This is a genomic window from Glycomyces dulcitolivorans (assembly GCF_003265355.1).
Classification (GTDB): domain Bacteria; phylum Actinomycetota; class Actinomycetes; order Mycobacteriales; family Micromonosporaceae; genus Glycomyces; species Glycomyces dulcitolivorans.
In genome coordinates, this window is record NZ_QFRW01000035.1 from 1 (window position 1) to 46,308 (window position 46,308).

Genomic DNA, 46,308 nt, shown 5'->3' on the forward strand with positions numbered 1-46,308 from the left:
GTGCTCGCCGGCTGGCCCGCGAGCACCGCGACGCCCATGACGGCGGCGAGCCACCCGGAGCCGCGGCGCGGCAGGTTCGGGTCGGCCCGGCCGGCCGCGGCCATGAGGGGGCTGCCGCCGGAGACGTAGTCGTTGTGCCGGTGCGTCTCCGGGACGGAGCGAGCGGGCCGCGCTCGCGGCTCCAGTTCATGCCCCCGGGGGTGTCCCGTCGCCCGCTCCGGGAGACCCTGCGGGCCGCCGGACGCGGAGGCGGCCGGGCGCCCTCAGGCGCGGACCACCACGACCGGGCACCGGGCGTGCGTCACGCAGTGGAGGCCGACCGAGCCGAGCAGGGTCCCCGCCAGCGCGCCCCGGCCGCGGCTGCCGACCACCAGCAGATCCGCCGTCTCGGAGCGTTCGACCAGGATCTTGGGCGCGTACCCCTGGCGGGTCGCCGGCTCGACCGGCGCGTCTGTCCGGCCGCCGAGGACTTCGCCGATCGACCCGTGCAGCGCCCGTTTGGCGGTGGCCTCGAAGGACTCGCCGGGCAGGTCCTCGACCGGGGAGCCGTACAGGTTCGGAATCTGCCAGACGTGCAGCGCCTCCACCACGGCGCCGAGGCGCTCGGCGTGGTCGATCGCCCAGCGCAGGGCGTCCAGGGACGCCGGCGAGCCGTCGATCCCCACCACGAAGCGTTCCTGTTCCGCCATCGGTCTCTCCTTGCAGGAAGTTCGCCGCTCCTGATTCGACCGTAGCAGCGTTCACCCCTGCGGGTCACCCGGACGCGAGCCGCGTCGCCGCATGCCGGCCGGAGATGACCACTGGCACCGCAGGCCGGGACCTCCGGCCCTGAACCGGCGGCGCCTGCGCGAGCAGGCTTGCAGGTGAAGTGAAGGAGGAGCCATGACGGACTTCGAACGCTCCGGGAGCCGCATCGTCGTCGGCGTCGACGGATCGGCCCACTCGCACCAGGCGCTCGAATGGGCGCTCGCCTACGCCGAGGAGCTGCACCTCGACGTCACCGCGGTGCACGCCTGGCAGTTCCCGTACGCCTACGGCTCGGGGGCGACGATCCTGGCCGCCGAGGACTTCTCCGCCCAGGCGCGGCGCGTCCTCGACGGCGCCGTGGACAAGGCCGCCGCCGGGCACCCTTCGGTGCGAATTGCGCGGCACGTCGTCGAGGGCCACCCGGCGCGGGTGCTGATCGAGCAGTCCAAGGGCGCCCACATGCTCATCGTCGGAAGCCGCGGCCACGGCGCGTTCGTGGGCGCTTTCATCGGATCGGTGAGCCAGCACTGCGTCAGCCGCGCCCACTGCCCGGTCCTCATCGTCCGCGAAGCCGACCGGCCCGACGCAGGCTGACCGCGGGGAGGCCGGAGTCGCAGCGCCCGTCGTCCGCGGTCCCGGTCCATCCGCGGCGGCGGGATCAGCAGGCCGTCGCTCGCCTCGTCATGCGGACGGTCATTCGGCCTCGGCCGAGCTGGCCGGTGCCGCCTCGGTCGCCGGGTCCGAGGGTCCGGCGGCATGATGGCCGGTCCCGAGGCGGACCTCGGGACCGGGTCCTGAGCGACACGGACCCGGGTCGGCGGAGTCCGTGCCGCTCAGGTCAGCGGACGAGTTGCCATTGCTGGTTGGCGCCGCCCCAGTCGCTGTACTGCACGACGGCGGCACCGTCGCCGGTCGCCGCGCCCTGGACCTCGACCGCCTTACCGCTGTTGCGATTGATCAGACGCACATAGCCGCTGTCGGAGTCGGCCAACCGGAACTGCTGGTTGGCGCCATTGTGGTCGGTCCACTGGTGGACCGCGGCACCGTCGGCGGTCGACCAGCCCGACACGTCCAGCGCCTTCCCCGAGTGCCGCGCCCTGATCCGGAAGTACCCGCCCCCGGCATCCACGAACTGGAACTGCTGGTTGTAGGCGTTCGTGCGGGTCCACTGGTGAAGCAGGGCCCCGTCGGCAGTGGACACACCGCTGACGTCCAGGACCTTGCCGCTGTTGCGGTTCACCAGGACGTACCAGGCGGTGGGGTCCGGCCCTTTCAGCGTTCCGAGGCGGGCGAGCGCATGGCTGAGCGCTCGCTCGGGGGCGTCGATCTGGTTCTGCGTGCCGGCCACTCCTGCTGCCGCTGTTCGCGCTTCGGCGAGCGCGTCGCGCATCGCCGCCCACGCTTCGGTGGGATAGTCCCCGGAGTCCAGTGATTCGGCGTGGGCGATCGCTGCCTCCAGGTCGCCTTTGTCGAGCGGCTGGTTCTGCGCCGTCAGCGTGTCGCTCAGCAGGAAGTGGTCGAAGTCGACGTGGCCCCCGGTCTGCTGGGTCGCGTAGTTGAACAGTGCGACCCGGTGTCCCATGAAGTGCAGGGATCCGCCGAATTCGAGCGGGCCGACGGCGTTGCCGAGCCGGGTCCAATCGATCCCGTCCGGACTGCAGTAGAAGGTCGTGAAGAGCTGCCCCTCGCTCCGAGTGAAGTCCAGATCCGCCTTGAGGTGCACCTCCGTGGCGTCCCCGAGTTCCGCAGTGGCTCCGGGCAGGAAGCGCTCGATCGCCGCCTGGTCGATCGACGCGGTGAAGGGGCGGCCGCGGTGGACGACTCCCACCGTGTTCACCCCGTTGACGCGCTTGACCGCGACGTATGAGAAGTCCTGCCCGAATGCTGCAAGTCCGGCGACGTCGCCGTCGTTCATGCCCGAGATGTCGAGCTTCGTCTCGGCCGACTGCCGAGGTCCGAAGGAGCGCTGGGAGAGCGTGTTGCGCGCTTCTTCCAGCCAGGTGAGCTCGCCACCGGAGTCGCGGTGCGTGTACGCACCGGTCACGACCTTGCCGGCCGTCAACCGCAGCCACCCTTCGCGGTCGGTGAGCGACCAGTACCGGTTGTCGGGCGTGTGGTTCCACTCCCAGGCCAGATCGAGGTTCGACCCGTTCGGGGCGATCTCATCGGGATGCGGCAGCTCGACGGCGGAGGACCGGCCGACGAGTGACACGTCGTCGACCTTGTAGTCCATGAGGTGCGTGTCGGGGTCCGTCGACGGATCGCTCACCCAGGGGGTCTCGATGAAGATGCGGACGTCGGAGAGTGCTTGGGAGGCGGGGATCGTGAACGACCCGGACACCTTGCCCCAGGTCCCGCGGGTCACGGCCGTGGCGGGTGTGAGGTTGGCGAAGGTCGTGCTGCCGCCGCTGTACCGGGCGGTGATGATGAACGGCTTGGTCGCCGGGCTTGCGGGGTTCTCGTATTTGATCCATGCCGAGACGTCGTAGGTGACGCCGTGCTGCACCTTGCCGGTGACGCCCTGCGCCGGCCCCGATCCTGTGGCGTTCCGCCCGGTGACGGCGATCGCGGTCGAGCCGGTGTGCGCGTCCGTCGTCGTCGAGAGCGTAGCGCCGTCGTTGGCGATCCAGCCCTGGGTGCTTCCGGACTCGACGCCGGGATTGCCGAAGAGTTCGACCCCGACCAGCGTCTCGTCGATGTCGGGCGGTGCCGGCAGGGTCCACTGCTCGTCCTGGAAGGCACGGTGCGGCGCATCGTTGTCGAAGTCGTCGGACACGACGATGGCCTTGAGCCGCTCGAAGCGCTCCTGCTCCGGGGCGAGCCTGATCGGCTTCTCGAAGACGCCGTCGACCGGCACGACGCCGTTGTCGCCGAAGGTCGGCCACCCGCCGCTCCAGGTCGCCGGGATCAGCGCCGGGATGCGGCCGACCGGATACGAGTCACGGAAGAAGAAGCCGTACCAGTCGTCGTCGCCCGCGTCGTTCGCGATGGGCACGAGGCTGCCTTGGGCGAATCCGTTCGAGGCCAGCGCTCCACGGGACTCGTAGGGCGCTGCGGTGTCCGCGAGGCGCCCGAGCAGTTCGGTCGAGCGGAACATGACGACCTGTCGACCGTTGCTGCGCCAGGTGATCATCACCACGTAGTAGTAGCCGTCGATGAAGAACACCTGGGCGCCCTCGAAGATCCCGTCGCTGCCGACGTACGGCTCGCTTGCGTAGTCGCTGCGCCGGATGAAGTCCGGGAAGTCCTGCTCGACCGCCGTCAGCGTCGGGTTCAGCCGAACCGCGCTGACGCCGCCGTAGACGATGTACGGCGTTCCGCCGCGGGCGTCGTCGAAGAAGAGCGACGGGTCGTGGAAGCCTCGACCGAACGCCGTCTTCGTCCACGCTCCGTTCTCGATGTCGTCGGTGCGGTAGAGGAAGGCGCCGCCGAGGTTCAGCGAGTTGATGAGCACGTAGTAGGTGCCGTCGTGGAAGCGGATCGACGACGCCCACTGCCCCTGCCCGTAGGAGTTCGAGCCGTTGCGCAGGGACGCGGCGTCACTGATGTCGAGGCGGTCGAACGCGTAGTTCACGATCTCCCAGTTGACGAGGTCGTACGACTTCATGATCGGTGCGCCCGGGCTGAGATGCATCGTCGTGCTGACCATGTAGTAGACGTCGCGCCCCTCGTCGTTCTGCGACGCGGGGACGCGCTCGACACTGACATCCGGCACGTCGGAGTTCAGCATGGGAACCGTGTAGGAGCCGTCGCCGGCGTCCGTCGTCGTATACGACGAATCGGGATTCCATGCTTCGGCGGCCTGGGCGGTGCCCGTCGACGCGGACGCGTCGACACTCATCTGCTGGGCTTGGGCTGCGGCGAACGGGTCGAGTGCGGTCGCGGCGGCGGCCCCGGCGAGCGCGCCGGCTCCGCCGATGAGCATCCGCCTGCGGCTCTTGGGGGTTTCCATCCAGGCCATGGTGGTCTCCTTGGTCGAGGTTCGTCGGGTCGTGGAGGCGCGGAGCGGGACAGGGTCGAGCAGTCGGGTGCGGCCGATGTCATCGGATGATCGCCAGCGGACGCGGGCACAAGGAATGCCTGTTATCGCTCACACATCGCAACTTGAGCCCGAAACATCTGATGGATTCTCCGGCGATTCGAACTATAGAGAGATCTCGATGTGTAGTCAACGGCTCGACGGAAGTTTGTTGGTACACCTGGCGTTAAACTAGGCCGGGCCGGGCCGGGGCGCAGGCGGAGGCGTTCGCCGCCCCGGCGTCGGGAACGGTGGCCGAACTCCCCTTGCGCGAGGACGACCGGTGAGCCGGGCCCGTTCTCAGCCGATGTGTGGTCCGCTCTCTCGGATTCCGCAGCTGCGGGCGCCAGTGCCGCTGGAGCATCTATCGTGGACCGCGAGATCTGTGGAGGTGCCTGTGCTTGCGTCCTGGTATGACCGGCAAGGCCCGGCCGGGGCAGTGCTCCAGGTCGGGGAGCTTCCCGACCCGGTGCCGGGCCCGGGCGAGGTCCGAGTGAGGGTGCGCTGGTCCGGCGTGAACCCGGGCGACACCAAGAAGCGTCGCGGGTGGCTCGGCTCGGCCATGCCCTTCCCCAGGGTCATCCCGCACAGCGATGCCGCCGGGACCGTCGACTCGGTCGGCGAGGGCGCCGATCCGTCCCTGCTCGGCCGACGAGTGTGGGTCTACGGGGCCCAGTCCTATCGGCCGTTCGGCACCGCCGCGCAGTTCACGGTCGTTCCCGCCGAACTGGCGGCCCCGCTGCCCGACAACGTGGGTGACGAGCTGGGAGCCTGCCTGGGCATTCCCGGCATCACCGCGCACCGGGCGGTCTTCGGCGACGGGCCGGTGGAGGGGCGCGTCGTCCTGGTCCACGGGGTCCTCGGCGGCGTCGCGTCGGTCGCGGCCCGGCTCGCCGCCTGGGGCGGGGCCACGGTGATCGGGACGGTCCGTCGCTCGGCGGACCTCGCCTCGGTCGATCCGGTCGCAGTACCGGTCGCCGTCGCGCTCGACCAGGCCGATCCGGTGGCGGCGATCCGCGAGCACGCGCCGGACGGCGTCGACCGGGTCGTGGAGGTGTCCCTGTCGGACAACGCCGACCTCGACGCCGCCGTGACCGCGCTCGGCGGTGTCGTCGCCGCCTACGGCACCCGTGAAGACGCGACCCACTTGCCGTTCTGGCCCATGCTCTTCAACAACCTCACGGTGCGACTGCTCGGGAGCGACGACTTCCCCGCCGCCGCCAAGCTCCAGGCCGCACACGACCTCACAGCGGCCGCCGCCGACGGGGCCTTGACCGTCGCACTCGGCGAGGCGTATCCGCTGGAACAGATCGCCGCCGCCCACGACCAGGTCGACGCCGGCAGCCGCGGCCGGGTTCTGGTCGCCCTCCCGGACTGACCACTCTCAAGGGACGCTCGGCGATCGGGTCGCACGCGAAGCAACCCGGCGTTCACGATTCGATGAAGTCGCGGATCTCCCGGGCCAGCGCATCGGGGGCGGTCAGGTACGCCTCGTGCGCGTGGCCGGGGATCTGGACGAGTCGCGCGTCGGGCAGCGCGCCCTGGAGGCGCCGCGACGTCTCGATGAGCACGGGAGGGCTGAGCTCCCCGGTGACGAGCAGTGTCGGGCAGGTGATCAGGGCGGTCCGGTCGAGGTCGTCCCCGAAGCCGTCGATGGCCCGCAGCTCGCGCGCCCAAGTGGGGGCCATGGACGCGCGGGCGGCCCAGACGGGACTGGCGCGAAAGGCCTCGATCGCCGCCTCGGGCATCCGCAGGAAGTTCCGCAGCCCGAAGGCCAGGGCGTCGTCGTAGTCGCCCTCGGCCACGAGCTTCTCGTACGGGGCGATGGCGTCGCCGCCGACCGGACCGTGCAGCGGGACCGGGGGCTCATAGAGGATGAAGGCGGCGGGAGGCTGCCGGAGGGCGAGGCCCAGGGCGACGAGGCCGCCGTAGGAGTGGCCGAAGAGGACCGCGTCAGGGCCGGCGAGTTCGAGCACGGCGGCGATGTCCTCCTGTTCGCGCTCGAAGTCGAACTTCGGGCCGTCCTCGCTGGCGCCGTGGCCGCGGCGGTCGACCGCGTAGGTGGTGCAGTGCGGGGCGAGCGCGTCGGCCAGCAGCTGCCAGTCCTGGGCGGTGTTCAGCGCTCCGGGGGAGATCACCAGCGGACGGCCGTGTCCGGTGACCGTGGCGGCGATCTTGGTGCCGTCGGCTGAGGTCGCGTGGGCCTGTCGAGTCGGTTCGCTGGTCATGGAGCCTGCCCTTCGGTGTTTCGGCGGCCGCGCGGTTCGCGGCCCGGCGGGAATCGGTCTGTTCGGTGCCGTTCGACGGCGCCGGAATCGACGCTAGCATGAATATATTCCATGGAATAATATTCCATGGAACTTATCTGATAGGGTGTGCGGCGTGACGCAATCAGGAGACGGAGTCCGGTGGCTTACCGATCTGGTCCGGCTGGAGATCGTCCTCTGGGATCGGGTCGACGCTCGGCTGAAGGCCGATCATGAACTGCCGCTGCCGTACTTCGAGGCACTGCACATGTTCGCACCGGATCCTGACGCGAGCCTGCGGATCGGCGACCTCGCCGGAAGGCTGCGCATCAGCGTCGGAGGGGCCAGCAAACTCGCCGACCGAGTCGTCGCTTCGGGGCTGCTCCGCCGCGACCCCGATCCCGACGACCGCCGGGCCAGCAGGGTCGCGCTGACTCCCGAGGGCAGGGCAATCCTGGCCGCGGCCTCCGAATCCTATGAGGATGAAGTGGACCGGCTTCTCGGAACCGCCCTCGACGAAGCCGACCGACGGCACATGCATGCCCTCGTGGTCAGGCTGCTCGCTTCGGCCAGCGAGGATGCGGGCTAGGGCCTGTTGCCGGTGGTGGCTCAGCGGCTCACAGTGTCCAAGGGCCGGTTGACGGGCGGATCGCCAGGGCGACAGGTGGCGTCAGTGGTTCGGCTCCGGCGGGTGTCAGGCCCTGGAACAGGATCGCAAGGTAGCGGCACCAGCCGTCGCTGCCGGGATCCATGGTCCACAATGTGCTCGTCAGCATCGCCATGATCCGGAGCAGGTCCTCGGGGACGAGGTCGGCGCGGAGGCGGCCGGCGTCCTGCGCCCTTCGCGTCAGCAGTGTCATCGCGTCCCTGAACGGCGGATAGAACTCCGCGGTCAGGTCGGCGGCGCCGCGCGCCGCGGCCAGGGTGTTGAGCTCGCGGCTCGCCAGGCCCATGGCCGCCTCGATCAGGGTGAGGAGGCCGTGCATCGGGTCCTCGTCCGCCAGCGCCCGCTCGATCGCGGGCGTCAGGTCCTCGGTGACGGTCTGGCTCAAGGCGGCCCGGACCAGGTCCTCTTTGGTCGGGAAGTGGTTGTAGAGCGTCCGGATGCGCACGCCTGCACGCCGGGCGATCTCCTCAAGCGGCGCTTCGGGGCCGAGGTCGGCGAAGACCGCGCGGGCGGTGCGCGCCAGGCGCTCGGCGTTGCGCGCCGCATCGGCGCGCAGCGGGCGCGCGGGTTCGCTGGGCATCCGACAAGGATACCAACATGCAGCCAAATGCAAGATATGTTAGCCTTTGCCCGCAAGTTGAACTTGCAGTTGAATGCAATATTCGACCGAGGTGGGGAGTTCAATGAGGCCTGACATCGGGCTGCGCGAGTACGGGACCGCACGACGCGGCGCGTGGTCGGCCAGGAAAGCCGTCCAGCGACGCAAGTCAGACGGCGTCGCGACATCGCCGATCGGAACGGTCGGACCGGACGAGGGCCAAGCGTCCCCGGCGGCCGTCATCCGTTCGGCCGCAGCATGAACCGGGTCGTGATCGTCGGCGCGTCGGCTGGTGGGCTGGCGACGGCGGTGGCGCTCCGGATCGGGGGGTACGCAGGTGCCGTCACGCTCGTCGGCGATGAACCGGACGCGCCGTACGACCGGCCGCCGCTGTCCAAGGAGTTCCTCTCGGAGCAGTGGGAACCCGACCGGCTGACCTTGCTCGCGGCCAACGACCTCGACACGCTCGACCTGGAGCTGCGACTCGGCACCCCCGCGACGGCGCTCAGCACTGCCGATCGCGAGGTCGCGCTGGCCGACGGCTCCGCCGTCTCCTACGACGCCCTCGTCGTCGCCACGGGCGTCCGCCCCCGGCTCCTGCCCGAGCGCCGGAACGGGGTGCACGTGCTGCGCACCGTGGCCGACGCGCTGCCCCTGCGGGAACGGCTGGCACCGGGACGGCGGCTGGTCATCGTCGGCGCCGGATTCGTGGGCACCGAGGTCGCCGCGATCGCCCGCGCCCGAGGCGTCGAGGTGACGATGCTGGAGTCGGCGACGGCCCCGCTGGCGCATGAGATCGGCGAGGCGGCCGGGCGATTCCTGGCCGAGCTTCACCGCCAGCACGGCGTCGAGGTCCGCACTGAGGCCGCGGTCACCGAGGTCACGGCGGACGGCGTCCGGATCGAGGACGGGACCGCGGTGGAAGGCGACGACGTCCTCCTCGCGGTCGGTTCCGAACCGAACACCGAGTGGCTGACCGCCGAGAACCTGAAAGTCCACAACGGACTCGTCTGCGACGAGTACTGCGCCGCCGCGCCCGACGTGTACGGCGTCGGCGACGTCGCCCGCTGGTACAACCCCCTGTTCGGCACGGAGATGCGGATCGAGCACCGCAGGCACGCGTCCGAGCAGGCCGCCGCCGTCGCCCGCAACCTGCTGGAGCCCGACGACCGCGCCCCGTTCGCGCCGGTCCCGTACTTCTGGTCCGACCAGTACGACGTGCGGGTCCAGGCCTACGGCCACCTGCGCGAGCACGACGACGCGGTCATCGTCTACGGCGACGTCGCCGCCCGCCGGCTCCTCGTCGCCTACCGCAACGGAGACCGCTTGACCGGGGTCCTCGCCGTGGGCCAGTCGCCGAGGGCCCTGCGCTCCTGGCGCGCCCTCATCGCCGCCCGGTGCACCTGGCGCGCGGCGCTCGCCATCGCCTGACTCGTCAGCACCCGCTCAGACAACGAACCACCACCTCCGACAGAAAGGCTGTGGCAGCAGCACATGGATCCGACCACCTTGCACACCGTCAACTCGATCGAAGCCCTCAAAGCCCGCTTCTTCCGCGCCCTCGACACCAAGGAGTGGGCCGAGTTCGAGTCCACCCTCGCCGACGACATCGAGGTCGACCACACCGCGCTCGGCGGCCATCAGGCCACCGGCGCATCGAACTACGTGGCGCTCCTGCGAGAGGACTACGACGGCACCGTGACCGTGCACGACGCGCACATGCCCGAGATCGAGCTCACCGCGGCAGACAGCGCGGTCGGCACCTGGGCGATGCAGGTCCTGCTGGTCCGGCCGGACGGCCAGCGCGTCCTGGCGTTCGGACACCATCAGGACACCTACGGCCTGCAGGACGGCCGCTGGCTGATCACCACCTCCGCATCGACACGGCTGCAGGTGGACGAGTCATGACGGCGACGCGGCGAGGCCGCCACGCCGGAGCGAGCACCACACCGGAGGCGGGCGGTTCGGCACGCACCGCGACATCGGATGCGGCCGTGCCGAATGGAACCGCCGGCCGGCCGCAGGCACCGCTCTCGCACCGGGCGGGCCCCGCCCGCGGGTGGTGGTCGGCGCCGAAGCGTCGGCGCCTCCTGCTCGGCGCCGGAGGCCTGGTGCTCGGCGGCGGTGCGGCGTCGGCTCTGTGGGCGCACAATGCGACATCGGCCAGCGCCGAGCCCGAAGCTCCGTCCGAGGGCGTCGAGCCCGCGGTCGCCGTGGCGGCCGTCGCCGAGATCAAGCAGGTCAAGGCCCGCTACTTCCGAGCGGTCGACACCAAGGACTGGGAGCTGCTCAAAGCGCAGCTGACCGACGACGTGGTCGTCGACACGACCGGCTCGGGCGGGCCCGTCCTCGTGGGATCGGACGCCTTCATCGCCTTCCTCCAATTGACGCTCAGTCCCGCGGTGACCGTGCACCACGGGCACAGCCCTGAAATCGAGGTCACCTCGCCGACGACCGCGACCGGCGTGTGGGCGATGCAAGACCTCCTGATCTTCCCCGGCGACCCCCGGGTCCTCGGTTTCGGGCACTACCACGAGACCTACGAATCCGAGGACGGCCGATGGCGCATCGCCGAACTCAAGCTCACCCGGGTGCACATGGACCCGATCGGACAGCAGCAGCTCTTCGGCATGTGAGACGACGGCCCTGCACGGTGTCCGGCCACCAAGCGGGCGCCGTGCACCCGGGCGGCCGACGTCCGCACACCTCGAACGAGGGCCCCAGCCGGTGCCGAGCGCGGCCCGCTCGGCATCGGCGACGGGGACGGTCCCGGCGTGCCTGCTGCTCACGGGTGCGGTGAATGCGCCTGTGCGGCAGTCGTAGGCAGCGCCGTTCGCCCGGCAGCAGGCAGAGCGTTCACAGCAGTCCCGGCTTCGTGCCGCCGGCATGGGTTCTTGGAGTCATGCCCAGGAGCAGCAGGTCGAGGAACCCGGCGGCGTCGGTGTCGAGGGCCGCCGAGGGCGGGATCAGCGCGCGGTAGAGGAGGGTACCGGAGATGGCGTCGGCGGCGGCCTCGATGTCGAGGTCGGCGCGGAACTGCCCGCGGGAGACGCCTGCTCGCAGCAGTTCCAGCATCTGCTCCCGGCTCGGGCCGGTGAAGCGCTCGTATAGCTTCTCGGCGTCGGTGCCGCCGTCGGTCGCGGCGGCGGCCAGGCCGCGGATCACCGCGACCGCCGCGGGCTCGCCGAGCTGCATGAAGAACTGGCCGAGCCAATTGCCGAGGTCCACTGCCGCGTCCCCGGTCTGCGGCGGGGCCTCCGCGTTGATCCCGAGGTGGCCGGCCATGACCGCCTCGGCGACGATCGCCGCTTTCGAGGGCCAGCGCCGGTAGACGGTCTGCTTGCCCACCCCTGCTCGCGCGGCGATCGCCTCGATCGTCATCCGCTCGTACCCTTCGGCGGTCATCAGGTCCCGTGCCGCCTCCAGGATCGCCGTGTCGGCGTGGGCGTTGCGGGGTCGTCCGCGCTGTTTGGCATCCACATCGACGAGTGTAATATCGAGATCAATTTACAATACGCAACGTCTCGTAAATATAATGAGAGGACGCAGCCATGAGCAGAGAAGTCCTGGTCGTCATCGGCACCGGCGGCATGGGCCGCGCCATCGCCCGCCGCAGCGGGAGCGGGCGGAAGGTCCTGCTCGCCGATTTCAACGAACCTGCCCTGGCCGCGGCCGCCGACGAGCTGCGCGGCGACGGCCACGACGTCACCTCCCGGACCGTCGATGTGGGCCGACACGACTCGGTTTTCGCACTGGCCGAGGCGGCGGCCGATCTGGGGCCCGTGGGACGCATCGCCCACACTGCGGGCCTGTCGCCCGCGCAGGCGTCGAGCGAGGCGATCCTGCGGGTCGACCTGGTCGGCACCGCCCTCGTGCTCGAAGCGTTCGGCCAGGTCGTCTCGCCCGGCGGTGCCGCGGTGGTCGTCGCCAGCATGGCCGGTCACATGGCGGGCGGCCTGGACGCGGAAAGCGAGCGGGCACTGGCGGCGACTCCGGCCCGAGAGCTCATGGACCTGCCGTTCCTCGCGGCCGTCGCAGCCGGTGACCCAGGCCCGGCCTACAGCGTCGCCAAGCGCGCCAACCTGCGCCGCGTCCAGTCCGCGGCGGCTTCATGGGGCGAGCGGGGCGCCCGCGTCAACTCGATCAGCCCCGGCGTCGTCTCCACCCCGATGGGACGGCGGGAACTCGACGGGGAGAGCGGGGACCAGATGCGGGCGATGATCGCCATGTCCGGCACCGGGCGCGTCGGCACCCCCGACGACATCGCGGCGGCCGCGGCGTTCCTGCTCGGCCCCGACGCCGACTTCATCACCGGCACCGACCTGCTCGTCGACGGCGGCGCGATCGCCGCCGTCAGCGGCACGAGCCAGTCCGACTAGGAGCGCCCGAGATGCCTGAGCACGTATTCCACCCCGATCTGCGCTTGGCGCGATTCCTGCCCCGCTCCACGCCGCTCGGCCTCACCCGACGACTCGGCCGCCTCACCAGGCCGAGGCCGCCGCGCGGCGGTGAACTCGTGCGGATCGACGCCGACGTCTCGATACGGGTCTTCCGGCCGCCGATCGCGGGGCCGGTCCCGGCACTGCTGTGGATCCACGGCGGTGGCTACGTCCTGGGCAGCGCGACGCAGGCGGACGCATGGTGCCGCGAGGTCTCGAACCGCCTCGGCGCAATCGCCGCCGCGGTCGAATACCGCCTGGCGCCGGAGCACCCGTTCCCAGTGCCGCTTGAGGACTGCTACAGCGCGCTGCGCTGGCTGGCGGCGCAGCCGGACGTGGACGCCGAGCGGATCGCGATCGGCGGCGAGAGCGCCGGAGGCGGCCTGGCCGCCGCGCTCGCCCTGCTCGCCAAGGAACGCGGGACGATCCGACCGGTCCTGCAAGTGCTGTCCTATCCGATGCTCGACGACCGGACCGCGCTGCGCACCGACACCGACCCCGCCTCGCTGCGCATGTGGAGCCCCGGCAACAACCGCTGGGCCTGGAACGCCTACCTCGGCATTCACGCGGCCGCACCCCCGCCCCTCGGCGCACCGGGCAGGTACGACGACCTCACCGGAGTCGCGCCGGCATGGATGGGCGTGGGCACCAGCGACCTGTTCCACGACGAGGACGTCGCCTACGCCCAGGGGCTGGGGCAAGCCGGCGTCCCCTGTGAACTCCGGGTCGTCCCCGGGGCTTACCACGGCTTCGACCTGGTCGAACGCCATGCCTCGATCTCGCGCGCCTACCGCGGGTCCCAGATGGCCGCACTGGAACGGGCGCTGAACACCGATCGGGCGGCGGACCGGCATTGACGCCTGTCGGCCGGTCCGCCACGGGGCTCCTCGACGGCCTCAACCGGGCCGACCGCTATCCGCCGTTGGACTGGCGGGTGCCCTCGGCGAGGGCGTCGAAGGTGTAGAGGTAGCCGCCGTCCGGGCCGCTGACGGTGATGACGCCGTCGGTCGTGCCGGGGGCGATGGCGATGTTCGTCGCCGTGTCCAGGTCGGGAGCGTCCTCGGGGAGGGTGATCTTGGTGAGCAGGTCGCCTTCCGGGCTGTAGACGTGGATCTCGGGCTTGTGGTGGAAGCCCTGGTAGACATTGCCGTCGGCGTCGACGGCGGTGGAGTCGACGCGGGCTTTGCCGCCGTCGACGTACATGCCCGGGTACGCGGCCGTGACTTGAGTCCGGGTCGGGTCGAGGGCCAGGTAGTCGATGCGGTTGGCGTTGTACTGCGCGACCCACAGGCCCGCATAGTCCTCGTCGAAGGTGATCCCGTTGGGCGAGGGCAGGTCGGCGGCGAGGACGGTGGCCGCGCCGTCGGTGCCGATGCGGATGACGCGGCCGGGAGTCTCCCAGCCGGGGCCGAGCATGCCGCGGGTGTCGCTGATGTAGAGGTTGCCGTCGGGGTCGAACGCGAGGTCGTCGGGCAGCATGGTGGTGCCGTCGATCTCGCCGGTGAAATGCGTCTGCGGGTCGGTGCCGTCCAGGGTGATGCTCTGGACGGAGCCCGTGGCGATGTCGGTGAGGTAGAGCCGCCCGTCGACGGGGCTGATCTGCGCGGAGGTGAACGCGCCGGTGTCGTCGGTGTAGACGGCCTCGGCGGTCTCCTCTTCGGTGTCGACGCGCAGGACCTTCGGTTCCCCGGGCGGGGCCATGACGTCGACGAGGTAGAGGCGCCCGTCCTCGTCGAAGACGGGGCCTTCGAGGAGCGTCCCGCCGGACAGCGCATGGGGTTCGGTGACCTGCATGAGTTCGTCGGCAGTTTGGTGCCCGTCGCGGTCCCGGTCGGCGGGGGCCGGGCCCGCGCCGCAACCGGCGGCGAGCGGGAGGACGAGGGCGCCGGCGATCAGGAGCCGCTTCACGAGGCGGCCTCCGCTCCGACGAGGACGTCGCTCATGTCGCCTCGGCGCCATTCGCGCAACAGGCGGTGGAACGAGATCGGGCCGGGCGAGTAGGTGAAGCCGGGGGTGATGGCGCGGGTGCCTTCGCCGTTGTAGTAGCCGGGGGTGCACTCGGCCTGGAAGGCGCTGGCGTCGCGGCCGGTCTCCCGGAGCAGGCGCAGCCAGCCCTCTTCGGCCTCGACGGTGGGTTCGACCCGTTGGGCGCCTTCGTGTTCGGCGCGGGCGATGACGGCGGCGACGTGCTCGGCCTGCTCTTGGAGGATGTGGACGAAGTTGACGGAGTTGGCGTTCTGGAGCGCGCCGAGGTGGAACAGGTTCGGGAAGCCGTGGCTGTAGAAGCCGTGGAAGGTGCGGGGACCGCGGGCCCAGGACTCCAGGAGGCCCCGGCCGCCGCGGCCGGTGACCGGCAGGGTCCCGGACATGACGCCGGAGACGCCGGTGTCGAACCCGGTGGCGAAGACGACGCAGTCCACTTCGTACTCGGCGTCGCCGACGATGATCGTCTTCTCGGTCATGCCGGTGATGCCCTGGGCGTCGGAGGTGTCGACGAGGGTGACGTTGGGGCGGTTGAAGGCCTGGAGGTAGTGGTCGGAGAAGCCGGGGCGCTTGCACATGTACCGGTACCAGGGCTTGAGCGCCTCGGCGGTGGCCGGGTCGGCGACGAGCTCTTCGACGCGGGCGCGGATGCGGTTCATGGTGGCGGCGTCGTCGAGCTCGTCGGCGAGCGCGCGTTCGGCCTCGGTGAGGGTGTCGTCGACGGCGCCGGTGATGATGTTGCGCTGCAACCCCACGGTGGCCGTCCAGCCGTCGGTGACGAGGGATTCGGCGACGGGTTCGCCGGCGAGGACGGCGAGGAAGTTCTCCATGCGCTCGCGCTGCCAGCCCGGTTCGAGGGCCGCGGCCCAGTCGGGGTCGGTGGGGCGGTTGCCGCGCACGTCCACGGTGGAGGGCGTGCGCTGGAAGACCAGCAGTTCGCCGGCGCTCTCGGCGAGCAGGGGCACGACCTGGAGGCCGGTGGCGCCGGTGCCGATGACGGCGACCTTCTTGTCGGCGAGGCCGGTCAGGCCGCCTTCGGCGGTGCCGCCGGAGTAGTCGTAGTCCCAGCGGCTGGTGTGGAAGGTGTGGCCCTCGAACCGCTCGATCCCCGGGATGCCGGGGAGTTTCGGCTGAGTGAGGGTGCCGGTGGCGGTGATGACGTACCGAGCGGCGAAGCGGTCGCCGCGGTCGGTCTCGACGGTCCACTCCCCCGCGTCCTCGTTCCAGGCCAGGGAGGTCGAGCGGGTCTGGAACAGGGTGTCGCGGTAGAGGTCGTAGTGCTCGGCGATGCGCACGGCGTGGCGGCGGATCTCCTCGCCCTGGGCGTAGCGCTCGGTGGGCATGGCGCCGACCTCTTCGAGCAGCGGCATGTACACGTAGGACTCGATGTCGCAGCGGACGCCGGGGTACCGGTTCCAGTACCAGGTGCCGCCGACGTCCCCGGCCTCGTCCATGAGCCGGATCGACTCGACGCCGGCGGTGCGAAGCGAGGCGGCGGCGAGCAGGCCGCCGAAGCCGGCGCCGATGACGAGGACTTCGACGCGGTCGGTCTTCGGGTCGCGTTCGGTGAACGGGGTGTAGGGGTCCTTGGCGTAGTAGCCGAACTCGCCTGCGGCGCTTCGGTACTGGCGGGCGCCGTCGGGACGGATGCGGCGGTCGCGCTCGTGCGCGTACTTCTCGCGGATCGCGTCGAGGTCGATCGGCCCGGTCGTGGACTCGGTCATGGTGCCTCCTTTTGCCCGGGGTGTTCGGGCTGGGATGGTTTCGAACCCGGCACGGCATCGGGCCGGATACGTCCTCGAAAGAGGTTAGCCTGAAGCTAACCAATTCGGCCAGGGGGCGTCAGGGAGGGGGCTAGGGTGAAGGGGTGGAGAACGAGGACCGGCGTGAAGTGCGCAAAAGCATCGAATCGTTGACGGTGGCGATCTCGGCGCGCTCGATTCCGCGCATCCTCGGATCGCTTTTGGAGACGCAACTCACCATCCAGCAGTTGAAGGTGCTCTCGTCGGTGGTGGTGAGCGAGGCGGCGACGACCAGCGGGCTCGCCGAGGACTTCGAGGTGTCGCTGCCGACGATGTCGCGGCTGGTCGACAAGCTCGTCAAGCAGGACCTCATCGAGCGGGCCGCGGACGACGGCGACCAGCGCGTGCGGCGCCTGCGCCCCACCGAGCTCGGCCGCGCGGTCGTCGGCCAGATCCTCGGCGCCCGGCCCGAACTCGGCAGCGACGTCATCGACGGACTCACCCTCGACGAGCTCCGCGCCCTGGAGACGGGCATGCGCGCGGTCAACAGGGAACTGCAAGCGCTCCGCGAATAAGCGGTTCGGTCGGCCCGAATCATCTTGACCCACACCGGGCCGACCGAAGTCTCCACTGGACGTACCAATCTCCGTCCGGAGTCGAGTGCTCGCGTTACGGGACTCCTTCGACCTTCGCCGCGATGAGGACGCCACCGGCCAGCGCCAGAGCGCCCGCGGCGGTGTGCAGCAGGGTGTAGTTCTCCCCCGTCGGTCCGAGCGCGAGCAGCAGGGGCGCGGCCAGCGGTGCGATCACGCCGGGGATCTTCTGCGAGAACGCGGTGATCGCCATGTAGCACCGGCCTCGGTCTCGCGGTGCGGCAGCACGTCCAGCACGACGGCCTGTCCGACGGTGGTGAAGACGGCGACGCCGAGCAAGGACACGAGCATCCCCGCGATGATGACCTCGGCATCCCATGCGAACGCCAGAACCAGGTTGCCGGCGGCGTAGACGGCGGCTCCCGCCAGGACGAGGCCGCGGCGACGGCGCAGCCGGTCGCTGAGCCAGCCGGCGCCGAGCGATCCGAGTACGGCGCCGCCGATGCCGAGCACCGACGTGAGCGCGATGAACGGCGCGAGATCGGCGACGGCGATTCCCAGGCGCTGCGCGAAGAAGAACGTGGCGAAGCCGGTGGTCAGGGACAGACCGAGGAAGAACACGAAGCGCCCCAGCCAGTTCCAGGCGAAGTCGGGCACCTCGCGCGGCCGGAAGCCGTAGCTCGCCACCAGGCGGCGCAGCGGCAGGCGGCCCGGATCGGGCGCATCGCGGGTGTCCTCCTCCGGTGCGAGGAGGATGCCGATGACGAGGGCGACGTGCATGGTCATGCTCGTGGCCCCGGAGACCTTGCCGCGCTGGTGTTCGGGGAGCCGGTCGGCCTGGTAGTTGCCGATCGAGCCGACCGCGGTCCCCCAGCCGACGCACGAGGCGGACCAGCCGAGGACCAGCACCGCCAGGTTGGGGCGAGAGCCATGACGGGGGCCGCGGCGAGTTCGCCTGCGCCGCCATCGAAAGCGACCCCCGGTTTGCAGGCCACAAACCTCTCCGCCGCTGGTCGCGCAACGAACATCGCAGGATCCAGAACGCCTTACCACCATTGATGAACTCGAAATCAGGTTCTAGTTGCGGTTGTCGAAGACGATGGCCGCGATCTCGGGGTCGCAGTCTTCGACGATCGGTCGGTACCGGTCCGTCCTGAGCCAGTACACGACGTATTCGTCAAAGAGGTCGGTGACATACTCCGCGGAGTCGAGGCCGCGGTAGGGAGCGACGTACCGGATCATCTGCAGTTCCTGCTGCAGCTCTTCGGCCGAGTCGGGGTAGTTGTCTAGGAGCGGTCGTAGCACGGATCCGCAGTACTTCAGGAGCAGAACGCCGTCGCTCACTACCATCGGCATCTCCCCACGTTGCAGGGCTTCGTCGAGTGCGTCGACCAGCGTCTTGCGGATCAGCGGTCTCGCCGACTCGGAGTGGCGCCACAGCAGATCGGCCACCCTGCCCATCGACCAGACGTTGTCGCTGTAGCCCTGGTATGCCTCGAGCTGTCGGCTCAGTTCCGCCTCGGCGAGTATTTGTGCGGCGAGACCGCGTGGTCCTGGAGTGGTTTCGTGGGTCATCGCAGGTCCGTTCTCAGGGGTGGGTGTACGGCGAGGTTGGTGCGTAGGAGACCAGTATGCCGAGTCTGGCCAGAACGCGATCAGCACGAGCGCCGCTGACGCAGCCGCGGCAGCACCGAACCTGCTTTGGCCTGCAACTTCTAAAGCGACTCAAGACCTGTAATGCTGAGCTTCCCACCGATCGGTTTGAGGACGATCAACGACTCGCTGCCGCATCCAAAGCGCGTGCTCTCGGCCGCAGACGCAGTGCGATCACCAGGTGCAGCACCAGCGCAGTAATGAACTGCAACACCATCAGGTACACCGAAAACAGCCCGGTGGCCGCCATGGCCGCGATCATGTACGGCACCAGTGCCGCATACGGAACGAAATGGAACCCGGAGGGGAAGCGGGCCACGAAGCGCGCCGTGGCGGCGAGAGCACACGGGAGTACGACGAGGGCCACACCCAGGACGACACCCGCCCCGGCAACGAACGCCATGAGCTGCAGACCGGCGATATCGGGTCCGCCTCACGCCAGGAGCGGCAGCGCAATCGACGGCAGCGCGAAGATCCCCGCATTCAGGGCGCACCCCCACGCGAACACCTTCCAGAACATGAGTTCCCTACTTCCCTACTGTAATCCGAGGAATATGAGCGGACGCTCTTCGCAATCGGTCCGCAAGCCGGGCCGGTCTAGCTTGGCTACCGTAAGTTCTCAGGGTGGTCGTTGTTTCCGCTGGTAGTTGCCGGTCCGGACTTTGTCGCGGCAGCGTCGTTGCCAGTTGACAGCGGCGAGGGTCTCGGTTAGGGAGCGGGCGGTGGGGAGGATCAGGCCCAGCAGATGCCGGATGACCGGCGCGCTGAGTCGATCGCGTCCGCTGCTCCTTTTGGGTTGGTCGCGGCGGTGGTCTGCAGGAAGGCGTGGGCGAACATCGCCAAGGTGACGTGTCGGTACCAGGAGGTCCAGGTGCGCACCTGATAGTGGTCCATTCCGCACTGCCCCTTGGCTTCAGTGAAGCAAGTCTCTATGCCCCACCGGGTGCCGGCGATGCGGATGAGCTGCTGCTTACTGGTGTCATCGGGCGCGAAACACAGGAAGTAGGCGATGTCGTCGGGGTCTGTGTTCGACCGGCGGGCCAGGACCGACCGGACAAAGCCGGTCCGCAGCTCGCCGCCGGGCGGCAGCAGGCCCCAGGCCCAGTCGTACTCGCGCGGGCCCCTTTCGCCGTCGCCTTGCGACAGCCGCGTCCACGCCGCCGCAGGTGCCTCGGCGATGAGGTTGGCGATCTCCCGCTTCCGCCCCTCGGCGTCGGCAACCGCCTGGCTCGATTTCATCTCCAGCACATAGGAAATGCGCGCCTCCTCCAGGGCGCGACGGGTGAGGTGGTCTGAGCCGTAGGCCGAGTCGGCGGCCACCCACCCGAACCCCAGGCCCGCATCGCGCAGCCGGGCGATCATGCGCCGGGCGGTACTGGGCTTGGTGACCAAGCCCTGGTCCAGACGAGCCTCGGGGACACCGGCCCGGCGGCACCGGTCAGGGTCACCTACCCAAGAGGCCGGAAGATACAGTTCCCGGTCCACCAAGGCCCGCCCGCGGGCGCTGACCAGAGCGGCGAACACCTCGATCTGGCAGTTGTCCACTTTCCCCGAAGTTCCGGTGTACTGCCGTTGCACCCCAACCGAATAGCGGCCTTGCTTGAGAAATCCGGTGTCATCGACCACCAGCACCGCATCGGCCCCGCCGATCGTCTCCGAGACCGCCTGGGCGAGCCGGTCACGCACCAGGTCGGCGTCCCACAGCGCCCGCATCAGGAAGTTCTGCACCGTATCGGGCCTGGCATGTCCGACCGCCTCGGCGATCTGCCAGCCGTTCTTCCGCTCGACCGGCGCTAGCAGCGCCGTCAGGTACTCCCTGGCGTGCCGCCGAGTCTCAAGCCGGAAGAAGTCATCTGCGATCAGCCCGAACCATTCGCCCAGGCGATCCCGCCACGAGGCCACCTCAGCAGCCTCAATCTCCGCTACCGCACCCACAATGAACAGAAGCTACCCAGACACCGACCCCAGCACCACCGACAACCTGGGCAGGAAGGAATCCGAACATCATTGAGCCACAACAATACTGCGCAACTGTCGGCAATCCGTCACCCCTACTTACGGTAGCCAAGCTAGGCGTCATCGGCGCCTACGTGTGACATCGCAAGGGCATCGATCGCGCCGCTGACGCCCGATCGCACGCCGTATCAGCGTCTTCGCTCCCGCGCCGCACAGAACATCGCCGTCGGCCTCGACTGGGTCTGGCGGAGCTCTGGACGAGCATCGGTTTTGGGCTCGCCGCTTGCGCAGCCCTCATGCTCACCCGCTTCCACACCTGGATCAGAGATCTCGCGCCCGTCAACTAGCCAGGTAACCCTTCGGACTTTTCGATGCGCCCGTGCCGTTAGGACAGGTCGGAGGGCGGCTGCTTGACGCGCCCGGTGGCAAAGGCCCGCCGATTCGCCCAGCTCACGTCGGTGACATCGACGTCGATAGCCGGTTCCTGATACCAGGAGTCCGGGTCGTGCGGCACGAACTGATCGTAGAGGTCCTGCGGGAACCTGTTGTCGAGTCGGCGGTCGCCGTTCCTCGACGCGCTGACGACGGAAACGAAGCGGGCGGCGACATCCGCAAGAGTGAACTCCTCCTCGTCAATCGCTCGAGCGATCTCGCTCCTCAAGAGACCGGCCGATCCATATACGGCGAGGAACTCCATCACCATGACCAGTCCGTCCTGGAGTGGGGCGTCATCTTGCCCCAGCAGGTTCTCCAGGACGATTTCCGATCCGAGGCCCCACAATTCAGAAGCAACGCCGGGCCACCAGTGCCGCTGTGTGACAGTCGAATCCAGCGTTCGCACGACTTGAAACGGCAGCGTCGAGTCCTCGCGCTTCGTCAAGACACGGAAGACTTCCGCGTGTGGGGTCTCGGTGGGGAGCGCGGTAAGGATTTCGCCCGCCCACACCAAACCCTGCGACTCCGCATTGGCGAAGGCCGCAGCATCGTTCTCGAGCTGGTCGAGCAAGCCCACCAGCGTTTCCAAGACCCCCAACAGAAACGCCCCCGCGTTCTGGTCAGGGGTAATCTTGCGTGTGGTTTGCCGGGCTTTCACCAGCGCCAGGACCACACGCTCGCTCGAGCTGCCCTGCAGCACCGCGGTGAGCGGACCGCGGTCGCCGGCACCGGCGGCGCGCACTGCCCGCTCCATCTCGGCGTCGGCGATGTCGTGCGAAAGGATGCCCATGGCAAAGTACCTGTCGAAGTACGGCTCAGTACAAACTTGACGTGTTCCCGGTGCCCTGAGGACCTGGGAGTGGAACAGATCGGGGAACAGTGCTTCGAGCAGTGCCCTCGCCTCGAATCGCGACCCTGGCGGGACCAGGTCCAGGAGGGTCGACGCCGTGAACTCGCCCTCCCGCGCCTTTGTACCGGATCGCGCCCCAGCCTCCGGCCGGTTCCGCCTGAGCAACTCGTCGCGGTACCGCGGCAACTCTGCGTACATTCGCGGGAATGCGGTCCGTAGGAGCGTGAGGATGATGACGTCCTGGTCGTCGACCTCGTCCTGATCAAGCAGCCCCAGCGTGTAGCGCAACTGCGCCAAGTACCGTCCGATCGCACGTGGTGTCGGCAACTGCGACAGGCAGACCTCGATCAATCGGCTCGACCGGACCCCGCTCGGCGCGGTGCGTCCCGCTTCGGCCAGCGCCTGACTGATTCCGTCGTTCAACGTCTGCAGCAGACGTGCGGGAAGCAGCGCGGGCAGCACCAGCGGGTACTGGACGATCTTCTCGATGAAGTTGGTCGCCACCCGGCCCTCGCCGCCGGACATGCCCGCGGAGGCAAGCGTCTCCGCGAGCGTGGCCTCGTCGTAGGCGAGGAGGTAGTCCACGCCGGGGAAGCGGCCCAGCAGCCGGACGACCTTCATAAGCGCGAGCAGCTCATCGGCCTGAAGCCGGTCGATGTCATCCACAACCAGCAGGATCGGAGTGTTCAACTCCTGCAAGGCATCGGAGGCGGCCTGGAAGGCCACATCCCAGGGCGGCTGCTCTCGCAGCGCGGTGCCGCCGCGTTCGATTGCACCCTTGACGAACTCGCCGCCCACTGGAAGGAGGGTGGCCGCGGAGGCAGTGATCTCCATGAGCGCGCCGAGGCGCTTGCGCACCGTTTCGCTTTTCCTGGACGGCAGGGCGCTGCGCAGCGAGGCGTAGAAATCGCTGAGCAAGCCGTCGACGTCGTTGGTGGCCCAGGGCGTGAAATGCGCGATCCGCCAGCCGCCGCCAGTCTGCTCCAGGGCCTGGGCGGTCATGGACACCGCCGAGCTCTTGCCGCTGCCCCACCTGCCGGTCAGCCCGTAGACGGTGCTGCCTGCCTTGTCGTGGTTGGCGGTGATGAGTTCGGCCACCTTGCGCGCGAACGGGGCGCGTTCGAACCGGTCTTCATCGAGCGCGGTGATCGGGGCGTCGTTCCATCGCTGCACCATCGCTCCAGTCTGCACGATCGCGGCCGAGGCCGCGGTGCACGGCGACCGGTGGCAAGATGACCTCGCTGCCGTCGCCGAGCCTTTCACCCGGTGCAGGTGGCGCATAGGGGAGTCCGGGTATGGGTAGTGCCGCGGCCACGATCGACATCGGTTAGGCGTTCGCCGCGGTCCTGACCGCCTTGCTGGGTGCGGCGTTGCTGGCCGCACGTCTCGCCGGGCTCCGCGCCTCGCGCGACCTCGTCGGCGCCGGGCTGCGGGGGTCATCTCGATCGAGCGATGGACTCCGATCAGGAGTGATCCGTCGGCGCGATCGGGACGCGAAGCCGTTCGTCGAGGATCTCAAATATGTGGCGGTAGGGCCGCCTGGTCACCCGGGTCATGCCGAGTGCGCAGGTGTGGTTCAGGGACACAAGAGTCGGGACCATACTTCAAATTCTCGGTGTCCATTGTAAACAAAAAGGTCTTACTCGAACCTAGAGAAAAGTACAGCAGAGCACGCAAAGACTGTGAAACCGACCCTCTGGAAGCTGCCGGAAACCTCCCGATCGCGCCTGGCCGCCCGGAATTATCGACCGGTAGCCGCGCTATATCAACGGACGCATACGGAAACACCGGGAACATCATCGATGTTCCCGGTGTCCGTTTGTCGGCCTTACATTCGCTTACTCGAACCCAAGCCCCCAGCTAGACGCCCTCCTCAAACGCCTATCCGGCCCGTTGCCCACCCACGACCCCGAAACCGGCCCATCGCCCCTCGCCTCCACCGGCGACCAGCCCCAGGTCGCCTACCCACCAGCACCCCCGCGCACGCTCGACAAACGCCTCTCCCCCACCGACCGAGATGAGTTGATCGCCGCCTTCAACGCCGGCGCCAGCCAGCAGCACCTCGCCACCAAGTACGGCATCAGTATCCGAAGCGTCAAACGCCTCGCCCACGGCAACTCCAACCGACCCCAAGCCATCAACAACCGCCTCACCCCCGAACAACGAGACGCCATCATCCACACGTTCGCATCGACTGCAGCCACCCAAGCCGAACTCGCCCGCGACTACGGCGTCGACACCAGCACCATCAAACGCATCCTCCGCCAAGCCCGGAGCACTGAGCCAGGTGACACGTTCGCCTGAACCATGGCCAGCACCGCCCCAACCTCCCCAGAGGGAGGAGTCCGGCATGAGACTCTCGCTCGATGACCTCCACCGAGAAACGCATCCGCGTCATCGGGAAACGGCGTGCACAGCTCAACCTTCACGCACCTGGCTGACCTCCTCGCCACCGCTGCACAAACAGAACTGCTCGCCGAAGAAGACCTCGATCCCCGGCCGCCCACCCGCATTGAGCGGCCCGAGGAGTAGCAAGGACCTTGGACGCGGATTTCACAACGGTGGGTATTAGGGAGCACGAATGTAGTGCTCAGTCAAGACTTTGGATACCCCCACACGCCGTTGCAGCCTACGTAACGATCGTTGCGACCCTCGCAGCATCAGCCGGAGAACGCCGCTGACCAGAACCTCGGCAAGTTAAGGCGCCATCGCCGCTTCGCGATACATTGAACCCCATTTCAGGCGAGCCGCGACGCAGATCCCCTGGTCAATGATCAGCCTGATGAGCAAACGCCTTATAGGGCAGTCAGCGCCCACGTGGGGAGCCATCGCCGAATCCGACCAAGCGGCATGATTCGAGACTAAATGCCCTCTAGGAGAGTTAGGTTACGGTCAGGGAGCTACCACGTTGGGGTTATCACTCGGGAAACTCCCAGGCATGCCCGGAATGGTGAAGTCTCTGCGGTACACCGCGGCAAGGAAATCCACGGCACCCATCGCGTACTCCGACCAGTCACCGTTCGCCCCCATGACCACGACCGGCCAGCCGTCAGGGGACTCCGACTCTGTTCGCCAATAGAAGTAATCTCCTGAGTACGACCACCCCCAAAGCAGAAGCCCGCCGGGCTCTGGAAAAGGGACATATCCTGCAGCGTCACCCTCCTCTCCCCAATCCTGGAGAATCTCGGCCGCTTGTCGATGAGCGACAACGTACGACGACTCCCGCCCTGGCTGAGGCAGCTCAAGGCGAAGAAAATCTTCGAATACCAGTACCGGATACGCCTCCGCCAGAACACAGAAATCGGAAGGAAGCACTGCACCCAGGTCTTCGTGCAGCACATCCCAGCCCACCCGACGCGGTACGGCAGCACGAAACTGCACCATCGCGGGGACAGCGGACTCCAGCCTCATCAACGCGGACATGGCGTCTGCTGCGTAGCATTGTTCATGATCGTCTCTTGGAACAAAAGTCCATCCTCTGTATAGGTTGTCATAGTGATACTTTCAGGTATCCCTGTACTGGAGTTGTAATTGAGTTCTCCACTGTACTGTACCCAGTTCCCTGCTTTCAGCTGTTGTACTATCCGATTCTCGCAGCGCCTCATCGCGCCTTGATTCATCAGCCAGACCCCGGTGAACAGGTTCTCCTCGATCCATGCGCCGTAGAACTTATCAGCCAGGATATGCGATCGGTGGTACCTGGCGCCTTGAGAGTCCTCGCCCCCCTCAGGGAACCCGTGCACGTCGACACTTGCGCCATCGTCACGCGGAGTACGAGTCGGCTTAAGGTCACTGGGGCAGATCAGCGCGTCCACCCCTTGGGCACGGTTATCCACCAACGGTTCGTAGTGGTACCGCAGTGACCTGTCCTGCGAGTCACACCTTTCATCATTTTCGTCCTCCGGATAAGAAGGGGGTTCGTCAGCAGGAACGACGTTCGTTTCTTCAGCCTCATCGATTTTATTGCCCTGCGAGTTTTCTTCAGCGTTTGCATCGTTATTCATAATCAGGCCGTCAAGAATATCAATTGCGGTTAGCGTAGCCGCCGCAGCCAATGCCGTTCCCACAGGAAGGGTATTCAGGGCATGAAGGTTCAGCACAGGGATGAATGGAATCCAGTCGGGGATATCCAGATCCCAAGGATCGTAGCCCCAGTCAGAACCATCACCTTTCTCATCGCCCAGCGTTCCAAAATTACCGCACCTGCAGTTCGAACCTCGCGGCTGGTACTTTCCTCGGTTGAAACTCTGATTCTTTCCGCTGCCGTTGGCATAAATGCCCGTTACTTTGCCGAAGGCATCATTCGCAGCGTCATATGAAGTCTGCCCCCAGTTGTCACATCGACCACGAATACACTCGTTCGTCGCAACGCCAACGCCGTAGCCGACAGACATTGCCGCAATCTCAGCCAGGAACAGTCCGTTCATGATCGTTGTCAATTCCCCGTCATGACCGCTTGGGTCGCTGTAGCTGACCGGCGATCCGTTGCCGTAAAGGAAGCGATTTGACTGGGTGATCGGGATTGGCGCGAGTTGCCAGGTGTCGCGGGTGGTGAAGGTGCCGGTGTCGGGGTTGTACCAGCGGGCGTGGGCGTTGGTTTCTTTGGTGGTGGGGTCGGTGTAGCCGCCTTGGAAGGTGAGGGTGGTGTCGGTGGTGTCGGGGAGGGGGTTGCCGAAGGGGTCGAGGCCGCCGCCAGCGATGAGGTCTCCGGTGGTGGGGTTGATGACGGCGATGAGGTCACCGTGGTTGTCGGTCCAGGACAGGCCGGTGATGCCGTCTTGGGATTGGGTGATGATGCCGCCCGCCGGGTCGCGGACGATGCGGTCGGTGCCGCCGCCGCTGGGGGTGGCGGTGAGGTTGTTGGTCAGGCCGTCGTAGGCGAAGGTGGCGTTGCCGTTGCGGGCAATGAGTCTGCCGAGGGCGTCGTATTGGTTGGTGCCGGTCTGGCCGTCGACGGCTGCGGTCTTGAGTTGTTCGAAGGCGTCGAAGGCGTAGTCGGTCTGGACGCCTTCAGCGTCTTCGTGGGTCGAGGTGGTGCCGCGGGCGGTGTAGGTCCAGGTCTCGTCCACGGTGGGCGTGGTGGTCTGGGTCTGCCAGGTGCCGCCGGTCTCGACGCATTGAACGGGGCCGTCCATGGCTTCGGTGAGGCGGTTGCGTTCGTCGTAGAGGTAGAGGCGGGTGGTGGCCGCTTGGTCGCCGCATTCGGTGTCCCACCGGTTGGTGGCGATGCGGTTGGAGCCCGCGTCCCAGGTGTACGTGGTTTCGATCCCGGTGGCGTCGGTCCAGGAGGTCAGGCGCCCTTGGGTGTCGTAGCCGTAGGTCTGGGTTCCCTCGTTGGGCAGGCCGGTGCTGGTCTTCTCGGTGAGGAGTTGGCCGTCGTATTCGTATGCGAGGGAGCGCGACTGGCCGTCGGTGTTGACGGTGTCGGTCGCGAGCTTGCCGTACCCGGTGTAGGTGAAGGTGCGGGTGGCTTCGCCGGAGGTGATGCCGGCGAGTTGACCGTCGCTGCGCCACTGGTAGGTGTGGACGGTGTCGGTGACCGGGTCCGAGAGCGTGGTGAGGCGGCCGTCGGTGTAGGTGAAGCTGGTGGTGCCGGCGGCGTCGGTTCGCTCGGTGAGCTGGCCGTCGGCGTTGTATTCGTACGTGGCGTCTTGAGCACCGGTGATCGCGGTGATCAGGCCGCGGTCGCTGTATTCGACGGTGATGTCGCCGAGGTCGGAGGAGAAGCCGGTGAGGTTGCCGATCGCGTCCCAGGTGTAGTGCTTGACGGTGGTGGCGGCTTCGGCGCCGGTGCCGGACTCGGTGGTCTTGCGGCCGAGGCGGTCGTATTCGGCGGTCTGGACGACGCCGCCGGGGAGGTGCTGCTCGACGGCGTTGCCGGCGATGTCGTAGAGGGTGGTCCAGGTGCGGTCGGCCAGATCGGGATCGGAGGTGGTGGCCGGTTCGATGGTCGTGTCCTGGAGGCCCCAGTTGTTGAAGCCGTAGACGGTGGTGTTGCCGTTGCCGTCGACCATGCGGGTCTGGTTGCCCAGAAGGTCGTAGCCGAGGGAGACGGTGATCGCGCTGGTGCCAGAGACGGTGCCGGTGGTGGTCGTGAGGTGGCCGGCGGTGTCGTAGGTGTAGGTGGTGTCGGGTGCGGCGCAAACGCGGCGGGCGATGGTGGTCGCGGCCGTCGTCCGTCCGGAGAGGTCGTAGCGGTTCTGGGCGCATTCGACGCTCGCCCAGCCTGATCCGGTGTTGGTTTCCGAGGTCTCTTTGACGGGGTTGCCGAGGACGTCGGTGATGGTTTTCAGGCGTCGGGCGATGCCGTCGCCGCCGGCTGCGAATGTGGCGGTCGTCTGGGTGGCCGCTGAGTGGGCGTAGGAGGTGGTGACTCCTGCGGGGTCGGTGACGGTCTTGGTCCGGCCGAGCGCGTCGTAGGTGTAGGTGGTCTGCTCTCCCGCCGGGGTGGTCTCGGTCAGGAGCTGTCCGGCATTGTCGTAGGTGTAGTTGCTGGTGAAGTAGGCCAGGTCGGTGTCGGTGCGTTCGGTGGCCGAGGCAGTTGCGATGCGGCCGAAGGCGTCGTAGGTGGCGGTGGTGAGCGCGCCGTTGGCGTCGGTCTGCGCGATGATCTGCCCTGCGCGGTCGTACTCGAATGAGCTGACCGGTGCCGTCTGCGGCCCGTTGCCGTCCGGGTCGGGACTGGTGACGCTCAGGGTGCGCCCGTAGGGGTCGTACTCGTATGAGGTGACCGATCCGCGCGGGTCGGCTTCGGTGGCGACCAGGCCGCCGGGCCGGTACGAGGTGAGGATCTGGGGAGTGACCGCTCCGCTTGCGCCGGCGGCAGTCCCGGCGGGCAGGAGGGTCTTGACCGGGCGACCGGAGGTGTCGTATTCGGTCTCGGTGACGTTGCCGTCGGCGTCCTCAAGGTGGGTGAGTTCGCCGAAGGCGTTGTAGCCGTACGTGGTGACCGGTGACAGGGTGCCTTCGTCCGCGCCGTCGATCCAGACGGTGCGGGCCGCGCCGGTGACGGTCTCGACCTGTCCGAGGGTGTTGTAGGTGTAGGTCTCGGCGCCGTCGGTGCCGGTCTGGGCGGTCGCGAGCAGGCCCTCCTTGTTGTAGGTGTTCGCGGTCTTGGTGACCACGCAGGAGAAGCCGCTGTCGGTGAGGCAGGTGCCTTCGACCGCGGGGGCAGTGGTCCAGGTGGCGGTGACGCTGCCGGCGGCGGTGTACGTGTAGGTGTCGGTGCGGTATGCGGTGCTGCCGTACTTGTAGGTGAGGCCGGTGGTGCGTCCGGTCTTGTCGTAGGTGTAGCTCGTGGCGTCGGCGATCCCGGTGGGGTCGACGGTCATCGTGGTGGGCCAGTTGCGGGCGTTGAACTCGGTCTGGGTGACGGTGCCTACGGCGTCGGTGGCCTTGACGGGGTTGCCGGCCTTGTCGTACTCGTACTGGGCGGTGACGGTCTCTGTGCCGTTAGGTGCGGTGTGGAGGTCGCGTTTGACGGTGCCGTCGCCCCAGTACTCCCAGGAGGTCGTGCGCCCGAGCGCATCGGTGGTGGAGGCGTTCCAGTTGTTGTCGTAGTAGGTGCGGTACTCCAACAGCAGTTCGGTCGCGTTCGGGTCGGCCGGGTCGACGCCGGGACCGACCGCGGAGGTGGTGAGCAGGCGCCCGCGTTGGTCGTACGTGTAGGTGAGTTCGAGTCCGGTGGAGGTGGTCTCGGCGGCCAGCAGGCCGGCGTCGTTCCAGCGTTGCAGGCCGGTGGATCCGTCGGGGTAGTGCGTGGCGATCAGGCGCCCGGCGGCGTCGTAGTCGTAGTTCGTGGTCCGGACCTTGAGCGGGTCGGCGGTGTCCCAAGAGGAGGTGCTGTCCAGGAGCCCGTACTGGTCGTAGGCATAGGTCTGCTGGAGCTGGTGCGCTTCGCCGGTGACGGGGTTGGTGAATGCGGTGCCGGTGCTGGTCAGGGTGTGCCCGACCGCATCCAGCGTCTCGGTCACGGTGTCCCTCACTTGGAGGACGCTGTTGACGTACCAGCCGATCTGGGTGGAAGTGAGCCGGCCGAGGAGGTCGTACCCGTAGCGGGTGACCTGCCCTGAGGGGGATCGCACCTCGACGAGGTCGCCGGCCTTGTTGTAGGAGTACTTGGTGATGCCGGTACCGGTCTCGTCGGTGACGGTCTTGGTGAGGCCGGCCGGGACGGTGCCGCCGCCCACCGCTTCTTCGGTGCCCGAGGTGTAGGCGGTGACCACCGTGCCGCTCGGGTTGGAGGTGCTGGTGGACGAGCCGGGGTAGGTGGTGGTCAGGAGTTGGCCCTGCGCGTTGTAGGTGTATCCGGTCGCGTAGGTGTTGTCCGTCGCCGAGGTGGAGCGCCCGTCGCGTTCGGACTCCACGCGGCCGTCGGTGAGGTTGAACGGATCGGTCGAGGTGAGGTAGGTGGTGTAGCTGGTCGAGCAGTCGCCGTCGGCGCGGCAGGTCTTGACCGAGGTGCGTCGTCCCTTGTCGTCGGTGGTGTACTCGGTGACCAGGCCGACTTCGTCCTGTTGGGCCGAGACGAATCCGGCTTCGTTGTACGCCCAGGTGGCGGTGCCGATCGCGTCGGAGCGGGAGACGAGGCGGCCGTTGTGGGCGGCGTCGTAGGTGTAGACCTCGCTCTTGCCGTAGCTGGAGGACAGGGTCACCAGCCGGTCGGTGTCGACGAGGTTGACTTCGGACAGGTCCCAGCTGGCGCCGTTGGTGTCGGTGAGCGCTTCGACTCGGCCGGTGGTGCGGTCGTAGTCGATGTCCCAGACCGCATGGCCTTGGTCGTTGACGACGCTGGTCATGCGGGAGGTGCCGGCGAATCCGGCCTGGTAGCGGAACGCGACTTCTTCGGAGGTGAGCGTCCGGGTGTACAGCGACAGGTCGTCCAGTTCCCCGGAGTAGGGGTAGTAGGCCTTGCCGGCGGGCATGCCCGGCCAGCCTTCGTCGCCCCAGCCGTTGCCGACGAGGGCCTTCCCGCAGGTGTACTGGTCGACGGTGCGGCCGGACTCGGTGTCGACGGCCACGCCGTCGATGTAGAGCCACTGCTGGGTGGCGGCGGAGGTGACCGCCACGTGGTGCCATTTGCCGTCGTCGACGGCGGCGGTCGAGGTGAGCTCCTGCTGTTTGGGGGTTCCGGAGTTCATCCAGAAGCCGGTGCGCAGATAGCCGGTGGTGTCGAGGAAGAGCAGTGGGTTGTTGCAGCCCGAGGCGGTCGATCCCTCGTCGTACTTCTGGATCGAGAACAGGATGCCGCGTTCGCCGGGTTCGGCTCGGAACCACATCTCGATGCCGACGGTGATGGAGCCGCCCATGAGGTTGTCGGGCAGCTGGGCGACGCTGACGGGGTTGGCGCCCAGGTCGAGTGCACGCCCGTCGGAGGAGGCGAGGCCGCCGCCGACCGGGGTGTGGAGCAGGCCGGTGGTCCGGGCGTCGTACTCGGCCTGGACGTCGGCCGCCCGGTTCGCCAGGCTCGCGCCGATCGCGATGTCGTCGAAGGAGTAGTAGGCCTTCGGGTTCGCGTCCTGCACTGCCGCTTCGTAGAACGAGGTGGACTCGTACTCGTAGGTGGTGCAGTCGAGGGTCGACAGCGGAGAGCACACCTTGGTGAGCAGGTCGCCGGTGTAGGTGTAGGTCCAACGCGTGGACTGGCCACCGGTCTGGGCCGCGGGCACCACGACTGCGGTGACGTGCGATCCGGTCCATTCCAGCGTGAGGTAGCGGGTGGAGGCGTCGTCGGTGACCTTGGTGAGCTTCCCGGAGGTGTTGTAGGTCAGCGATTGGGAGCGGCCGAACGCGTCGGTGATGCGCACCAGCTGCCCGCTGGCGTTGAACTCTCGCGTCTCACCGCCGCTGTCGCGCAACCGGTATCCGGTCGAGATGGCGCCCAGCTGCATCGACTCGCCCAGCGGCGACGCGAAGGTGCCGTCGGGGTTCTTGCCGAACCGCACCGTGCGGCCCGATTCGAGGACGACCAGCACGGTCGCGGTCGCTTCGACGGTCAGCCGCTGGTCCCACGGCGTCGACCACCCGGTACCGAAGGCGCCGCCGGTGCGCAGGTCCTGCGAGTTGTAGGTGCGCTGCGCCGCCAGCGCGGGGCCGACCGCGGTGATCTGGGCGTCGGTGACGGTCTGGGTGAAGTTGCCGATCTGGGGGTTCAGGCCCGGGACGGTCGAACCGTCGTCGGCACCGGCCAGGTGGGAGGTGACCGGCGGTTGCGCCGGTTGCGGTGTCAGCTCGATCGCGGGGGTCCAGGCAGATGGGGTGGTGCCGTCGGAGACCTGGGCGTACCAGTAGGCGGCGTCGCCCCAGGTGAGGAAGTTCGCGGGGATCTTCCAGGCCGCCGTCGTCTGCCAGGCCGATTCCTGGCAACCGCTGGTGGTGACCACGGGGTCGGTGCAGATCTTGTACCGGTACTGCGCGCTGGCCGCGGAGGAGTCGACGTCGTTGAACTTCACCCACAGTGTCGGCTGGTTGGCGTCGATGGTGGCGCCGTCGCCGGGGCTGTTGCCCAGGATCTGCGGGGGCAGGTTGACGACATTGAATCTGGCCCAGGAGACCGGCAGGTAGTACGGCGAGGAGGTGAACCAGGTGCCGCTGGGATCGGCCATGGAGATGGAGAGCTTGTACTGCCCGGGCGGGAGGGCGCCGACGGTGGCGGTGAAGGTGGCCGAGCCGTGGGGGGCGACGTCCTTGGGGGCGTAGAAGGGTCCTTCGCTGGCGCGGACGGCGTTGCCGTTGAGGTCGTGGACCTTGACGCGCAGGTTGTAGCCGGTTCCGGCCTTCCAGGTGGCCGAGCCCCAGTTGGTGACGGTGATGGGCAGGGTGCCGGCCTGGGCGGCGGTCACCGCGGTGGTGAAGCCGCCATTGGGAAGGGTGTAGGTGGCGCCCTGGTCGGAGTAGACGACGTCCATGAAGGGCGCGGCCGCGGGGATGGAGGTCTGGCGGGACGCGAACCGCTTGTAGCCCTTCTCGTCGGTGCGTGAGGCCTCGATGCGGAAGCCGTAGAAGGATTCCTGGTCGTGGACCCATTGGGTCACCTGCCAGGGGTCGAGGGTGAACGTCTCCCAGGCGTCGCCGCAGTTGGAGTTGTAGCCGTGGGCGAAGCTCTTGGAGGTCAGGGCGGTGGAGTCGTAGGCGGGTCCGGGCCACGACATCGTCGAGTCGGCCAGCCAGGACTCGGTGATGCGGTAGACCTTGACCGTTTTGGCGGTGCACGACCAGGAGTAGGTGTTGTACAGGCTCAGGGTGACGCCGCGGATGTACTTGTTGTCCAGGGCGTTCATGGCGTCGCTGAACTTCAGCAGGCCCGCGGCGGTGTTGCCGTCGACGTACCCGACCTTGATCTCGCCCTCGCCGGAGAAGTTGTTCGTGTAGGGCTTTTGGACGTAGGTGTCGCCTGAGGTCAGGCCGTTGGCGCTACTGAGGGTCGGGTCGACGGTGATGGGGAAGACGCGGTCGGGGTCAGCCAGCCACGCCTCGTCCAGGCTCACTCGCAGGGCGGTGCCGCCGTTGTAGTCGATGATCTCGTAGTCGAGGTCGTAGGTGCGGTCGCCTTCGCCGGTCATTTCGTCGATGTCGCCGTCCTCGGCGAATCCCGCGGGGACGGCGGCGACGGCTTCGCCGGCGGCGTTCAGGAACAGGACCGACCCGGAGGTTTCGTCGACTTCGGCGGTCACGCCGTTGAGGTCGAGCGGGAACGTCCAGGTCGCTCCGGCGCTGTCGTCGGCGAGGATGATGTCGGCTTTCGCGCCCCATCCGGCGACGCTGAACCGCATGTCGGTCGCAGGCAGGATCTCCTCGTAGGTGATCTGGTGACCGTCGATGACCGCTGCCGACGCGTCGGCTCCGGCCATGCCGTAGGCGATCTCGGCGCCGTCGGCGGCGAAACGGATGAGGTCGCTCTCATCGGCGTTCTTTGCGAAGGACACGTCGGCGGCGGCTTCGGGGACCCAGCGGTCCTCGTCGCCGAGTTCGAGGTCGGGGTCGATCGGCACATAGGCGCCGTTCTCTTCGACGAAGGCCGGGGCCTGGTAGACCCGGAGCGTGCTCGTGCCGTCCGGGTTGGCGTAGACGGTGCTCGTCTCGGTGCGCTCGGCGATCTGCTCCTGGGAGACGCCCTCGACGTATCCGGTGGGGACGGTCGCAGTCTCGGTCTCCAGTGCGACCGTTTGCGGTTCGGCCTCGAACGGCTCGGACTGCACCTGGCCCGGGGCCGACTCCTCCTCGGATCCGGGGAAGCCGGTGTCCCAGTCGACCTCCATGTCGGCGGTGCCGTCACCGGCGGCGACATCGACCTCCTCGCTCTGGGGCCCTTCGGACGACCCGCCGAACGGCCACCACGGCAGCGAGCCGTCGCCGGCGCTGAACGGCAGGGGCGCGAATGCCATCAGGCCGGCCACCAGCGAGAGCATGACCGAGTAGTGGAACCAGCGGGTCAGCTGGCGTGCACGGTCGCGGGCTGCCAGCGGCAGGGGCCGGTCGGGGCGGCGGGGAGCGGAGGACATCGGTATTCCGTTCTAGGCGTGCAAGGGGTGCGGGGCGAGGTTCGAGGGTGACCGCGGCGGTCAGATCATGCTGGAGCCGAATGAGCCGACGGTGGCTTCGCTGACGCCCCAGTCGGAGGGCCGGTACACCGCGACCGGGTCTTCGCCGTCGGAGACCAGGTCGTTCCAGGGGACGGCGTACACCGCAGGTGACTCCGCCAGTGGGTCGGCGATCATCAAATGGTTGACGGTGGCGTAGATCCAGGTGCCCAGCTGCATGTCCGAGCGCCAGTCCGCGCCTGCGTCGTTGAGCTCGGAGGTGGGGTCGAAGCCGTGGTCGCCCGGGGCGCCGATGAGGGAGAAGCCCTGCACCCAGCCGCGATCGGTGTACGGGCGGACCGTGCCGACGTCTTCGCCCGGGCTGCCGACCGCCAGTAGGACGTCGTCCCACGTCACGACGGCGCCCGGGGTGCGGTTGACCGCCGATAGCGATGCGCCGAAGAGGTCACCGGGCTCGAACGCGCCGGCCACCCCAGAGGTGTCCTGGTCGAAGGCGAGCCGCTCGGTGACCGCACCGGCAGCATCGAGCTCGAACACCCAGCCGCCGTCGACGTCAGTGGTGCCGTCCTCGCCAGGAGCCGATACCGCCAGGACCGTCGCAGTCGTGGTCGAGGTCGGCCGGTAGTCCACCATGTCGAGCGAGTATCCCATGAGGTCGCCGGTCTCGGCCGAGCCGGAAATGAGGTCCGATCCCTGGTCGGCACTCCCGAGCTGCGGCGGCACCGTCGTCGCCCCGTTCTGAGTGAAGACCTGCACGAAACCCGCCCGCAGCGCGGTACCGCCGGACTCACCGGGGCTGCCGATCGCGAGCCGAGTCTCCGTGCCCGCCACCGCGTATCCGAACAGGTCGCCCGCTTCGGCGCTCCCGCCGACGCCGTCAGAGTTCTGGTGGATCGCCACCCCCGCGCTCGGGGTCCGGTACATCGCCAGACCGGCGCTGTCGAAGCCGCTGACCATCTCGCCGGGTGCCCCTGCCAGCACGTAGGGCGTCCCGTTGCTCATCTTGCCCGCCGCAAGGGAGTACCCGAACTGGTCGCCGGCCTCATTGCCTTCGGCGCTCGCGAACGCCGTCTGCGGCCAGGTGACCGCCCCCGCCGTGTTCAGCCCGTCCGGGTGGCCGGGAATGAACACCACCACGCCGGCATCAGCGAGCGTGTTGTTCGACCAGTCCTCGAACGGAGTCCCCACCAAGAGGTCCGTACAGCCGTCCCCGTTCCAGTCGGTCGCGGCCAGCGCGTGCCCGAACCGGTCCCCGGCCGCAGCATCGTTGTCGGCGAAGTTGGCCTGCGTGATCGTCAGCTTGGTCCCGTCCCCGTAGGCGATATGCACCCGACCGGAGCGACTCGCGCTTCCGACGGTGGCATCAGGGTCGCCGATAGCGAGGTCAGTGAGTCCGTCGCCGTCGAAGTCAGTACCGCTGCCTGCAGTGCAGTCCAACGCGAACGCCGAGGTCGAGACCGCGAACAGGCCAACGCCCGCAAGCAGGAAAAGCACGATCGAACGAGAGATCGTGCGCGCCGTCCAACGGCGCTTGCGCACAGAGTCGGCTCGACCGGCACCGGGGCGATCGCCGTCGTCTGAGCTGATGGGGAGTGAGGTGCTCAAGGGTGTTGCTTTCAGTTATGAGGGAACCGCGGCGGGTGGGGAACGCGGCGAAGGTGAACATTAGACGACTCTCCGTCCTAAGTCAACCACGCCAGAGCAACCCATTCCCGGCGCGAGACTCGAAGCACGCCTTCTACATTGAACGGAAATCCCGCACCAACCGGACGGAAACAAGCCGAGCAGCGCAAAGCACTAGCCGCGCCACCCTGGACAAACCAACTCAACTTGAACTCGCGGAGCCTTGACCCTCGGTCGCGCCAGCCTGACCCTGCGGGCCACAGCCTGAAGCGCCAAGTACGGCTCCTTACGGAAGCCCTCAGGCGAATGGGTAGCCATGATGCGACTGCCCGGTTGCCGTGACGCAAACCCGCAATCCGAGAGCGCCACTACCTCACCATCCTCATACGAAAACACCGGGAACATCATCGATGCTCCCGGTGTCCGTTCTGTCGGCCTAACACTCGCTTATTCGAACCCAAACCCCCAGCTAGACGGCCTCCTCGAACGGCTAGCCGGACCATTGCCCGACCGCGGCCCCGAAACCGGGCCCGTGGCTCCCGACTCCCCCGAGCCCTCGGTCGCCTACCCGCCAGCACCCCCACGAGCGCTCGGGGCGCGCCTCTCCCCCACCGACCGAGATGAGTTGATCGCCGCCTTCAACGCCGGCGCCAGCCAGCAGCACCTCGCCACCAAGTACGGCATCAGCATCCGAAGCGTCAAACGCCTCGCCCACGGCAACTCCAACCGACCCCAAGCCACCGCCAACCGCCTCACCCCCGACCAGCGAGAAACTATCGTTCACACCTACGCCACCACCGGCACCACCCAAGCCGAACTCGCCCTCAGCTACAACGTCGACGTCAGCACCATCAAACGCATCCTGCGCGAGGCTCGGACATGACCGTGCGCACACCGCACTCTCAGCTGGTACGCCTTGCAAGTCGCGAATGACACGACAGGTATTGCTGCCGCCGATCGGTCCACCCCCGGCTAGGAGGGGAGCTCCATCCACTTCCGCGCCCAGGGCGGGCGTGGAGGTCCACCTCTACTTGGACGGGGAGCTCGATGAGCAGGACAGGGAGCACCAGCACAGCGTGGTGCATGTGAAATATGAGCCTTGGTCGCACACTCCGTCTCAAGGCGGCCCAGCGGGGAGGAAGATCCCCCCAAACCAAATCAAGGACACTGCTCAAGGCGTCCCTTATGGTTACAGAATGTCGAATTCCATGCGTATCTCGGTAACAGTCAATCTCGGCCCTGGCGCTCCAATAGGGACTATCAGTGCTCTACTGGATGATCTCAACGCTATTTGCCAGATTGGCGGCCAACTTGAGGAACGTGCGGTGAGGGCTGAAGCCCTGAAGGCCGTCCTACGTGATCCAGGGCTATGGGGCAAGGAAGAACTGGCTCTATCGGACATTCTACACAAGGACTCCGTTGTACCCTGGGTCTACGCCGAAGACTTGGTATCACCTGTTATCGAGCAAGGTATCGCCAGCTACATACGAGACCAGCAGTTGGCTCACGTCGGTGATGTCTACGTGGAGCGCATCGCCTATGCAAATCCACTCGAGGTATTCCTCCTGGGGGGAGCCCTCCTGCTCGCGCTCCTCAAGGGCTTGGAGCATGTCCGTGACTGGACCGCTCAAAGAAGTATCGGCCGATCGCAAGCTAGCGACTACGAACATCAAGTTCAAGTACAAAAGCAACTGCGCGATTACATGCTAGATCAAGTAATTTCTGGAAAGTTTCCCTTGAAGCCGGAACAGATCGACGACTTTGCCAGAGGTGTCACCGACCCATTTCGACGTCTGGGGCAGACCGAAGTCGAAGTTCAGAAGATCGAAGGAACAGCCCGGCGAAAATAGGCGATCCTGCGAGGATCGCTACTAATTTGGACGTATCGGCATGTGCTCGACGTAAGCGAGTCCACGCCAGTCGCCACGTGGCTCCGTCTGGCACAGTTACCCAACCAGCGGGCCACATGTGCTCAGATTCCTTGAAATCCAGGCAGTGCACTGTTGCGCCTGCAAATTGTATCTGTGGGGAAATCGCCTCGTCTCCGAATTGGAGACCGCGGAAGTATGCAGGTCCATGGAAATGCGTCTTTTCAAACTTGGCGCCATTGCCGAAGTGTGAAGCACTAAAGTTTACGAAGTCGTTGAAGTGCACCTCGCTGAATGTGGCGTGCTTGTCGAAGCGAGCTTGGACAAACCGGGCTGAGTGATCGAAGTGTGCTCCAGTGAACAGTGCATCACCATGGAAACGCGTCTGGTCGAGCCAGGCGTCACCTCCGAAATGCGTGCTAGCAAAGTTGGTGAAGACGCCGAATTTTGCTTTGGCGAACATGGCGTCAATGTCGAAATAGGCCTTGGCAAAGCTGGCGAAGTTGCCGAACTCAGCCCCGTTGAACATTGTGCGATTGTTGAAGCGCGCCTGGTCGAAAAGGGTCTCGCCATTGAATCGTGTCTCAGAGAACCAGGCGAACTCATCGAAGCGAGCTTCGCTAAATCCAGCAAGGCTATCGAATCGTGTCTCAGAGCACAGTGCATCGCTGTGGAAATGTGTCCCGTCGAACCTGGTGGGGCCGTGGAAGCGGGCGCGAATGAGGTCGACGATGCCATCAAAATGCACATTACTGAACGAGGTGCGACGGTGGAAGCAAGCATTCGAGGCTTTGAGGGTGGGCAGTCGGCAATGGCTGAAGTCGAGGTCAATCAGCGTTGCGCAGGCAAGGTTGACCTCTTTGAGATTCCAGTAGTCCGGTGACTCGGCGGGGGACGTAGCATCGCGTGCCTTCTCTGGGCGTGGGTCCTTGAGGTGTTCGGCCAGCAACCGCTGCGCAGTCAATCGCACCTCAAGCTCATCGGCGGCCTCAGCTTCGGCCTGGATCTCGGGCTCAGGGAGGTCCGATTCGTTTGCTGCGCCCGGGTTGGGCCACGTGAGGATATCGGTGGGTGGGGAGTAGCGACGTCGAAGGTAAGCGCACCAAACTTCGGCAATCTTTTCCCGCTGCCCAGGATGATCGCGTCCCAAACGGTCGAGTCCATACAGTCCGCCCAACCTGACCGGCGCCTTGTCGTGGCCGAGCTGCGCAACCGCCTGGATGTACTGCTCGGTGATCCGCCTCTGCTCCGCATCGTGCCGGGCGTCGGCAGCGACTTGCCGATCATGCTCATGTTCGCGTTCTTGCAGCCACTGCCTGCGGGCGAACAGTGCGAGTGTGGCGAGACCTCCGAAGCCGAACCCGATGGTGAACACCGTCTGGATGGCGCTGACCCTATCGGCGTCGCCATCGATCGACATCGGATCGACCAGCCGCCATGTCCCAGCCACCGCAGCAACGATCACCAAGACCGCTCCGAAGACTATCCATCCCCACCAACGCAATCGACCTTTGTCTCGCCTATCTCTCATGTCGCCAGTCTGCCGCAATACCTGAAGGATCGACATCCCGCGCTCGTGCCTCGGAGTATCGGTCGGGGCATTCTCCTGTACTACGCCACGGAACCCGGCGACGTCGCGGAAGAGAACGTGGCCGGGTTTGCCGTCGCTCGGTGTACCGGCGGCGGCCTGCGGCCAGCGCGTGGACCTGTCGTCGTCTCGCGCCCTGGCACCCACATGCTGGGACCGCTCGAACTGCGACACCTGATGATCGTGCTCGATGCCGAAGCGCACAATGCCGCTCGCGGTCCGGCTCCGACCGGGCGCTCCTGGGTACGCGGCGGTGAGGACAGTTAGGCGGCGCCCCGGGCGTGACTTCTAGAGCGTGCGTGCAGACCGCATTCGAACAACGTGGACCGCGCGACGCAGGCTGCAGGACTACCGCTGAAACGGCCCTCGCGGCACGGTCAAGCCTGGTGCGGCTCTTGGTCTGTTGCTCGTCAAGTGGGTTGTCCGGCTTCAGATCTCGTGCTCAGAGCCTGTCGTCGGTCGGTATGGTCCTGGGCTTCCGTTCCGCGATCATCCCGCACCGCCGTCGACCCGGCGAGGACCTGCCCTCCTGGAAGGAGCAGCACAACGCCTCGCACTGGCAGGTCAGGGCCCGCGTCGAGCACGCGTTCGCACGGATGAAGACCTGGAAAATCCTGCGGGACTGTCGGCTGCGTGGCGAGGGCGTCGCGATCGCGATGAGCGGCATCGCCCGCCTCCACAATCTCGCCCGCACCGCCTGAGCCACACCGAGCCGCTACGCACGTCCCCGTGATCAGCAGCTCCCCAACCAATAACGGGACAGCCTTTAGAGCGTGTCTCTGGTGGCGAGGGAGCTACTTGGATGGTTCGTGCGTCACCGCTCGGCGATGGTGTCGAGCAGGGCTTGAGTAGGGTGGCGTTTGCTGTTTCTGACCCCCTCTTGGAAGGCGGTGAGCGTATGCGTCGTATGGCGGTCTCACTGCTCGTCGGCTCAATGGCCCTCGCCGCTTGCGCCGGTCCGGGGCGGGAGGTGGACGGCGATGACGTCGCTCGGATCGAGCAGTCCCTGACCAACGGTTCCGAGCTGGCTTGGGAGCTCGTGCAGGCCGAAGCCCGTGTCGCGGCACGCTGTATGGAGGACGCAGGGTTCGAGGTCCACCATCCTTTTCTGCTGCACGGGAGCATGTATCCCGACCGGTTCGAGGGCTTCGCCTCCCCGTACAGCCGCATCCCCACCGTCGAGCAGGCCGAGAAGTTCGCCTTCGGGCAGTGGGTGTTCCACACCGAGACCCCTGCGGCCGAGGCGATGCGCACCGATCCGGACTATCTCGCGTTCGTCGCCGACGACATGGGCTGGAGCGACCCGGCCGAGGACACCGTCTACCAGGAGTGGCAGGCGCAAGACCAGGAATACCGGGACGCCTGGGAAGAGGCGTTCTACGGGCCCGAGCGGTTCGCCTACAACCAGGCGATGAACGAGGCGTTCGAGGCCGACCCGGACGCAGAGTTCGACCCCGGCCCCCAACCGCCGTTCGGCGGGTGCGAGCTGGAGACGCTCGAGATCGTCTACGACGGCCCCGGGCACCGCGAGACCGATGGTGAGGACGTCTGGCACCGGCCGCTGCCCGAGACGCCCCTGACGTGGGTCGGCGACGGCACCGTGTACGAGGAACTGTCGGCACAGTATGCCGACCAGGAACAGGACTTCCTGTTCTGCGTCCAGGACCTGGGCTACGGGGAGTGGGAGTTCGACAGTCTCGGCTGGCTGCCGGCCGCGTTCTACCTTCAGCAGCTGTACGACCCAGTGCCTGATGGCGAGGGCGGACCGGAGATCCCGCCATTGAACGATGAGGCCGAAGACGCCGATGACCCGCAGGCGTACGAGTTCGCGATGGCACTGGACTTCGCCCAGTGCGCCGAGACCTCGGGACTGCGGGACGGGTCCGAGGAGGCGTGGGCTGAACTCTATGTCGCACAGCTCATCGACCGCGAGACGGAGATCTACGCATGGGAGCAACAGATCAAGGACTACCTCGCCAACGCCCAGGATCACATCGCTGGACCCTGACCGCCCTGGCTCAAAGTTGGCGCCCAAGGGACCTGGTACGAGTTGGGGGTGACCGAATATGCGAAACGTCTGGTGCCCGACGGACTTTGGGCAATTACGTGCCCACTCGTTCCAGCCGCTCCCAGGAGGCCCCAAGGCGGTGGCAGCCCCCGAGTCGATGACCGGGCCGTGTTCGGCGCGATCGTGTTCGTGCTGACCACCGGCTGCGCCTGGCGACACCTCCCGCCGCTTTTCAGTGTCTCGCACCAGACCGCGCACCGGCGCTTCACCGAGTGGTCCGCGGCCGGACTCTGGGCCAAGCTCCACCGGGCGGTGCTCGACCGGCTCGGTGCCGCCGGCGACATCGACTGGTCCAGAGTGATCGTGGATGCGGCAGGCCTGCGGGCTAAAAAGGGGGATCACTGACCGGCCCCAACCCAGTCGATCGCGGCAAGGCGGGCAGCAAGATCCACGTCCTCACCGACAGAGACGGTCTGCCGCTCGCGCTCGGCGTCTCGGCCGCGAACATGCATGATTCGCAAGCCTTCGAGCCGCTAATCCAGGGCATTCCGAAGATCCGCTCCCGGCGCGGGCCGCGACGCCGCAAACCCGGGAAAGTTCACGCGGACAGGGCCTACGACATCCCCGATTGCCACCGCACGCTGCGCGAACGCCGGATCGGCGACCGGATCGCCCGCCGGGGCATCGAGTCCTCGACCAGGCTCGGGAAGCACCGGTGGGCTGTCGAGCGCACCATCGCCTGGCTCGGCGGCTATCGCCGCCTGACCCTCCGATACGAGCGCCACGGACACCTCTTCGCCGCATTCCTCGCCCTCGCCGCAGCCCTCACCTGCTACAAGAAACTCGCCAGCTGAGACATGCTCTAAGCCCTGGCCTGGTCAGACCATTTCGACCACGGGTGCATGGGTCGGGTCGGTGCCGCAGTGGAAGATCTGGAGGTCGGCGCCGCGGCCGATGACGATCTCGACAGCGTCCTCCACTCGATCGCCGTCCTCGACCGGTATCCAGTGCGGGGTACCCGAGCCCGCCCTGCGGGAGGCAGCGTTCAACAGCGGCTTCGCTTCGGCGCCGCACTCGCATCGCACCTCGAAGCCGTCGATCAGCATCCACAAGCTGCCGTGCCCGGCCACTTTCCAGCCTGGAGCCACCGCGAGCTCGCGATAGAAGAAGTCGTCGGTGATGCGTTCGTGCTCCTGAATGCGGTCGGCGAGGCCGGGAGGGAGGAGGTCGTAGTCGGGGTGCTCGATCACCGACTCCGGGGCGACAGTGCAGGGGTTCGGGACATAGTTCTCGAAGCCCACCAGGGTGTCCCCCGGTGGGAACGCGGCGACCATGGGCTGATCTGCCGTGTTCCGCCAGCGCAAATGGACTGCGGGCTGGTAGTCCTCCGCGTGGTCGAAAGGGCACCACAGCACTTGGAGGAGGTCGAACCGGTCGCGCAGCGGCAGCCCGGGGACGTCGCGGGTGAACAGCTGCGCGATGGGCAGGAGCGCCGCGGGCTCGGTCAGGGCCTCGGTCCGTCGGGTGCGGTCGGTTCGTGTTTCGTTGATCAGATCACGACGGGCCTCGTCCTCCGTGGAGAAGTTGAGCGGACCCATGCCGTCTGGTCCCCAGGCCCTCGCCATGATGCGGCGGTGTTCGGCTACTTCGTCCAAGGTGGCGAGCACGTCCCATTCGTGCGGGGCGGCGCAGGTAGGCCACGACTCGTCCTCGGGCCACAGCAAAGGCCCGCCGATGGAGGACTGATCAGCAGTCGGCCTGCCCCAGCGCGGATGCAGACGTATCGCAGTGCGGGCGAGAGGCGCGAGTTCAGGCCAGAGCTCGGCGACATCATACGGCCGGGCAGGAGAGGTGAACGGCATGGACGGAACTTCCAACTAAGTCGAGCAGAGTGATGGGCTTGGGAACTGTAACCCCGCGCACCGACAGCACTAGCGCTTGCCGAAGACCCTCTCCATGGCTGCGCAATCGCTGCCTTGCCACAGGAGGTGATGCGGTGCCAGAATACCGGATCCACAGTCTCGGCGAACCAGGACATAGAGCGCAGCTACCAGACAACAGCATCGGGTAACCCACTTCCGAACGACACCAAGCACGAGAAGCCGGTCACCAACCCGGCTACCTACCGTGAACAGCAAGTTTGGGCAGCTGATTACCGACTGCCCCAAGCGGGAACGATGCGGCTGGCACCGCTGCGGCTGCGTTTGGGGCCCGAAGTGGTTGAGCCGGCCGGGGCCTTCAGATCATGATGGTGACGGGTGGGTGTGCGGGGTCGGTGGCGCAGTGGAAGATCTGGAGGTCGTAGCCGCGGCCGATGGTGAGGTCGGGATCGGCGCGGTGCTGGTCGTGTTCGTCGACCAGGTGGCGCTCCTGGACGGGCATCCAGTGTGTCACCGTCTCGCGGTCCCATTCGGCCATGGCGATGTTCAGCAGCGGATGGGCGGGCGCACCGCACTGGCATCGGACGTCGAAGGCTTCGAACAGGCCCCAGGGCGCACCCCAGCCGCCGGTCTTCCAGCCGGGGACGACCGCGTTGTCGCGGTAGGCGTTGGCGTCCTCATCGCCTTCCCAGTCCTCGATTCGTGCGCGGAGGCCGGCGGGGAGCAGGTCGTAGTCGGGGTAGTCGGTGATCGTCTCGGGGGTGATGGTGCACGGCCGGGGAACGTAGTCCTTGCATCCGGCCACGGTGGTTCCCGGCGGCCGGGTGGCGGTGCCGGTGAAGGCGCCGCTGTTGCGCCAGAACAACCTGATGTCCGGCCAGGACTGACCGGGTTCATGGTCGAAAGGGCACCACAGGACTTGGAGCAGGTCGACCTCGTTGCCGAAGGGAAGGCCGGGCACATCGCGGTAGTAGAGCTGCGCGATCGGCAGCATGACCTGCGGTCCTTCAGGGTCGGTCGCACCCCACGGATTGCGGCCCGGGGCGTGCAGTCCGTCCAAGAACGCGCGCTCCTCGGGGGTGAACCGGTCGTTCCTGGTCACGTTCGTCCTCGCCCAGGCCGTCTTCATAGCCTGCCGGTACCGGGCGGCCTCGTCGACGGTCGCGACGTCGTACCAGGAGTGCGCACGGTCGCAGGTCGGCCAAGGCTCCTCGACCGGCCACCACAGCGGGCCGCCAATCGAGGACCGGTCGGTCGCCGGGTCGCCGATGCGCGGATGCAGGCGCACCGCCGTGCGCGCCAGGGGCACGAGCTCGGGCCAGAGCGCGGCAACGTCATACGGCCGCGCGGGAGTGGTGAGAGGCATGGACGGAACTTCCAACTGAGTCGAGCAGAGCGATCGGCTTGCGAACTGTAGCCCCACCCTCCGACAGCGCTGACGGCCGCCGAAGGCCCTCGTCCTTTCGCGTGGGCGATCGTGCACGGCATGTGTCAGGACCGAGGACTCCAGCCACACCACCTCGGACTCGAGGGGCCGGCGCGGCCCACCACCCGTCGAGCGCACCCACGCCAGGTCTACGAGGCCCTGCGAACCACGCCACGGTGCACAACTAAAAGGTAAGAACATCGGGTAGTCGACTACTGCACGACACCAGACCCCGAAGGCCGGTTACCGACCCGATTACCGGCCCCTGAACAGCAAGTTTGGGCAGCCGATTACCGACTGCCCAAAGATGAAACATATTCATAGTTATCAATACATTGTCGGCCTAACACTCGCTTATTCGAACCCAAACCCCCAGCTAGACGGCCTCCTCGAATGTCTGTCCGGTCCGTTGCCCACCCGCGGCCCCCAAACCGGGCCCGTGGCCCCCAACTCCCCCGAAACCCAGCCCCAGGTCGCCTACCCACCAGCACCCCCGCGCACGCTCGACAAACGCCTCTCCCCCACCGACCGAGACGACCTCATCGCCGCCTTCAACACCGGCACCACCCAGAAGACACTCGCCGCCAAATACGGCATCAGCACCCGCTCCATCAAACGCCTCGTCCACGGATTCTCGAACCGACCCCAAGCCACCAGAAACCGCCTCACGACTAGCCAGCGAGACGCCATCATCCACACCTACGCCACCACCGGCATTCCCCAGGCCCAACTCGCCCGCGACTATGGGGTTGACGTCAGCACCATAAAGCGGATCCTCCGCGAGGCCCGGAGTACCTAACCGAGCGAAGGCATCACCTGAACAAGGAGCAGCAATAGCCCGCAGCCTCTCGACACGCACCCCGGATGCTGAGCTCGCTCGATAACCACAGCGACAAACGCCTCCGCGTTCTCGGCAACCAACACCTGAATCTCGACCTCCGCGCACACCCACCTCCTCATCTCCACAGCCCGGACAGGATCGCTGACAGGCAAGGTGCCAGCGGCCGTCACCCACCTGGCCGTCTCCTGGGCGGCAGCCATTGGGTCAACGAATCCAGCATCGCCCGGATGGCAACTCCGCCTATGCGGGCGCCTGACGAAAGCCATTGGTGTTACTGGCCGTCGGCAGCCCATTGCCACAGCTGCAACCCGAGGGCAGACAACGTGCCAGCAGTAGCGAAGGGTTCCAGCGCCTCGGCGGCTTCGAGTTGAAGAGTCTCGGCAGCGTCCTGCTCAATGGATGCCAGACGGTACAAGGTGAAGGCTAGGAGCTCCGCACTGACCCGATGGCCCGGCGCCTGGGCCCACACGAGCCTAGCAATCTCCAGTGCACTTCCTGCGTACCGACTGGCATTCTCGGCATCCCCGGCCTCCTGAGCGAGATCACCCAACTTGTTGTAGGAGATCGACAGATCGCGCCGCGCCTGGATGCTCCCGGGGACCGCCTCG

At 67.3% G+C, this 46,308-nt stretch carries 36 protein-coding genes and 1 pseudogene; 17 read left to right on the plus strand and 20 right to left on the minus strand.

The genetic code is table 11. From position 1 onward, the window contains the following. Window positions 1–263: 263 nt before the first annotated feature. The gene (locus DI269_RS01615; protein WP_112133404.1) at window positions 264–689 is read right to left on the minus strand and encodes a universal stress protein; all 426 of its coding nucleotides are present in this window, start codon (window positions 687–689) and stop codon (window positions 264–266) included. Between the two features lie 193 nt (window positions 690–882). Here DI269_RS01615 and DI269_RS01620 point away from each other — a divergent pair, with 193 nt between their 5' ends. Continuing rightward, on the plus strand, window positions 883–1,341 hold the full coding sequence (locus tag DI269_RS01620) for a universal stress protein (RefSeq protein ID WP_112133405.1): 459 nt from the start codon (window positions 883–885) through the stop codon (window positions 1,339–1,341). A gap of 244 nt (window positions 1,342–1,585) precedes the next feature. Here the strand turns inward: DI269_RS01620 and DI269_RS01625 are convergent, their stop codons facing one another. Beyond that, the gene (locus tag DI269_RS01625) at window positions 1,586–4,708 is read right to left on the minus strand and encodes an RICIN domain-containing protein (RefSeq protein ID WP_198667046.1); all 3,123 of its coding nucleotides are present in this window, start codon (window positions 4,706–4,708) and stop codon (window positions 1,586–1,588) included. 454 nt (window positions 4,709–5,162) lie between these two features. On the opposite strand from DI269_RS01625, the gene DI269_RS01630 reads away from it, so the two are divergent. Then, window positions 5,163–6,143: an NADPH:quinone reductase gene (locus DI269_RS01630; RefSeq protein WP_112133406.1), complete on the plus strand. Its 981-nt coding sequence runs from the start codon at window positions 5,163–5,165 to the stop codon at window positions 6,141–6,143. Window positions 6,144–6,195: 52 nt separating this feature from the next. Here the strand turns inward: DI269_RS01630 and DI269_RS01635 are convergent, their stop codons facing one another. Continuing rightward, window positions 6,196–6,993, minus strand: a complete 798-nt coding sequence (locus tag DI269_RS01635; protein ID WP_112133407.1) for an alpha/beta fold hydrolase — start codon at window positions 6,991–6,993, stop codon at window positions 6,196–6,198. Window positions 6,994–7,147: 154 nt separating this feature from the next. Here DI269_RS01635 and DI269_RS01640 point away from each other — a divergent pair, with 154 nt between their 5' ends. Then, window positions 7,148–7,600 carry a MarR family winged helix-turn-helix transcriptional regulator gene (locus DI269_RS01640; RefSeq protein ID WP_112133408.1) on the plus strand — a complete coding sequence of 151 codons (453 nt, stop codon included), beginning with the start codon at window positions 7,148–7,150 and terminating at the stop codon, window positions 7,598–7,600. Window positions 7,601–7,628: 28 nt separating this feature from the next. Here DI269_RS01640 and DI269_RS01645 read toward each other — a convergent pair whose 3' ends face one another. After that, window positions 7,629–8,258, minus strand: coding sequence for a TetR/AcrR family transcriptional regulator (locus tag DI269_RS01645; protein WP_112133409.1), 630 nt, complete (start codon window positions 8,256–8,258; stop codon window positions 7,629–7,631). 276 nt (window positions 8,259–8,534) lie between these two features. Here DI269_RS01645 and DI269_RS01650 point away from each other — a divergent pair, with 276 nt between their 5' ends. The 3 genes from DI269_RS01650 to DI269_RS01660 all read left to right on the plus strand — a co-directional run bounded on the left by DI269_RS01650 (window position 8,535) and on the right by DI269_RS01660 (window position 10,912). Beyond that, window positions 8,535–9,707: an NAD(P)/FAD-dependent oxidoreductase gene (locus tag DI269_RS01650; protein WP_198667048.1), complete on the plus strand. Its 1,173-nt coding sequence runs from the start codon at window positions 8,535–8,537 to the stop codon at window positions 9,705–9,707. Window positions 9,708–9,770: 63 nt separating this feature from the next. Then, complete coding sequence (locus tag DI269_RS01655) at window positions 9,771–10,184, plus strand: nuclear transport factor 2 family protein (RefSeq protein WP_112133411.1); 414 nt, start codon at window positions 9,771–9,773, stop codon at window positions 10,182–10,184. A gap of 86 nt (window positions 10,185–10,270) precedes the next feature. Beyond that, window positions 10,271–10,912, plus strand: coding sequence for a nuclear transport factor 2 family protein (locus DI269_RS01660; RefSeq protein WP_198667049.1), 642 nt, complete (start codon window positions 10,271–10,273; stop codon window positions 10,910–10,912). A gap of 220 nt (window positions 10,913–11,132) precedes the next feature. Here DI269_RS01660 and DI269_RS01665 read toward each other — a convergent pair whose 3' ends face one another. Then, complete coding sequence (locus DI269_RS01665; RefSeq protein ID WP_112133413.1) at window positions 11,133–11,756, minus strand: TetR/AcrR family transcriptional regulator; 624 nt, start codon at window positions 11,754–11,756, stop codon at window positions 11,133–11,135. A gap of 71 nt (window positions 11,757–11,827) precedes the next feature. Between DI269_RS01665 and DI269_RS01670 the strand changes: the two genes are divergently transcribed. Then, complete coding sequence (locus tag DI269_RS01670; RefSeq protein WP_112133414.1) at window positions 11,828–12,655, plus strand: SDR family oxidoreductase; 828 nt, start codon at window positions 11,828–11,830, stop codon at window positions 12,653–12,655. Window positions 12,656–12,666: 11 nt separating this feature from the next. Beyond that, the gene (locus tag DI269_RS01675) at window positions 12,667–13,572 is read left to right on the plus strand and encodes an alpha/beta hydrolase (protein WP_112133415.1); all 906 of its coding nucleotides are present in this window, start codon (window positions 12,667–12,669) and stop codon (window positions 13,570–13,572) included. Between the two features lie 55 nt (window positions 13,573–13,627). Here DI269_RS01675 and DI269_RS01680 read toward each other — a convergent pair whose 3' ends face one another. Next, window positions 13,628–14,674 (minus strand): SMP-30/gluconolactonase/LRE family protein, encoded by a 1,047-nt coding sequence (locus DI269_RS01680; protein WP_112133416.1) that lies wholly within the window; start codon window positions 14,672–14,674, stop codon window positions 13,628–13,630. Next, the gene (locus tag DI269_RS01685) at window positions 14,620–16,422 is read right to left on the minus strand and encodes a flavin-containing monooxygenase (protein WP_112133417.1); all 1,803 of its coding nucleotides are present in this window, start codon (window positions 16,420–16,422) and stop codon (window positions 14,620–14,622) included. The genes DI269_RS01680 and DI269_RS01685 overlap by 55 nt, the downstream gene beginning before the upstream one ends. A 167-nt stretch (window positions 16,423–16,589) precedes the next feature. On the opposite strand from DI269_RS01685, the gene DI269_RS01690 reads away from it, so the two are divergent. Continuing rightward, the gene (locus DI269_RS01690; RefSeq protein ID WP_157974692.1) at window positions 16,590–17,015 is read left to right on the plus strand and encodes a MarR family winged helix-turn-helix transcriptional regulator; all 426 of its coding nucleotides are present in this window, start codon (window positions 16,590–16,592) and stop codon (window positions 17,013–17,015) included. A 94-nt stretch (window positions 17,016–17,109) separates the two neighbouring features. On the opposite strand, the gene DI269_RS26685 is transcribed toward DI269_RS01690, so the two are convergent. The 6 genes from DI269_RS26685 to DI269_RS01715 form a co-directional block, all read right to left on the minus strand. Next, window positions 17,110–17,250: a hypothetical protein gene (locus DI269_RS26685; RefSeq protein WP_198667051.1), complete on the minus strand. Its 141-nt coding sequence runs from the start codon at window positions 17,248–17,250 to the stop codon at window positions 17,110–17,112. Further along, a complete protein-coding gene (locus DI269_RS01695) occupies window positions 17,247–17,942 on the minus strand; it encodes an MFS transporter (RefSeq protein ID WP_112133419.1) in 696 nt (231 codons plus the stop codon). Before DI269_RS01695 ends, DI269_RS26685 begins: the two co-directional genes overlap by 4 nt. Window positions 17,943–18,110: 168 nt before the next feature. Beyond that, a complete protein-coding gene (locus DI269_RS01700) occupies window positions 18,111–18,608 on the minus strand; it encodes a hypothetical protein (RefSeq protein WP_157974694.1) in 498 nt (165 codons plus the stop codon). Between the two features lie 196 nt (window positions 18,609–18,804). After that, window positions 18,805–19,089 carry a hypothetical protein gene (locus DI269_RS01705; RefSeq protein ID WP_112133421.1) on the minus strand — a complete coding sequence of 95 codons (285 nt, stop codon included), beginning with the start codon at window positions 19,087–19,089 and terminating at the stop codon, window positions 18,805–18,807. Window positions 19,090–19,418: 329 nt separating this feature from the next. After that, on the minus strand, window positions 19,419–20,621 hold the full coding sequence (locus DI269_RS01710; RefSeq protein ID WP_157974695.1) for an IS701 family transposase: 1,203 nt from the start codon (window positions 20,619–20,621) through the stop codon (window positions 19,419–19,421). A 406-nt stretch (window positions 20,622–21,027) separates the two neighbouring features. Further along, window positions 21,028–23,103, minus strand: a complete 2,076-nt coding sequence (locus tag DI269_RS01715) for a P-loop NTPase fold protein (protein ID WP_157974696.1) — start codon at window positions 23,101–23,103, stop codon at window positions 21,028–21,030. Window positions 23,104–23,820: 717 nt separating this feature from the next. Here DI269_RS01715 and DI269_RS01720 point away from each other — a divergent pair. Next, on the plus strand, window positions 23,821–24,231 hold the full coding sequence (locus tag DI269_RS01720) for a sigma factor-like helix-turn-helix DNA-binding protein (protein ID WP_157974697.1): 411 nt from the start codon (window positions 23,821–23,823) through the stop codon (window positions 24,229–24,231). Window positions 24,232–24,336: 105 nt separating this feature from the next. Continuing rightward, window positions 24,337–24,459: a hypothetical protein gene (locus tag DI269_RS28515; RefSeq protein ID WP_269814127.1), complete on the plus strand. Its 123-nt coding sequence runs from the start codon at window positions 24,337–24,339 to the stop codon at window positions 24,457–24,459. A gap of 360 nt (window positions 24,460–24,819) precedes the next feature. Here the strand turns inward: DI269_RS28515 and DI269_RS01725 are convergent, their stop codons facing one another. From DI269_RS01725 to DI269_RS01735, 3 genes are read right to left on the minus strand one after another with little or no spacing between them, the layout of a single operon-like run. After that, window positions 24,820–25,350, minus strand: a complete 531-nt coding sequence (locus tag DI269_RS01725) for a hypothetical protein (protein WP_198667052.1) — start codon at window positions 25,348–25,350, stop codon at window positions 24,820–24,822. Next, window positions 25,338–34,427, minus strand: a complete 9,090-nt coding sequence (locus tag DI269_RS28520; RefSeq protein ID WP_112133425.1) for a LamG-like jellyroll fold domain-containing protein — start codon at window positions 34,425–34,427, stop codon at window positions 25,338–25,340. The genes DI269_RS01725 and DI269_RS28520 overlap by 13 nt, the downstream gene beginning before the upstream one ends. 60 nt (window positions 34,428–34,487) lie before the next feature. Further along, window positions 34,488–36,005 carry a VCBS repeat-containing protein gene (locus DI269_RS01735; protein ID WP_332871922.1) on the minus strand — a complete coding sequence of 506 codons (1,518 nt, stop codon included), beginning with the start codon at window positions 36,003–36,005 and terminating at the stop codon, window positions 34,488–34,490. A gap of 616 nt (window positions 36,006–36,621) precedes the next feature. Here DI269_RS01735 and DI269_RS01740 point away from each other — a divergent pair. After that, window positions 36,622–36,972: a sigma factor-like helix-turn-helix DNA-binding protein gene (locus DI269_RS01740; RefSeq protein WP_157974699.1), complete on the plus strand. Its 351-nt coding sequence runs from the start codon at window positions 36,622–36,624 to the stop codon at window positions 36,970–36,972. A gap of 313 nt (window positions 36,973–37,285) precedes the next feature. Continuing rightward, window positions 37,286–37,939 (plus strand): hypothetical protein, encoded by a 654-nt coding sequence (locus DI269_RS26690; RefSeq protein ID WP_157974700.1) that lies wholly within the window; start codon window positions 37,286–37,288, stop codon window positions 37,937–37,939. Here the strand turns inward: DI269_RS26690 and DI269_RS01745 are convergent. Continuing rightward, on the minus strand, window positions 37,863–39,719 hold the full coding sequence (locus DI269_RS01745; RefSeq protein ID WP_157974701.1) for a pentapeptide repeat-containing protein: 1,857 nt from the start codon (window positions 39,717–39,719) through the stop codon (window positions 37,863–37,865). The genes DI269_RS26690 and DI269_RS01745 overlap by 77 nt on opposite strands. Before the next feature lie 314 nt (window positions 39,720–40,033). On the opposite strand from DI269_RS01745, the pseudogene DI269_RS01750 reads away from it, so the two are divergent. The 3 genes and pseudogenes from DI269_RS01750 to DI269_RS01760 form a co-directional block, all read left to right on the plus strand. Next, a pseudogene (locus DI269_RS01750) lies at window positions 40,034–40,246 on the plus strand (transposase family protein); the annotation flags it as partial. A 206-nt stretch (window positions 40,247–40,452) separates the two neighbouring features. After that, a complete protein-coding gene (locus DI269_RS01755; RefSeq protein ID WP_112133429.1) occupies window positions 40,453–41,553 on the plus strand; it encodes a hypothetical protein in 1,101 nt (366 codons plus the stop codon). 42 nt (window positions 41,554–41,595) lie between these two features. Further along, window positions 41,596–42,407, plus strand: a protein-coding gene (locus tag DI269_RS01760; protein ID WP_408612254.1) for an IS5 family transposase whose coding sequence is annotated in 2 segments (ribosomal slippage) — window positions 41,596–41,941 and window positions 41,941–42,407 — 813 coding nt in all. Because the reading frame shifts where the segments join, the coding sequence is not laid out codon by codon here. A 24-nt stretch (window positions 42,408–42,431) separates the two neighbouring features. On the opposite strand, the gene DI269_RS01765 is transcribed toward DI269_RS01760, so the two are convergent. Further along, window positions 42,432–43,415, minus strand: coding sequence for a hypothetical protein (locus DI269_RS01765; RefSeq protein WP_157974702.1), 984 nt, complete (start codon window positions 43,413–43,415; stop codon window positions 42,432–42,434). Between the two features lie 376 nt (window positions 43,416–43,791). Next, a complete protein-coding gene (locus DI269_RS01770; RefSeq protein WP_112133432.1) occupies window positions 43,792–44,799 on the minus strand; it encodes a hypothetical protein in 1,008 nt (335 codons plus the stop codon). 499 nt (window positions 44,800–45,298) lie between these two features. On the opposite strand from DI269_RS01770, the gene DI269_RS01775 reads away from it, so the two are divergent. Then, window positions 45,299–45,658 (plus strand): sigma-70 family RNA polymerase sigma factor, encoded by a 360-nt coding sequence (locus DI269_RS01775; RefSeq protein WP_112133433.1) that lies wholly within the window; start codon window positions 45,299–45,301, stop codon window positions 45,656–45,658. A gap of 313 nt (window positions 45,659–45,971) precedes the next feature. On the opposite strand, the gene DI269_RS01785 is transcribed toward DI269_RS01775, so the two are convergent. Further along, on the minus strand, window positions 45,972–46,308 hold a 337-nt coding region (locus DI269_RS01785), incomplete at its 5' end, for a hypothetical protein (protein WP_157974703.1).

Coding starts and splice junctions, on each gene's coding strand:
- DI269_RS01615 (WP_112133404.1), bottom strand. CDS start 689: ATGGCGGAACAGGAACGCTTCGTGGTGGGGATCGACGGCTCGCCGGCG.
- DI269_RS01620 (WP_112133405.1), top strand. CDS start 883: ATGACGGACTTCGAACGCTCCGGGAGCCGCATCGTCGTCGGCGTCGAC.
- DI269_RS01625 (WP_198667046.1), bottom strand. CDS start 4,708: ATGGCCTGGATGGAAACCCCCAAGAGCCGCAGGCGGATGCTCATCGGC.
- DI269_RS01635 (WP_112133407.1), bottom strand. CDS start 6,993: ATGACCAGCGAACCGACTCGACAGGCCCACGCGACCTCAGCCGACGGC.
- DI269_RS01645 (WP_112133409.1), bottom strand. CDS start 8,258: ATGCCCAGCGAACCCGCGCGCCCGCTGCGCGCCGATGCGGCGCGCAAC.
- DI269_RS01650 (WP_198667048.1), top strand. CDS start 8,535: ATGAACCGGGTCGTGATCGTCGGCGCGTCGGCTGGTGGGCTGGCGACG.
- DI269_RS01655 (WP_112133411.1), top strand. CDS start 9,771: ATGGATCCGACCACCTTGCACACCGTCAACTCGATCGAAGCCCTCAAA.
- DI269_RS01670 (WP_112133414.1), top strand. CDS start 11,828: ATGAGCAGAGAAGTCCTGGTCGTCATCGGCACCGGCGGCATGGGCCGC.
- DI269_RS01675 (WP_112133415.1), top strand. CDS start 12,667: ATGCCTGAGCACGTATTCCACCCCGATCTGCGCTTGGCGCGATTCCTG.
- DI269_RS01680 (WP_112133416.1), bottom strand. CDS start 14,674: ATGGCGCCGAGGCGACATGAGCGACGTCCTCGTCGGAGCGGAGGCCGC.
- DI269_RS01685 (WP_112133417.1), bottom strand. CDS start 16,422: ATGACCGAGTCCACGACCGGGCCGATCGACCTCGACGCGATCCGCGAG.
- DI269_RS01700 (WP_157974694.1), bottom strand. CDS start 18,608: ATGACCCACGAAACCACTCCAGGACCACGCGGTCTCGCCGCACAAATA.
- DI269_RS01705 (WP_112133421.1), bottom strand. CDS start 19,089: ATGGCGTTCGTTGCCGGGGCGGGTGTCGTCCTGGGTGTGGCCCTCGTC.
- DI269_RS01715 (WP_157974696.1), bottom strand. CDS start 23,103: ATGGTGCAGCGATGGAACGACGCCCCGATCACCGCGCTCGATGAAGAC.
- DI269_RS01725 (WP_198667052.1), bottom strand. CDS start 25,350: ATGTCCGCGTTGATGAGGCTGGAGTCCGCTGTCCCCGCGATGGTGCAG.
- DI269_RS28520 (WP_112133425.1), bottom strand. CDS start 34,427: ATGTCCTCCGCTCCCCGCCGCCCCGACCGGCCCCTGCCGCTGGCAGCC.
- DI269_RS26690 (WP_157974700.1), top strand. CDS start 37,286: ATGTCGAATTCCATGCGTATCTCGGTAACAGTCAATCTCGGCCCTGGC.
- DI269_RS01755 (WP_112133429.1), top strand. CDS start 40,453: ATGGCGGTCTCACTGCTCGTCGGCTCAATGGCCCTCGCCGCTTGCGCC.
- DI269_RS01765 (WP_157974702.1), bottom strand. CDS start 43,415: ATGCCGTTCACCTCTCCTGCCCGGCCGTATGATGTCGCCGAGCTCTGG.
- DI269_RS01770 (WP_112133432.1), bottom strand. CDS start 44,799: ATGCCTCTCACCACTCCCGCGCGGCCGTATGACGTTGCCGCGCTCTGG.